Genomic DNA, 57,671 nt, shown 5'->3' on the forward strand with positions numbered 1-57,671 from the left:
CCCCTTTTCGGGGAGGGGAATTTTGTTGCGCCTGAAGTTACCAGAGCCCGAGCCCCATGCCAAAACGTACCGACATCAAGTCCATCGCCATCATCGGCGCCGGCCCCATCGTCATCGGCCAGGCTTGCGAGTTCGACTATTCCGGCGTCCAGGCCTGCAAGGCCCTGCGCGCCGAAGGGTACCGGGTCATCCTGGTGAACTCCAATCCCGCCACCATCATGACCGACCCCAACCTGGCCGACGCGACCTATATCGAGCCGATCACCCCGGCCACGGTCGCCAAGATCCTGGAGAAGGAGCGGCCGGACGCGCTGCTGCCGACCATGGGCGGCCAGACCGCGCTGAACACCGCGATAGCCCTGGACGACGACGGCACGCTGGCGCGCCTGGGCATCGAGATGATCGGCGCCAACAAGCAGGTGATCGCCAAGGCCGAGGACCGGCTGCTGTTCCGCGACGCCATGGACAAGATCGGGCTGGAGAGCCCGCGCAGCCGCATGGTCCGTTCCTTCGACGAGGCGCTCGAGGCCTTGGCCGAGACCGGCCTGCCCGCGATCATCCGACCCAGTTTCACGCTGGCCGGCACCGGCGGCGGCATCGCCTACAACAGGGCCGAGTTCGAGGAGATCGTGCGCGGCGGCCTGCGCGCGTCGCCGACCCGCGAGGTGCTGATCGAGGAGTCGGTGCTGGGCTGGAAGGAGTACGAGATGGAGGTCGTGCGCGACGGCGCCGACAACTGCATCATCGTCTGCGCCATCGAGAACATCGACCCGATGGGCGTCCATACCGGCGACAGCATCACCGTGGCGCCGGCGCTGACGCTGACCGACAAGGAATACCAGATCATGCGCAACGCCTCGATCGCGGTGCTGCGCGAGATCGGCGTCGATACCGGCGGGTCGAACGTGCAGTTCGCCGTCAACCCGGACAACGGGCGCATGGTCGTGATCGAGATGAACCCGCGCGTCAGCCGCTCCTCCGCGCTGGCGTCCAAGGCGACCGGCTTCCCGATCGCCAAGATCGCCGCCAAGCTGGCGGTGGGGTACCGGCTGGACGAGCTGGACAACGACATCACCGGCGTCACGCCGGCCTCGTTCGAGCCGACGATCGACTATGTCGTCACCAAGATGCCGCGCTTCACCTTCGAGAAGTTCCCCGGCACCGAGCCCCTGCTGACCACCTCCATGAAGTCGGTCGGCGAGGCCATGTCGATCGGCCGCACCTTCGCCGAGTCGGTGCAGAAGGCGCTCCGGTCGATGGAAACCGGCCTGACCGGCTTCAACGAGGTGCTGATCGGCGACGGCAACCCCGACCCGCTGACCGTCCGGGCGGCGCTGAGCCGCCCGACGCCGGACCGGCTGCTGGTGATCGCCCAGGCGTTCCGCCACGGCCTGAGCGTCGACGAGGTCCACGCCGCCTGCAAGTACGACCCCTGGTTCCTGGAGCAGATCCAGGCGATCGTCGCGGCCGAGGCCGCCGTCCGCACCGGCGGCCTGCCCGCCGACCGGCGGGGCTGGCTGCGCCTGAAGCAGGCCGGCTTCAGCGACGCCCGGCTGGCCGAGCTGGCCGGCACCGGCGAGGCCGAGGTCGCGGCGGCGCGGCGCGGTCTCGGCGTCACGCCGGTCTACAAGCGGATCGACACCTGCGCCGCGGAGTTCGCTTCCCAGACGCCCTACATGTACTCGACGTACGAGGCGGACGGGCTCGGCGGCGCCGAGTGCGAGGCGGAGCCGTCGGACCGCAGGAAGGTGATCATCCTGGGCGGCGGCCCCAACCGCATCGGCCAGGGCATCGAGTTCGACTATTGCTGCGTCCACGCCGCCTATGCGCTCGACGAGGCCGGGTACGAGACCATCATGGTCAACTGCAACCCGGAGACGGTCTCGACCGACTACGACACCTCCGACCGGCTCTATTTCGAGCCGCTGACCGCCGAGGACGTGATCGAGCTGGTCCGGGTCGAGCAGAGCCGGGGCGAGGTGCTGGGCGTGATCGTCCAGTTCGGCGGCCAGACGCCGCTGAAGCTGGCGCGCGACCTGGAAGCCGCCGGCATCCCGATCCTGGGCACCTCGCCCGACGCGATCGACCTGGCGGAGGACCGCGAGCGGTTCCAGCAGCTGCTTCACAAGCTGGGCCTGCACCAGCCGGCCAACGGCTTGGCCCGCTCCCTGGAGGAGGCCGAGGAGGTGGCCGCCCGGATCGGCTTCCCCGTGGTGATCCGGCCCAGCTACGTGCTGGGCGGCCGCGCCATGGAGATCGTCCACGACATGGCCGGCCTGAAGCGCTACATGGGCTCCGCCGTCAAGGTCTCGGGCAAGAACCCGGTGCTGATCGACAGCTATCTCCAGGACGCCATCGAGGTGGACGTGGACGCCGTCCGTGACGGCACCCGGGTCTATGTCGCCGGCATCATGGAGCATATCGAGGAAGCCGGCATCCATTCCGGCGACAGCGCCTGCGCGCTTCCGCCCTATTCGCTGCCCGCCGACGTGGTCGCCGACATCTCCCGGCAGGCCGGCATGCTGGCCGACGCGCTCGACGTGATCGGGCTGATGAACGTGCAGTTCGCGGTCAAGGGCACCCAGGTCTATATCCTGGAGGTCAACCCCCGGGCCAGCCGCACGGTGCCGTTCGTCGCCAAGGCGACCGGCACGCCGATCGCCAAGATCGCCGCGCGGGTGATGGCCGGCGAGAAGCTGGACGCGTTCGACCTCAAGGGTCCCAATCCGCCGCACACCGCGGTCAAGGAGGCGGTCTTCCCGTTCGCCCGGTTCCCCAACGTGGACATCATCCTGGGGCCGGAGATGAAGTCGACCGGCGAGGTGATGGGGCTGGACAAGGATTTCAGCCGGGCCTTCGCCAAGGCCCAGTCCGGGGCCGGAGTCGTCCTGCCGCTCCAGGGCGGGGTGTTCATCTCGGTCAAGGACCACGACAAGGCGGCGATGGTGCCGATCGCGGCCAAGCTTCGCGACATGGGCTTCTCCCTGCTCGCCACGGCGGGCACGGCGAAGGCGTTCGGCGAGGCCGGAATCCCGGTGACCCGGGTCAACAAGGTGCTTGAGGGGCAACCGCACATCGTCGACGTCATGATCAACGGCGACGTGCAGTTGGTTTTCAACACGACCGACGGCGCGCAGGCCATGTCCGATAGCTTCAGCTTGCGCCGGACCGCACTCGTCAATAACATTCCCTATTACACGACCGTCGCGGGGGCGCGGGCTGCCGTCGAGGCTATCTCGGCGCTTCGGAGTGGTAGCCTTGACGTGGCACCGCTCCAGTCCTACCTGAGCGGATCGTATTAAGGGGATCGAGGCTCCCGGCGCGGCTGATCTGGCCGCGCCGCAGTCTTCTTCAGCGTCGAGTGGACCGGGAAATGGAAAAAGTTCCAATGACGGCGGCGGGCTACAACCGCCTCCAAGAGGAGTTAAGGCACCTGAAAACGATCGAGCGGCCGGCGGTCATCAAGGCCATCGCGGAAGCGCGGGAGCACGGCGATCTTTCCGAGAACGCCGAGTATCATGCGGCGCGCGAGCGGCAGAGCTTCATCGAAGGGCGGGTGCTCGAGCTTGAGGACAAGATCAGCCGCGCGGAGGTGATCGACGTATCGAAGCTTTCGGGTGACGCCGTCAAGTTCGGCGCGACGATCACCGTCGCGGACGAGGACACCGACGAGGAAACCACGTACCAGATCGTGGGCCAGGACGAGAGCGACATCAAGCAGGGCCTGCTGTCGGTCAGCTCCCCGCTGGCCCGGGCGCTGATCAACAAGACCGTGGGCGACATGGTCGAGGTCCCGACTCCCGGCGGTTCGAAAAGCTACGAGGTCGTGAAGGTCGAGTTCCGCTGAGGCGCCTCGGCGCTTGACGCCCGGTTGCCGGAAGATCGACTGCCCTGAAAATTGACTGACATGAAAAATGCGGGCGAAAGCCCGCATTTTCTTTTTCCGGCATCCCGTGGGGAGGAACGTCTAGTCCTCCTCCTCCAGCTCCTCCTCGTCCTCCGGGAGGTCGCCGATCTCGGTGTCGATGGGAACGCCGGGCAGGGCCTTGGAGGTGCGGATCGCCAGCGCCGACTTGACGTGGCTGACGTTGGGCGCGCTGGTCAGCTTGGTGGTGAGGAAGCGCTGGTACGAGTCCCAGTCCTCCGCCACGATCTTCAGCAGGAAATCCGTCTCGCCCGCGAGCATGTTGCACTCGCGCACCAGCGGCCAGCTATTGACCAGCTCCTCGAATTTCTTTAGGTCCGCTTCGGCTTGGCTGGTCAGCCCCACATGGGCGAAGACGGTCACGCCATAACCGAGGGCTTCGGGGTTGATGTCGGCATGGTAGCCACGGATGAAACCGGCCTCTTCCAGGGCGCGGACGCGCCGGAGACAGGGCGGCGCCGAGATGCCCGCGCGCCGCGCGAGTTCGACGTTGGTCATGCGACCGTCGCCTTGAAGGTCGCGCAGGATGCGCCGGTCAATCCGGTCGAGTTTGACTCGCCGCATGGTCTTCTCTTGTAGCCTCTCGGGATGAATTGGAAAGGATATTACACAGAGCACTGGTTTACGCCAAGACAGAGCCGTCTTACAAGTGCGAAACTTTATAATAGGCGGATTGTGCTATCGACGTCCCCGGTCAGCAACCACGAAGGCCCGTGATCGTGCAAAATCTCACCTGCTGGGTCGTCACAGACGGCAAGGCCGGCATGGAAAACCAGTGCATCGGACTGGCCGAGGCGGTGGGACTCCGGCCTACCGTCAAACGCGTGACCTTGCGCAGCCCCTGGCGCCAGCTCAGCCCCTTCTTCCGGCTGGGGCCGAGGCATTCCACCGCACCCGGCAGCGATGCGCTGGAGCCGCCGTGGCCCGACCTGCTGATCACGTCCGGCCGCGCCAGCGTCACGCCGGCCCTGGGCGTGCGCCGGGCCAGCCGGGGCAAGACCTTCGCGGTTCATATCCAGGACCCCCAGATCCCGCCCCGCCTGCTCGACCTGGTGGTGGTGCCGCAGCATGACAAGCTGCGCGGCCCCAACGTGATCACGACCCGCGGCGCGCTCCACCTGATCACGCCGCGGAAGCTGGCCGACGCGGCGGCCCGCATGGGGCCGGCCTACGGGCATCTGCCCCACCCGCGCATCGCGGTGCTGATCGGCGGGACCAACAAGCTGTTCCGCATGACCCCGGTGATCATGGGCGACGTGGCGGAGAAGCTGGCCAACCTCGCCAAGCGCCACGGCGCCGGGCTGCTGGTGACTCCGTCGCGCCGGACCGGCGCCGACAACGAGGCGATCCTGCGCGCCCGCATGGCCGACGTGCCGTCGGTCGTCTGGGACGGGCAGGGCGAGAACCCCTATTTCGCGTTCCTGGCCCTGGCCGACGTGATCATCGTGACCAGCGACAGCGTGTCCATGGTGTCGGAGGCCTGCTCGACCGGCAAGCCGGTCTACATCATCGAGCTGGACGGCGGCTCGCCCAAGTTCCAGACCTTCCACCAAGCCCTGAAGGACGCCGGCATCATCCGGACCTTCACCGGCGAACTGGACCACTGGACCTACCCGCCGCTCGACGACACCGCCGTGGTCGGCGCGGAGATCCGCCGCCGGATCGAGGCCCGAACCGGCCAGCGGATCGAGCCGCCCCACCCCGCCGGTTGACGCTGGAGCGGCGCCGGCCCATGTTCACACCGATCATGTTCAGCCGGATACAGCGAACCCATTCCAGCCGAGGCCAGCAGCCTATGCCCGCTCACCATCACTCCAAGGTCCTGATCATCGGCGCCGGCCCGGCCGGCTACACCGCCGCGATCTATGCCGCCCGCGCCAACCTGAAGCCGATCCTGGTGCAGGGGCTTCAGCCGGGTGGCCAGCTCACGATCACGACCGACGTAGAGAAATACATGACCCCTGCTTGGTAGTAGCAGCATGTCATGCTGGTTTTCTGCTCGATGCTACCGCTCGGTAGTAGTTGCGTATCGTGAGCTTCAGTCGTAGCGTTGAAGCGCTGCATCCTTGCCGCCATTAGCGCAGCAAAACTTGTAACCGGTGAACCGAATGTCGAACATACATCAGTCAAAAATCCTTATCATCGGCTCCGGCCCTGCAGGTTACACTGCAGCCATTTATGCAAGTCGTGCCAATTTAGAACCCATCATAGTTCAGGGCTTGCAACCAGGTGGCCAGCTTACGATTACAACCGAAGTCGAGAATTTTAGTGGCCATTCACAACCTATAATGGGTCCTTGGTTGATGGAACAGATGCAGAAGCAGGCGGAGAACGTCGGCGCACGGCTCATCTACGACGTCATCACAGAGGTTGATCTCGCGACACAGCCATTTCGGGCCAAGGGGGATAGCGGCGACGAGTACGTTGCTGATACACTGATCATTTGCACGGGAGCCCAAGCCCGTTGGCTCGGCAACGAGCCCGAGTACCTACAGGGGCGAGGCATTTCTGGATGCGCCACCTGCGATGGCGCGTTCTTCCGCAACCAGCATGTAGCAGTCATCGGCGGCGGGAACACAGCGGTCGAGGAAGCGCTCTATCTATCCAATCTGGCGTCAAAAGTGACGTTGATTCATCGTCGCAATCTTCTACGCTCTGAGAAGATCCTCCAAGACCGCTTGTTCCGGAATCCCAAGATCGAAGTGATCTGGAATCATCGAGTCAACGCATTTCTAGGGTCGGCAGACACAGGTCTTACAGGGCTACGGCTGCTAGATGTTGAGTCGGGAGCGACTCGAGAGTTGGAGGTGGCCGGCGCATTCATAGCCATTGGCCATGATCCAGCAACTACACTCTTTCGCGGAAAATTGACGCTGGACGAGGATGGCTATATCGTCACCAAGCCGGACAGTACAGCGACCAGCGTACCAGGTGTGTTTGCAGCAGGCGACGTCAAAGACAAAGTGTTCCGACAAGCGATCACTGCGGCTGGGATGGGCTGCATGGCAGCGCTGGAAGCTGAGAAGTGGCTGACGGCACGAGAGGGTAAATCGGACCCAGCAGCGCTGGATGGCGCGCCTAGCCAGATGATCGGAGCTTGGGAGTGAGATCCAGCAACAACAAGGGGGCGAGCCCAGACCGGCTCTTCCGCATATTGTGTGGAGGGGCTAGGGTGCTTCCTAACCAAGGGTGAGTCATGCCTCCGCTCAGGCGCTGGCGCGAGGCCTGACGAAGTCGTCTGTCGCGACCTGAGCCGAATCAAGATGCTGAAGCTGGTAGTTGTGGTGATAATCACTATATCAGAGGGTGCTAGACCATCCTCGAGGGAATAGGTCATGATAACATACGCCTATGTCGTTGATGCTGAGGATCTGGCGGCTCGTAGCTCCACTGCAGTCCACGAAAAGTGGGGCAACATCGTCAACGGGATCTGGAGCAGGGGGGCGGCATCATCACAAGCCGTAGTTACGCCAATATGACTACCATATCAAAGGGGTCGCTCGATAGGGTAATGGGGACGTTGTCCCTTACCGGCAGGCCTGCGGCAGACCCCGTGGCCGATTTGACGCTCTGCTTCGATGAGCGCATCACACGGATGAACGATGGCACGATGGCAATCAAGACCGCCAAGCTACGGGCCATGACGAACCAAGTGCCAAACCCGCCCATCGCCGGTGCGAGCTTCTGAAATTTGTCCGAGACCCCGCATCTTGGCTGGGGTCAACGGCGTCGAAAAGGGATTACAGGTGGGCGCGTGGGGCCGGCTACGTAGGTTCCGGCAATCAGAGCCTCGGCCTGTTTGACCTTGCCCCGCCAGACCGGTTCTTCCGCACTCATATGAGGAGATGCCGGTCAAGGGTGGAAAACCAAGGTCTTGTCGCTTTGTTCGACCGGCGCGACCGTCCCTTCGTCCCGACCTGCCCGAATACCGAGCATCGCGCGCAGCGGAAGGCAAGGCTGGCCCGCCAGGACCACCGCCGTCAGGCGGCTTGGGCTTGCCGGAGCAAGCACAATGCTAGCGTGGAGATCGTCGCCCGCGACCGGGCCGGCAACTATGCCGACGGCGTGCGGGCCGGTGCTCCGGATGCGGTTCAGGTGGCGGATCGCTGGCATCTTCTACGCAATCTCGGCGACGCCCTGGCCGGCATTCTCGACCGGCACCATCGGGCCATTCGCACTGCGGCGAAGACAGCCATAGCGGTTACGACGACAATGATGACCGTTCCGGTAGCGCCATTCACGCCCCGGCCTCCCACCCGCAGTGAGCAGCGCAAGCTGGACAAGCAGGCGGCGCGGCAGGCCCGCTTCGAGGAAGTCGCAGCGCTGCACGCGCGCGGCTGGTCACAGAATGCGATCTCCCGCAGCACCGGCCTTGACCGCTCCACAATCCGAACATGGCTGCAGGCGGGCCGCCCGCCCTCCTGGAACAAGCCGGCTTACGGCAGTGCGGTCGACGTTCATGCCGATTACCTGCGTCGGCGCTGGAGCGAGGGCTGCACCAACACCGCCCGGCTGTGGCGGGAAATCCGCGATCGTGGTTATCCTGGCAGGCCAAAGAGCGTGCAGGAATGGATCCGGTACAAGCTCCGGCGTGGCGATCCAATGCCTGCCGACCCGGCGCAGGCCGCGACCGCCTGGAAGGCACCCTCCGGCCGGCGCGCGGCTTGGCTGGTGGTGGCCGATGCCAACGAGATCGACGATACCGCAGGGAAGTTCGTAGAGGCCCTGCTTGCCGGATCGCCGGACCTGGCCGCGGTGATCACGCTGGCACGGGAGTTCCGCGCGATGGTCCGGGAGAAGCGGGCCGACGGATTGGATCCGTGGCTCGCGGCAGCCCAGGGAACGGCTCTGGCCGGGTTTGCCGGCGGCCTGAAACGGGACTTGGCGGCGGTTCGGGCCGGGTTGTCGCTGTCGTGAAGCAGCGGCCCGGTGGAAGGTCAGGTCAGTCGGCTCAAGACGATCAAGCGGACCATGTGCGGCCGGGCCGGCTTCGACCTGTTGTGCCACCGGGTTCTGGAGGCCGCATGATATCGGAGAAAGGATGATGTGGAATTCACTCACAGCTTGTGCACCGGGAATGCGGATGGACCGCTCCAGATCATCGAGACACTCGATGCCAGAGAGGCAGGGGCGACTCACCCTGCAGATCCTGAGCGCCGTCGCAAAGACGGGTCTGAAGGCTGCTCGGTAACGTGGGTGCATCGGCGGTAATCCATGTCTGTTGGCCCGTTCCAAGGCGGTGATCCGTGTGATCAATGCCGCCCGTCAGGCCCGGCGGGATACCGACGTGTTTGCGTCGCTGACAACATCTTCGCCGAGGTGCGGGCGATGCGACCGGCTTATCCTTGGACGGTGGTTGCTCGCAGCCTCTCTCCCTAAAAGGCTTGCACCGATTCGATGACAGCCCGTGGATTGGACCGACGCTAGCGCGCGGTGCCCCGGTTGGTATGCGACGGCTTTGTCGAGCAGGCCGTGCTGGAGCGAACGCCGCTGCGGTCGTCCGCCAAAGTCGCGTCGGCCTGCCAGCTGAAAGATCTTCAGCTCGACCGAGAGGGATGAAAGCGCGCGGTTATGCCCAGATTGCCTCTGACAATCACGGTGCGGCTCACCCAGGAAAAGCCTGCAAAGTTTTGATGATCTCTCATACTTCAGCGCTTGCACTTAGTGTCAACCAGAGTGTAAAGTGACAACCTTGGTGTCAACAGGGTGCGATTTACGCATGCGCCTGCAACTTCAGGAGTGGAGCCGTGAGCGAGAAGATGTCCAATGCCCCTGTCTACTACGCCTTGGCCCAAGCGCATTTTAACCCTGTTGCGGCTATGGCCAAGTACGTTGGTGAGGTGCAGGATCATCTCCGGCGCGAGGGCTACACCCTGTTCGAACCGCAGCAGGTGACCCACTTGCAGCTCACTGCAGCACCCAATCAAGCTACAACCGAGCCCCAAGTTGCCCATACAACATCTTGGCTTCTTACGAAGGGGGATCGAACTTCAGGATTCATTTTGAACGCTTCTTCGATCAGTTTTCATACAACCCACTATGAAACAAGTGCCGAGTTCATCCCAGAGCTGCTTCGTGGGCTGAGGGCCGTACACGCTGTGGTGAATCTCGAACATGTTGGTCGACTAGGGCTTCGTTACCTTGATGCAGTCTTACCCAAGCAACATGAAACAGTTGAGCAGTATCTTGCTGACGGTCTGCACGGTGTTCGCTTCGGCGCTAATCAACGATATAACCTGAATGAGGCTGTGTTCGAGACTGAGTCTGGTCCCGTGTTGTCCAAAGGAACGTTAGTTGCTCGCGTTCACCAGATGACCTCCCCACTGGGGTACCCGCCAGACATGGTTCCTAATGGCTTAATGCAGATGCCTAAGTTTACAATCAATGACGTCTGCTCTCATGCCGTCATTGACACTGACCACTTTGTAGAGGGACGAATACCGCTGAATTTCGACAAACTTGCTGAACAGCTGTCAGCTCTGCACGCAACTATCAAGCTGGTGTTCGACGCGACAATCACCGATCACGCTCGTACGATTTGGGCCTGAGATAGGATAGGAAAGATGTATTCCATTCCGGTTTCCACCCAACCTGTGCAGCCGATGGTTCCGGCGACAAAGGTTGCCTTTGCAATAATTGGTACTGTTCTGTTTGGTACTGGCAGCATTTACTGGCTCGACCGCACTGAGGCGTGGCGACATCACATCCAACCGCGCGTGCCGTTTATCCTTGATGCAGCAGATGCCCCCATAGAGAACGCGGAACGCCCTGATGTTCGGACGGCCGCAGAGCATATCGAGAACATTCGAAACGTACTAAATCCGCCTGTTGCGGATCTCGCTATCCTGTTTGATGTCTCTCGCCAAGCGATCTACAAGTGGTTGGCCGGGGATTCAATGCCTGAAGAAGACAAACTCACTAGGATTGTTCAACTGAGCCGGATTGCTGACGCGTTCCATGCGGGGGGCATTTCACGTAAAGGGTCTTTGCTAAGAATGAAGGCTTTTGGCGGGCGGTCCTTGATGGATCTCATCAAATCCGGCGAAAATCGCCATGAACATGTCGCCGCCTTGATCTCTGAGGCCAAGGAGATGGAGTCTTCGTATAATCAGTCCGGCTTAGCGAACTCGAAATCCAAACCAACCAGTGATTGGCAGTCTTCCGTTTCGATTCCAGGCTCCTCTGAGCGCGTCTGAAAGAGGAGCGGTGAATGCTCGGACGGGACACCGAATGGCGACAAGGAAACCTGCTGACCGACGAAGCAGCTCATGCACTGGAGTTGGTGAAGGTCACTGGCTCAAGCAGCCGCGTTGTCGTAATCTCTCATGATTGTGACCTGCCAAACGATATCGAGGAGTTTGTCGAAGTCATCATTGGTTCGCTAGTTGAGGCACCCAATCCGATGCTCGCGAATGCAAGGAACCCCCGCCGGTTGCAAATCAAGTTCGCTTCTCAGAGCGGTGAAGAACTACACGTCGAGCTTCACCATGCAAACCGTCGGGAGGTGAGTAAAGCCGAGTTCGCCAAGTTCGCAGCTGGCAACCCAGACTTTACTCTTTTTACCGACGAGAAGCGGGCTTTAAAGCAGTGGCTTGCGGCTCGATATGGGCGTCCAGCATTTCCTAATGCCTTTGAAACTCGACTGCGAAAGGCTGTTCAGAAAAAGTCAGTCGAGCAGCGCATCGCGAAAATTCTGGAGCCAGCATCATCGCACCTAGTGGCTCTTTTGTTCGATCTCGGTGAGGGCAAAGATGTAGAGCTTCTGGATGGGGAGGTATACTATCTCTCGATCATGGTGGTATACGACGCAACTGAAGGCGGGCCGATTGCAAGAGAATTCGCCGAAAAAGTCGCAAAAGGCCTTTATGACCTCTTTGAAAAAGCGTACGGGCCGGCTATTGGGTCAACAGAAATAGCACTTGAAGCTTGCAATGCTGTCGCTGACACTTTCGTGACGTTGGCGGATTTGAGGAAAGTTGACCAATGGCGCCTAGAGTATATTAGTCTACGCGAAGACCCTATAGGCGACTTCCTCTCCGTTGGAGAGCTGCCAGTCTAGAAACCTGTTCGTAGACGTCAGGCACTGAAAATCTGTTCGCAGTCAGGACTTGCCTGGCGATGCTGGCTCGGATGCTCCTTTGAGATGAGTGGCGGAGTGGCCTTGGAATGTGTCGCTCAGGCGACCTTGCTCGAGATAAGCATGTCCAGATTGGTCATGATGTTGCGAACCTTGCAGCCGACGGTCGCCTCGATTTTCTCGGTAGTCAGCGTCTGAGCCCGGAGGCTTCGGCCGATGGTGACCTGGTTGCGCAGCATGGCGACCTCTTCAAGGGAGCGGCGGCCACATCTGACCGCCTTCTGTCAGCCGAGCCGGCCGCGCTCGCGGATCATCAGGATGGGCGATCGCGCTGGGTCGGGGCCGTCCCGCCCTGTCGCCCGGCACCAACTTCTCGGCGTTAGTTAGATTAAGTTAACCAGCTTCCGCTTGGCCTCGGTGTCGCCCTCGATGTGCTTCTGGGTCGTGGCGAGGCTGACGTGGCCGACCAGTTGCTGGACAGTCAGCAGATGACGCTTACGCCTAATCCACGCAAAGATACTATGAGGCGACAGGAAAGGTGGGATTTGGCGCATTTTGAGGCGTGATTGCCCTGCTTCACGGAGGAATGCCATGGAGATCTCAATCGCCCGCTCCCCGAACGTCTCTTCCTCGGACGCCACCCTTCTGGTCGCGCTGGAATTGTCGAAGGCCACCTGGGTGGTCGCCCTCAGCGCTCCGTTCTCGGATCGGATCAGCCATCACTCCATCGTAGGCGGCGATGCCGCCGTCCTGCTTAAGCTGATCGGGCAAGCCCGCAACCGGGCTGAGGCGGCACTCGGGCAGCCAGTCCGGGTGGTCTGCTGCTACGAGGCGGGCTACGGCGGCTTCTGGCTGCACCGCGTCCTGAGCGCTAACGGCATCGACAACCATGTGCTCGACGCCGCCAGCCTCATGGTCAACCGCCGGGCGCGCCGGGCCAAGACCGACCGCATTGACGTCGACGGCTTGATCCGGGCCTTGGCGGCCTGATGCGCGGCGAGCACCACGCTTGCCGCGCTGTGCACGTTCCCTCCATTAAGGACGAGGATCGCCGGCGCCAGACCCGCGAACGCGAGCGCCTGGTCGCCGAGCGCACGGCCCACGTCAACCGCATCAAGGGCCTGCTGATGGCCCAGGGCATCCGGGACTTCCTGCCGATGCGGCCGAATGCGGCGGAGCGCTTGGCCGAGTTGCGCACCGGCGACGGTCGCCCCCTGCCGCCCTGCCTGGTCGTCGAGATCCGGCGCGTGTAAGTGCCGGGTGAATACTGGCCCTTCCGCATTTCCGGTGCACAATCATCGAGTGAATATGCACTTCATGTTTTCTCCAATGCTATGAGGCTTCCAGAACCCGGTGGCGGAGCAGGTCAAAGCCGGCCCGACCGCCCATGGTGCGCTTGATCGTCTTGAGCCGGCGATCTGACCCTCCACTAGGCCGGTGCTCCAATGTAGCGACGAGGCGTCGCCGTCATCTGTCATGGTCAGTTCCGAAGCCAGGATCTCACCTCTGTCCGGATAGACTGCCAGATGGAGCTTCCGCCAGCTCCGGCGCGGCTTGCCGCCGTGCTTCTCGTGCAGCCAATTGGCAGCCCCGAACACATTCAGTCGCGTGCTGTCGATTACGACATTGACCGGACCGTCTGCCTTCTTGAGGGTGGACGCAACCTGCACGTTGGCACTGCGGCGGGAGAACGTAGTATGGTTGCTTATGTCAATGTACTACGGGTTCTCCCGCGTTTTCGATGCACACGGATGGCGGGTAGAGACTGAGTGACTATATTCAGGAGGTGGCTCCGCTCCCAACGTGATCTTTATCCTTGTACAGCACCGAATTCTGCCTGTTGCCGCCGAACCTGGCGGTCGATCGTCTGCGACCTGCCGATGATCATCTCGTCCTTGAGACGCATTCAACCAATCCGTCAGCGACATGCCCTTTGTGCGACTACCCCTCCTTCCGACGACACAGCAGCTATGGTCGCCGGCTGGCGGATCTGCCGTGGCAGGGCCGCAGGGTCGAACTTCACCTGCGCATCCGGCGCTTTCGCTGCGTCAATGACGGTTGCCCAAGGCGGGTTTTCGCCGAGCGCTTGCCGGAGGTCACCGAGCCGATGGCGCGCCGCACCCTTCGCCTGCGCGAGACGCAACAGGATCTCGGCCTGGCGCTGGGCGGTGAAGCCGGCTCCCGCCTGGCCAGCCGGTTGGCGATGCCGCTCAGCCCGGACACCGTGCTGCGCCTGATCCGGGCGATCGTCCTGAAGTCCGCCGAGACGCCGCGGGTGCTCGGCGTCGATGACTTCGCCTTCCGGCGTGGCCAGCATTACGGCACGATCCTCTGCGATCTCGAACGCAGATGCGCGATCGACCTGCTGCCCGACCGGCAGGCCGAGACGCTGGCAACATGGCTCAAAGAGCACCCCGGTGCCGAGATCGTCGCCCGTGACCGGGCCGGCGCCTTCGCTGACGGCATCCGCCAGGGCGCTCCCGAGGCAATCCAGGTCGCCGATCGGTTTCATCTGCTGTGCAACGCTTCCGACGCCCTCAAGCCGGTCTTCGACCGTCACCATCGAGAAATCCGCAAGGCGATCCAGGCGACGGCGCCGACGACGGCGCCGACACCTTCGCCAGTATCTCGGCCGGAACCGAAGTCGAGAGCCGAGGACCGTGCCCGCGACCGGTTTGATGACCGCCAGGCCCGCTACGACGAGGTCGCCCGTCTGCGGCAGGCTGGCATGCCGATCAAGCGCATCGCCCGCGAACTTGGCCTAGGACACAAGACCGTGAAGCGTTGGCTGCGGGCAGGACATGCCCCGACCTGGCGTAAACTGCCCCGCCCGAAGATGATCGATCGTTACCGGGAGTACCTGGAGCGACGCTGGCGGAAGGGGTGCCACAACGCCGCCCAGTTGTGGCGGGAGCTGCGCGATCAGGGTTTTACCGGCAGGTCGGGCACCGTTCGCCTGTGGGCGACCCGGCAACGCCGTGATCATGCTCCCGAACCCGCCGCCCTGCGTCTTCCGGGAACGCGACCTGGTGGCGACGCTGATCACCGCCGCGCCGGCGATCACCGAAGCGGTGGCCCTGGTCCGGGCCTTCGCCGCCATGATCCGCCAGCAGGAGGTTGACGCCCTTGATCCCTGGATCGCGGCGGCGCGTCAAAGCACGCTGCGCGGCTTTGCCGACAGTATCCAGCGCGACCGGGCCGCCATCAAAGCGGCGCTCACCCTGCCATGGAGTACCGGGCCGGTCGAGGGGCGGATCAACAAACTCAAACTCGTGAAACGCCAAATGTATGGCCGCGCCAACTTTGATCTCCTGCGCCAACGTGTGCTCGCAGCAGTCTGAAAATGAAGGGAGCTGGAAATATTTTTCCCTCATAACGTGTGCATCGAAAACGCGGGAGAACCCGTCACATCCGATAGCAAATTCAACCCAGACCGTCAGGCTGCCAAGCCGCCACAGCGCCGCGTCAAATTCGGCCCAGTTCTCATTTTTGTACCGCGCCTTCGGGATCTTGTGACGACGCGGTTCATCCGCCTTGTACGGCATCAGGGTCTCTCGGATCAGCGGACGGCCTCTATACCTGTCAGCCGGCTGACGCGACAGCCCTCACCTGCCATTTTTGCACCAGGGTCCAGTTCAGACGGTATATCATCTCCGGCCGCTATGCCCACCATCCTCCGACAGCATCTCATCATCCGAGAAGATTAGGAGGCTGAGCGCCTCGCCATCCCCTACCCGACAGGACTGCTCCAGCACTTCGAAGCGGTCTGCACCACGGCGATCGAACCAAGCCTCCGCCCCCATGCGGCCAAGGCGAGACTTTGGCTTGTCGCCGAAGACGGCGTCGAACGCGAAAGAGTTGGGATCGAGTTCCGGCTGGGGAAACCAGTGCGCAGAGACGCCAGGACCACGGATGAACCATCGTCTGCCCTGGCGGCCGTGGCACACCAGCATTGCCGCTTCAGGACCGTGCTCGACCAGTCGGATCGCCGTCGCCGTCAAGCTGGTTCCGAAAATTTCGGCTATCTGCTCAGCACCGTCCAGAGAGACCCTCTTCAGCCCTTCAGCCATTGGACGAAACAGATAAAGTGGGAGCAGGAGATCGGCGGCATAGCCGTCGGCGACACGCTCGGGATCGAGCGGGTTGCGAGTGCGATTGCCGATGTCGTCCGGGCGGCAGACAAAGGCACGGCCTCGGTGATGGTGCCAGTGACCGAGTTCATGCGCGAGCGAAAAGCGGGCGCGTGTCTTGGTCCGCGCCTTTCGATCATCCACCGTGATGACAGCACGGTCACCATATCCGACGATCCGAGCCTCACAACTTTCCAAAGGGCGATACTTCACAACTGCCTTGCGATGCCAGGCGATCACCTCGAGGTCGATGTCCTTGGGGTCGGAGATCCCGAGTTCCCGCAGCACCACCTCTGCCGGGCTGCACTGCCTTTTCACTTCGGGTCGCCCCGCTCATCAATGGCCCCGAGATCAAGAAGGTCCTCCAAGAAGGAGTCGAGTTCCGGCTCGCTCATCTGCTGCCCCTTGCGCGCGGCGAGTGTAAGCTCGCGGTCGAGGGTACCGTCGTTTGCGGCGTAGCGCTGGACGATACGCCTCTTATCTGCGATTGATAGGGGAACGACAGCGGCGGCGGCGGCACGCTTTGCCTTCTCCATCTCCGCTCGTGCCGCCTCGAACTTACGCCTTCCGCTCTGCATAATCGCGGCGGAGATCACGCCGTGCACCCGGGCGGCTGCGGCTTCGATGGAGCCGTACTCCTCGCACATTTCGGCATGAATTTCGTCGGATGTTGCCGCCATAACGTCATCCGCGAGAGTCTCGGCCAGACGGCCAAGCTTCTCGAGTGCTTCCCGCTCGCGATCCATCATGGCTTCCATCCTTCAGGAAACGCCTTCTCGATCTTGCGCCGTATCCGGCGCCGCACCGTTGCTAAAACCTTATCGTCCATGGCGCCCATATCCTTAAGCACGGTAGCCGACTCTCCGTCCAGGTCGCCCATCACTACCAGCAAGGCTTGCTCATCATCATCGAACAAAGCCTGTAGAGCCTTCAGGTGTTCAGAGTAGTCGGCGCGGGCGACCAAAAGCTCCTCAACGGACCTCTCACGCGACGCTACACGTGAAGCTGGCCCGGCGTTCTCATCCTCATCCAGGCTCTCATGCCGCGGACGCCGGCTGATCTGCTTGCGCGATGCCGAGGCGATGCTTTTCATCACGTTGTACAAGAACACTGAAATCTCAACCTCACAGGGACAGGTCCGTTCTCCTTCAAGAGCCCGTCGGATCGCTTCTTGAAGAAGGTCATCCGGTCCCATCCCCGTGCCGACGGAGAGCTGGCGAGCTGCCCGTTCCAAACGTCCCAGGTCGTCCGATCCGAATTCTTCAAGCGCAGCCTGGATTTCAGCAACGCTCCTCAATCCACCGTCACCCTCCCTCACATGTCCCTCACTGGTCTTGGCGCCTCTTCAATTGGCTCCGGACATTCGAGCAGAAATTTTTCTTCGTCTGTGTCCGAGGCCCAGATGCGGCGGAGCCGATGCTTGTAATGGCAGTTGCAGGGGCATCCGCCCCTCCACCGCGATCAGGATCATAACCCTTACAGCTATATTGGAGTAGAAATAAAGATGACAAAACATAACCACCATGTCGTGCCACACCCGGACGGGTGGGCGGTCAAGCGGGCTGGCGGTAACCGCGTTTCTTTAGTGCATGACACTCAGCAGCAAGCCATCGACAGGGCGCGCGAGGGGGCCCGCAAGCAAGGGTCCGAGCTGTTGGTCCACAATCGCAAAGGCCAGATCCGCGAGCGGGACTCCTACGGTCCTGATCCGTTCCCGCCCCGCGATAAGCGGTGAGCAGTCGGAGGTAAGGGCCTGGGCATAAACGCCTTGGCCCGTTCGGATTGGACGCGCCAAGTGAGTTCAGAGGTGTAGACGGATGCAGGAACATGAATATGCACTCCTGGGAGGAGTGAATCGGGCAGAAGTTGGTCGCTACCTCGGCGCCATCGCAGCCGGAGTCTCGGCAGTGATCGTGTTCGTTCTGCTGACGGTCGTCGATCTCGCGCAGCAATTTGGCATCCCCACCAACCTGCCTCCCGCTGTCTTGTCACTTGTCGGGGCCGGGGCTGTGTTTGGGGCACTTTACTGGATCTTTGACCGTCACGCCTGGCGGTGGCCGTACATAGGTCAGCTGTTGAAGGTCCCTGACTTGGCCGGGGATTGGCAGTGCGATGGACAGACGCTCAAGCCGGATGGCTCGGACAGCTACGGCTGGGAAGGAAAGGTCACGATCATCCAGAGCTGGGACAGACTGCGTGTCCGTCTCAAGACGAGCCAATCCGGCTCGAACAGCATCACGGCAGCGCTGATTCACGACGAAGCCGACGGCTACAGGCTCCTCTACAACTACCGGAACGATCCGCGGATCGGCGAGGCGGAGCTCAAGAGCCACCTCGGCTTTGCTCAGCTGGTCTTCTCGAAGGACCTTCGGTCGGCCGAGGGAGAGTACTTCAACGGCCACGGCCGCTTCACGTTCGGTACCATGCGCTTGGCAAGGATTTGACATGCCCAGGGATATCAACAACCGCATCGAGCAACTCCGCACGCGCCGTGCCGGTATGGACCGTTTGGAACGCCTCAACGAGCAGGCCCGGTATGACGTGTTGGCTAAGAGCCTGGTGCCAGAGCCTTGGCAGAAGCGTGTGGGCAAGCCTCACACCAAGTATGCCCTTGGGGCGATGCAGGAAGTTGATGCCGACTACACGCGTATCAGCATCGAAACGGCTGAGCGTGTCGGCCGCCAACTGGACGCGGGGTTGACTACCGCCGGCTTCTCGGTCGAATTCCGACTGCAGGGTTCCGTACCGCTGAACGTCCATATCCGCGGCGTTAGCGACGTTGATCTACTCAACTTGGAAACAGGATTCCTCACCTATGACACCGGTGGTGCGCGCAGCGCGGCTGGCCAATACCGAAATCCGACAATCCGGACGTCCGTCGATGTGCTTTCCAATCTTCGACGCGAGGCGGAGAGGATCCTGAAGAACAAGTATCCGGCCACCACCGTGGATACGTCCGGAGGAAAGGCGATCAGCATCTCCGGCGGATCGCTGGCACGGCCCGTCGACGTGGTGCCGTCCCATTGGCACGATACGATCGACTATCAGAGGTTCGGGCAAGAGCACGACCGAGGCGTTACCATTCTCGACAAGAAGGTGCCTGAGGCGCTCCAGAATCTACCGTTCCTTCATATCAAGCGCGTTGGAGAGCGCGACGAGGCAGTCATGGACAGTCTCAGAAAGGCTATCCGCCTTTGTAAGAACCTGAAGAGCGATGCCAACGAAGAGGGCCGAAACGTTAACCTCCCGAGTTTCGACATCGCCGCGACGATGTACCACGCGAACCTCGATGCGCTGCGCAGTGGCGCCGTCTATGAGCTCGGGATTCTGGCGGAGGCACAACGCCATCTCGACTTCCTCGCTCGCAACGTAACCTACGCTGCGACACTGACGGTGCCAGATGGGTCGAGACGGATCTTCAACACGGGAGCGAAGATCGAAGGGTTGATCGCGCTATCGATTGAGATCGACGAACTGGCTCGCGAGGTCGCGAAGGAGCAGAACAGCCACCTTGCTACCTACGACGCCCCTCCTCTCGACGTCAGCCGCGCTGTGCTGTCCTCGATCTATGTGCCGTAGGTGTCGCTGCTTGAGATCATCGGCCTGGACCTGGTCAAGCGGCGAGACTGCCGCGCGATTGGGGTCAAGCCGCCATAACTGGATCGGAGCCGGAATTAGCATCGAACAGTTGTCCGAAGCTGGGACCGAACTTGCCGTTGAGGATGGCATGTAGACGCCAAGTCATGCTGGCCCTTCCGCAAGCTCGGTGGAGCTTGATGCGGAGAGCTGCTGGGATGCTCACATAGAGGAAACCAGCCCCCTCTCAACTTGTATCGCTTTGGATCACCGAACCTCTCTTGTCCCTGTTGCCGGATGGGATCGTCGTTGGCCGTGTTGAGGTCAAATCTGGACTCGTCACCGTGCATGCTCGATCCGCTGACCTGATCACCTGCTGTCCGATATGCACCATGCCGTCGGGACGGTTTCATGGTCGCTACATCCGCCGTGTCGCCGACATTCCCCTGATGGGCCGCATCGTCTCGCTGTCCCTCCAGATCCGCCGCTTCCGCTGCTCGCAATCCGGATGCCCGCGCCGGATCTTTGCCGAGCGCTTGTCTGCAGCGGGTAAACCAGCGACGAAGGCATCTTTTCCGCCGGTCTGTTGAGGCCGAGTTTTCCTGGTGACAGGAACTCCATGGAGGCTGCAATGGCCGATGGCGGACACTTGGGGGATCGGGAGCACTTTTGGCGGGAGCACGTGGCGGGCTGGAGGAGCAGTGGTCTGTCGCTGCGGCTGTACAGCGAGCGTCATGGATTGAAGGCCGGCACACTGGGCTACTGGAACTCCCGGCTCAAAGCCCAGGCCGCTGACGCTCCGGCATGCTCGGCCGGACCGGAGACCGGGGCGATGTTTCTGGCGGTCCATGTTGCCGATCCGGCGGTGAGTGTCCCGGAGCCGCGGAACGAAGGGGTCGAATTAGTTCTGCCGGGAGGATACGTTGTTCGGATCGGCCGCGGCTTCGACGCCATGACCCTGGACCGGCTGCTCGATGTCGTCGAGAGGCGGTCGTGATCGGGTTGCCGGACGGCGTGCGTGTTTACCTGGCGGCGGGCCGGACCGACCTGCGCCGCGGCATCGACGGCTTGGCCGCGCAGATCCAGACGGTGCTGCGTCAAGATCCTTTCAGCGGCCATCTTTTCGTTTTTCGAGGCCGTTCGTCGCACACGATCAAGGTTCTGATGTACGACACGACAGGCTTTCTGCTGATGCAGAAGCGCCTGACCGAGGGAAAGTTCATCTGGCCGAGCCCGGCGGATGGCATCGTGACGATCAGCCGTGCCCAGATGTCGCTGCTCGTTGACGGTCTGGATTGGCGATCCGCCAAGACAAAGCCCATCACCAAGCCTCTGTTTATCGTCTGAACAGAGGCCTGCGTTACTTCTATGTTACTGCTTCTGCCGCTGCTTACCACGAGGGCCGGCGCGGATACTTTCATCACATGGATGATGCCCGGCACGACAGCAATCCTGAGAACCCGAAGGATGATCCGCTCCAGCGGATCGCCGCGCTGGAGCGCCGGGTCGCGGTGCTGACGCGCGAGAACGAACGACTGGAGACGTTCCTGGCGGTTCTGCGCCACAGGACCTTCGGCCGTTCCTCGGAGAAGATGAGCCCGGACCAGCTCAGCCTGCTCGATACGGCGACACCTGCCCCGGCCGATCCCGGCGAAGCGGATCCCTCAGGCGAGGACACGACCGGACAGCGTCGGCGCGGTGGCGGGGGCCGGCGTCCTTTGCCCGACAATCTGCCGCGGGTGACCCGCGAGATCCTGCCCGTCAGCACGCAGTGCCCGTGCTGCAGCCGGGAGATGACCCGGATCGGCCAGGATGAGAGCAAACAGCTCCACCTCGTCCCAGCCCATGCCGAGGTTCACGTCACCGTCCGGCCCAAGTTCGCGTGCCGGGCCTGCGGCGAGCTGGCCCAGGCGCCGGCGCCCGACGACCGGCCGATCGAGCGCGGCCTGCCCACTGCCGGCACCATCGCCCAGGTCATCATCGCCAAGTACCTGAACCACATGCCGCTGCACCGGCAGGCGGCGCACTACGCCCGGCTCGGCGTTCTGCTCGCCACCACCACACTGTACGGCTGGGTCGAGGCGGCCGCGCGCGAGCTGGCGCCGGTTGCCGATCGCCTGCTCGCGCTGCTGCTCCGGCGGACCAAGATCCATGCCGACGGGCCTTTACAGTGCCGTGCGCTAAATCCGAAGCACCCATACCGTTGCTCTGGCATTTCTGGGCCACACCACGCTCCAAAGCGATCCAGATTTAACGCAATCCGCTGTAGGCAACGCCGCAGGCGGTACACTCCGGTCACCGTTCTCAATCCCGGTCGCTCCGGCACCCATGACGGCCGCCTCTGGGTCTATGCCGACGACACCCGGCCGCGCGGCGGAGCCGAGCCCTCGATCGCGGTGTTCCGCTTCTCCGCCGGACGGGCCGGCAAGCATCCGGGCCAGCACCTGGCGGGCTTCACCGGCACCCTGCAGGCCGATGCCTTCTCCGGCTTCGATCACCTGTATCGCGGCGGCACCATGGTCGAGGCCGGCTGCCTCGGCCACGCCCGCCGCAAGCTGGTCGATCTGGTGCGCGCCAAAGGTTCGCCGGTTGCCTCTGAGGGCGTCCGCCAGATTGCCGCGCTGTACCGCATCGAACGGCGGATATACGGGTTGCCGCCCGCGGAACGCCTGGCGGTGCGCCGGAGCGAGGCGGTGCCGCTGCTCGAAGCCCTGCGGGCCTGGCTGACCGAGCGGCTCAGCCAGGTGGCGCCGCGCAGCGAGCTGGCCAAGGCGCTCGGCTACATGAACGCTCAGTGGGATGCCCTGGTCCGCTACGCCACCGATGGCATCCTCGAGATTGACAATCTGACGGCCGAACGGGCGCTGCGCGGGGCAGCTCTGGGCCGGAAAAACTGGAACGTGATCGGCTCGGATGCCGCCGGCAAGGTCGCCGCCGTGATCTACAGCCTGGTGGAAACCTGCCGGTTGAACGGGATCAACCCGGAAGCCTACCTGACCGACGTCATCGGCCGGATCGGCCGCACCAAAATCCAGGCGCTCGACACCCTGCTGCCGTTCAACTGGCGACCGCCCGACGCCGGCAATCCCGCCGATCCGGGCCGCATGAACATCGCCCCTCACGCCGCTGCCGCCGCCTGATCCAGCCGTGCCGAGGTCTCCTCCCATCGGCGGCTCCTCCCCCTGCCATCACCAGGAATTTACACGCGTGACGGCGCTCGCATAGGTGCCTTCGTCGCTGGTTTACCTGACAAATTGGATCCGTGGTTCACGGCGGCCCAGGTGACGGCGCTGGCCGAGTTTGCCGCTGGCCTGCAACGTGATCCGGCGGCAGTCCGGGCGGGATTTTCGCTACGGTGGAGCACCGGTCCAGTGGAGGGTCAGATCAGCTGGCTCAAGACGATCAAGCGCACCATTTGCGGTCGGGCCGGCTTTGCCCTGCTCCGCCACCGGGTTCTGAAAACCGCGGAGAAAACATGAAGTGCATATTCACTCGATGATTGTGCACCGGAAATGCGGAAGGGCCAAGCTGGCTGCTTCATCCGCCATTTACAGCGCCCCACCGGCTTCATCCAACCGGGTAACCGCCGCTGCCTTGAAAGAGCTGGTTCAGGAAATCTGGACAGCGGGATAAGTGGAGTTTCTGCCTGAAAGCGGCCAGTATGTATGCCGCACAGGAGAGATCATGACGAGAAGACCACGCCGGAACCACACACCTGCTTTCAAGGCGAAGGTGGCTTTGGCTGCCGTCAAGGGCGAGAAGACGCTGGCCGAGCTGGCTCAGCAGTTCGACATTCATCCCAACCAGATCACCCAGTGGAAGGCGCAGTTGCTCGATGGGGCGGCCGGAGTGTTTGGATCGGACAGCCGCGGCGACAGTCAGCGTCCAGCGGTCGATCTGACGGTGCTGCATGCCAAGATCGGAGAGCTGACGCTGGAGAACGATTTTTTGGCCGGCGCGCTCGGCAAAGCGGGTTTGCTGAGCGCAAAGCGATGATCGACCGCTCCCATGATCTGCCGATCACGCGGCAGGCCAAGGTGCTCAAGGTCAGCCGGGGCAGCGTTTACTACCTGCCAAGGCCAGCCTCGGCCGCCGATCTCGCCTTGATGCGCCGGATGGACGAACTGCATCTCGACTTCCCGTTCGCGGGCAGCCGCATGCTGCGCGACCTGCTGGTCGCCGAGGGCTTTCGGACCGGCCGCCGGCATGTCGCGACACTGTTGAAGCGGATGGGCATCCAGGCCCTCTATCGCAAGCCCAACACCTCGAAACCGGCGCCGGGACACAGGATCTATCCGTATCTCCTGCGCAATCTGCCGATCACCCGTCCCAACCAGGTCTGGGCCATGGACCTGACCTACGTTCCCATGGCGCGTGGCTTCGTCTACCTCGCCGCCGTGATCGACTGGTTCAGCAGGCGTCCTGTCCTGGCGGTTGTCGATCACGATGGAGGCCGAGTTCTGCGTCGAGGCGGTCGAGGAAGCCTTGGCCCGCCATGGCAAACCGGAAATCTTCAACACCGATCAGGGCACCCAGTTTACCAGCACGGCGTTCACCGGCTTGCTGACCGACAACGCCATCGCCATCAGCATGGACGGCAGGGGCGCATGGCGCGACAACGTGTTCGTGGAGCGGCTCTGGCGCTCCGTCAAGTACAAGGAAATATACCTCAAGGCCTACGATACAGTAGCTGAGGCGCGGAAATCACTCGCCAGTTACTTCGGCTTTTACAATGCTGTTTCATACTACCCCACCCGGCTATGCCATTGATCAGAATAGCATTTGCTGCTCGTCCGATGGTCCCGCGGGGTGCCTGTGGCGCTGGCGGGCCTGATCTGTAATCCGCTGTCCGGTTTTCCCCTCAAGTATGACTCTGCGGAACAGCCATGGTCCATCGGCGAGGGGATGCTCGGCCTCGATCTCGCCTCCCTCGGCGGCCAGGCGCAGTGTTTTGGTGCTGATGCCGAGGAACGCCGCGGCTTTGGTCAGGTTCATCCATCCGTCCGCGCTGGCAACCTCCGGGCGGTGAACCGGGATCCTGTTATGTGACCTGAGCGCGGTCACGCGCTCCCGCGTCCAGCGGTTGCCACGACCCGTGACGAGGCCGTTTCGATTGAGCAGACCGGCGATCAGGTCGTCGCCGGCAATCCGGACCAGCACGCGCACGGCCTCGACGATCTCGATGGAGGTCCCGGTACACTGGCCACGGCGACGTCGCGGCAGACGCAGTTCAGTGTGGACGCCTCCGGCCCAATGGACCACGAGGACGATTTCGGCAGCGTCATCGTCGACATCGACGACAACCTCCTCAACCAGGGTCCGCACGATCCGTTTCTTCAGCCTCGCGTCGGCAGACGGGTCCTGCCACACGGTCTTCAGGTCGTCAGCCAGCGTCGCGAACTCATCGGATGTCACCGACGGGCGTTGGGGCACGGTCTGAAGATGCGCCGCGATCCGGTTCTCGACGGCGACAACGCGCTCAAGGGTGCGGTTCCAGCGCACTTCCAACTCTGCCGTGACCTGCCGGTTCAACGGATCCGCGGCATCGTATTGCCGGAAAGCTCGGTCGGCGGCATATCGGGCGGCCGTCAGGTCGCGCTCGAGAGCCTCGCGGACATCGTCGCGTCGTTGAGCTTCCTGGCGCTCCATCCGCAGGGCCACTTCCACGGCCTCCAGGCCGATGGCTTGCAGCACCTGTTCCCCGATGGCGGCATCCACCGGCAATCCACCGAAGGCGATGCAGCGTGGTTCGCCACTGTCCATCCAGCCGCGGTTGCAGGCATAGCGCAGGATGTCATGATCGTTGCCGGTATAGCGGACGGTCAGTTTACGGCCACACCGTCGGCAGCGCAGAATACCGGCGAGCAGGGCATCGCCGCGCTTGGCTGCGCCACAGGCTTCACCGCCCTGAGTGTTGTCCTTGATCATCGCCCGGATCGCCTCGGATCGCTCCCAATCGACATAACCTTCGTGCGCGCCGGGATACAGCGCCAACCAGTCCTCCCGTGCTTTACGCCGGGTACCGCGCCGTGGGGTCGGTCCGTCGTGAAGCGCCACGGTCCCTGTCCTGCCATAGGCATAGGCGCCACCATAAACCGGGTTCGTCAGGATCCGGTAAAGCGTTCCATAACAGGGACGCTTCCAGATGACATCGGCACCCGAACGCCGGGGCGGGAGATCAAGGTTGTGCTCGAGGAACCACAGCAGGGCCTGACGGACGCTGCCGAGTTTGGCGAACTTTGAAAAGACCAGGGCGATGGCTTCCCGGATGCGGTGGTCGGGATCCTTTTCCAGGCGGTGGCCATCGGCCTTGATGTATCCGATCGGGACCATCACGACCAACTCGCCGCGGCGCGCCATCTCGTGGCGTGCGGCCAGGGAGCGCTGACGCAGGAGGTCGAGTTCGTACTCGTTCAGGCTGCCCTTCAAACCCAGCAGGAGCCGGTCATTGCCCTGGCGCGGCGCGTAGATGGTCTCCTGATCGACGAGCAGGGTGTCGACAACACGGCACATCTCGATCAGTCGTTGCCAGTCCCGACTGTTGCGGGCGAAGCGCGACACCTCGAGCGCCGCCACCGCTCCGACTTTGCCAAGGCAGACGTCGGCCACCATCCGTTCGAAGCCGGTCCGCGCCACCATTCCGGCCGCGGAGCGCCCAAGATCCTCATCGACAATCTCGACTTCCGACCATCCCAGGGCACGCAACCGATCCTTCATGGCGTACTGCAGCGCGCGGCTCTCGCGGTTGTGAGCAACCTGGTGAGGTGAAGATTGACGGACATAAAGCACCGCCTTGCGCTCAAGGTGATGCGGCTGGATCTTGTCACTCATCAGCTTGTCCTCCCATTCGCCCGCCGACCGCGTTGCCCGCCGTCGCCGTCAGGAGCATCCGCGCCATCAGACGCGCCGCCGTGTCGAGCGCCTCCCTGGGCAGGCTGGTCCGATCGGGTCCTGGGCAGGACCGAGGAAACAGGCTGAGTTGTCTGGTTGGGAGCGGCAGGTTCGTGCGTGGCATCGGCATCTCCTCGGCTCTGGTGGGAGGGATGCCTTGCTCCTATCACTGAACCGGCCGACGGTACTCGACCGATGATATCCGACAGCAGTGTTTTGAGATTATCCAGTGCCGCCAGATCGACCTGTGGTGCCTGGGCAGGGTGAAGATGAAGGCATGCAGCGCGATCGAACATCCACGATGGCACCGCCAAACATTGTCCCTTCCGGTCTGCCGTCGTACTGCACCAGAACACAGGCATGTTGCCGCGCTTGACGACTTCGTGAACATGCACCTCGCGGCCAAACCAGGGATGCCACGGATAAAGAACTTCCCATACCTCGGTCCCATGGGCGTTGTGTTTCTTCGTTGTACAACTCCCGCAGACCTCATTCGAGCCTTGACCGGCAAACACCTGATCAGGCCTACTTTACCCCGCTTCCGCAGATCGCGGCAGCCTGAACCCGGCAGGCGCTCCACTTATCCGCTGAAAAAGCTGTCCAGATAAACGGAGCCACCTCAGTCCGGACGAACGTCGAAGAGGCGAAAGTAGCACCTCCTTAACAGGAAAGGGCGCTTATTTGGGCAAAGGGAGCAGTACGCTTCTCACAATGTAAGATGGATTTTCGATAATCCTTTCAGCATATAGCTGGCTTTCCTACAGCTAAAGGCCAGCAGCATGTCAGTAGGGCTTTCCCAGAAAAGGCGGGGGTTGGCATCAGTACCAAAATCCTATAGACATTCAACCGTGACGTGTTGGTCGCCGCTCTCGGTGGGTCGGCTCGATGGTCAGGAAGCTCGGGCGACTGATGGAAGGTAGCTAGGATGGCCACCCTCTCCGATGTAGCGGTACTCACACGCCTCTGCCCAAAGCTATTCACCACAGTTCCGCAGATCCGGCGACATCCTCTCACGTAGCCTGACCAGGATCACATGCGGAGCATTGCTGTCAGCAGCTAGTGCGATGCATTGGCCGAGGCGTGACAGGAGGGCTGTGTTCTCGACAGATCGGAAGTCAGCGTCGGCTGGCCTGCACATTTCATCGACATGTTCTGCAAGCGTCAAGATTCCCCCACCTTGCCCAGCGCGCCAGCAGCTAACTGAACTCGTTCACGACCTACAGAGTCGATGTTACGGTGGGGGCCTTGACAAAATGTTTGTCTGAGGTTAGGTTGTTATTGGACAAGAACTAATGTGCATCGTCTTGGCAGGGAGGGCAAATGGACAATACAGAAAGTCGCAAAAAAATTGCCCTGCATTTCTTCTTTCTGGTCGAAGGGGTTGATGACACTCGGATTGCAAAGCTTTTGGGTCGCGATGTCCGACAGGTTCAGCGTTTGCGCAATGGAACGAACGTTCCACAAGGCGATACTGCACAACGGATGATTGAGTTAATTGATCTTGCTAAGAGGGATGCGCTGTTAACGCCTGCAGAGCGCTCGCATCAAGACGAACAGCGTAGAGCTGATGCCGAAATGCGCCAGCGGATAACCAAAGTCAGGACAATTAACGGCCTTGAAGAAAAAGAAATACCACTTTGGTTCTCAAAAGTGCGCACGTTTCTCGACGCGGAAAAATGGAACGAAGCCTTGGATCGTTTGCGCGACCGCGTTGAGGATCGCACAGATTGGCAGAATGTGCCTGAGCGAACACGGCCTTATGTGTTAGCTGACCTTGGAGTATGCTACCATAAAACAGGACGGTTCGTTGAGGCAATTAAGGTATCAGATGAAGCGATCAGAGAGCGTATAAGTCTTTCACAAAGACATCTTAGTAACTACGAGCAGTTAGCTTTAGATAATTTTCTGTGTACTATATATTCGAACCTTGGGTGCTCCTACATGCAGATGCACTCTTTTGATAACGCTCGGCACTATTTTCGCCTTGCGACTGAACACCGGCGCGATTGGGCTCCAGCTTACTATAATGCGATCTGTGCCGCTAGCATCGAGAAGCACTCAGAGGAATTGTTGGTGGCCATTGGAGCATTGCGCTTGGCAGCCCTGACACTCCTCACCGCCGCCGACATAGATGAGATCGTTGATGACGCGCAGAACGACAAAGATCTTGCCTTCGCGCAGAGTTTTGCTATGTTTTCAGAGGTCTTGAGTGAGTTGCGCGACTTCGCGCGCCGCAAGCGGGATGGCTCCCTGCGGTTGGACATACCGAGAGAAGGAGAGAAAGATGATATGCCTTGATAAGATCGGACGTGTGATTTAGAGCGCTGTGGCTAAGCTTAGTCGCTATCGGCTAGAAGATCCGCCTCCACCTCCGCCAAAAAAGCAGGGGTGGAGGCGAATTGCTGCGTGGCTGTGGAAGGTGCCATCAGATCTACGGCAGATGCCTGCCACAAATGGCCCTGTTCCATGGGATCGTGCCGCGCTCATTGCTTCGGTGATGCTTTTCGGGTTGAGTATGTTAGCTTTCGCGGGCATCTCGCTTCGTTGGCAAATTGCGGTGAGCGGTCTCGTTTCAGTTGTATCATACTTCTTTATTCGCCTTCAAGATCCTGCGGCCGCATTGACTCGCGCGTTTATCGTGACGGCTGGCATGACTGTCTGGGCTGTGCTCAGTTGGCAATTTGAGTTGAACCTTCTTTTCGGCCCAATTTTGCAGGGTCTCGGCTTTCCTGGAGCCGAGGGGTCGCTATCACTGGCAACGGGTCGCTTAGATGGCTACAGCGTTACCGTTCTTTGCGTAGTTCTCATTTGCCTGATTGTCGCGATGTTGATCACGAAACTGCGGCCTTGATCAACTTTGTATAAGATACTGTCGCCTGCAAGAGCGGTTGGATCTGCTAGATTAACAACTTTTGAAAGAAAATTAGCCATCCAACATCGAGTTGAAGTCGTGGCACTTCGCCAGCAGCGTAACAGCGGTGCTCCGTTTGGCTGTGGGGCGGGCTGACGCAGAAGTTCTCCGGGATTACAGCGTCGTGCGCTAAATTTGAACCGCCTATACCCGTGTCTCCCGCATCGTCAGCCGATACCACGCTTCGAAGCGATCCAGATTTAACGCAAACCGCTGTAGTGGCGGAGCCTGTAGCTGGCGCGCTCGATCTGGGCGGTGATAGCATGTGGAACAGGCGATCGAGCAGCGTCCTGGCGACGACGGGGGAGATCTTTCTAGGTCCAGCACCTGCAGTGCCTTGGTCAAAGCTCCCAGCAGATATATCATGAATAAATTGCAAGAGCATTGGAGTCGCAGCAGATGCCTTCACCTCGTTAAAGCGACGGATGTTCTTGGATCTCAGGTAGAAGTCGAGCGGTGGTTGGATCGTCCAACGATAGGCCTGGGACTGCATATGTTCACGAATCCGACCGGCATTTTCATCAATCCGGCCACCTGCGCTTCAACCATGGCAGGCACTTCGCGAGGGCGACGGCGGGCCCCGCCCTATGGGGCGGGGCCCGCCGTGGGCGTCTGACGTAAGTTCACTTTACGGTTGTTTTCTCGAGGTGGGAAGCGGGTTGATCGATGGCGCTGCCGGAAGGAGCGGTGCCACCGCGAGCGGGTTTGCGCAGGGAGTCGCCCTGAAGTTCAACCCGGTAGGCGGCGTGAACAATGCGGTCCAGTATCGCTTCGGAATAAGTGGAATCCCCGATCGCCCAATGCCAGCTGCTCAGGGGGATTTGGGAGGCCAGGATGATCGAGCCGCGGTCATGGCGGTCATCGACGATCTCCATCAGGTCCCGGCGCTGGGGCGCGGTCAGCTCACTCATCATCCAGTCGTCGAGGATCAGGAGATCGACCCTGGCAAGCCGCCGCATCAGAGCCCCGGCTCCCGAGCCCAGGCGCGCCGTCGCGATATCGTCCAGCAGGCGCGACAGCCGGGTGTAGAGCACGCTGAAGCCTTCCCGCGCCGCCTGATTACCCAGGGCACACGCGATCCAGGTCTTGCCCGTGCCGGTCGCCCCGGTCAGCATCAGGTGACGGTGCTGGCATATCCAGCGGCAGGTGAACAGATCGCGGATCAGCGCCTTGTCCAGGCCGCGGCTCGCCTTCAGGTCCAGGTTCTCGAAGCAGGCCGCCTGTCGCAGGCGGGCGCGCTTGAGCCGCATCTCCAGAGCGGTGTTGGCCCGGTCAGCCGTCTCGCGCTCGATCAGCAGGGCGAGCTGATCATCGAAGTCGAGCCGGCCGCGGTCGTCCAGCCCCATCAACTCCTGCAGCGCTCGGACCATGCCGAACAGGCGCAGGGACTTGAGCTTTTCCAGGTTGGCGTGATGCATGGTTTCTCTCCGGGACGTCAGTAGTAGTAGGCCGGGCCGCGCAGGTTGGCATGGGGACCGATCCCGCCGGCGGGATCCTCCAGAGCTTGGACCTGGCCCTTGGCCAGCAGCTGCTGGACGAAGCGGCAGGAGCGCACGTTGGCGCTCAGCGCCGCCGTCGCGGCGGCCTGCAGAGCCACGGTGCCGTGCAGCTGACCCAGGCGCAGCAGGCCGGCGACCTGACGCGCGGCCTGGTCGGGATGATCGGCATCGGCGAAGATCCTGTCGGCCAGCAGCCCGAGCGCGCCGCCGAGGCCGGCAGCCTCGGCCCGGACCGCCTCCGGAGTCAGGAGCGCCGCGGCGCGGTGATTGGGCGGCCGGTGCTCGTCGAGCGTCACCGTCGCCCGCCCTGGTTCGGCACCCTGCCGGGCATGGGCAGCGACCCGCTCGCCCTTGTGGAAGATGCTGACCAGGCTGACCGTGCAGAACACATCGACGTGCTTGCCGATCAGCCGGTAGGGCGCTGAGTAGGCCACGCCCTCGATGCTGACGTGATAGTCGGGTGCCAGCTTGTAACGGGACCAGCGGCCGATCACGAAGGGCTCGGCCGGAAGCGGTTTCAGCAGCGGCTTCTCGCGCTCCTCGAACAGCCTGCGCCGGGTCAGCGTCCTGTCGGTCGTCAACGGCCGCGCGTTGACGGCGGCGACCAGCTCCCGGATCGCCGCGTTGGCCTCGTCCAGCGTGAAGAACACGCGGTTGCGCAGCGCCGCCAGCACCCTGGTCTCGACAACCTGCACGCCCTTTTCGGCGCTGGCCTTGTCTCTTGGGCGACGGACCCGCGTCGGAACAACGCCGGTGCCGTAATGGCGCGCCAGCTCATGATAGGAGCGGTTGACCACCGGGTCGTAGAAGCTGGCACCTGTGTCATCGACGCTGATCCAGGGGGCAGTTTCCAGTCCGGCCCGCAGCACCGCGCGGGCTTCGTCCAGGAAGGCGCCGTTGTCCGTGTTCAGCAGGCGGACCACCTGACGCTTGGAAATGTCGATGCCAAATGCCCGAAGCTGGGTGACCAGCCGCGGCATCGTTACCTGGCCCTGATGATATTGCAGCAGCACGAAACGGCGCAGTTCCGGCCCAAAGTGGCCAGTGATCCCGGCCGGCATCGGCGCTGTCACCGTCCTACCGTCCGGCGTTTGCCAGCGTTCACGGCGGATGCGAACGACGTGCGGGCGCAGCTCGAGATCCTGGACGACGAAGTCCTCGTAACCTTTGAAGCGCGAGCCGGTCGGCACGTCAGCCCTGATGATCCGGTCCTCGTGGATGACCAGCCGCTCGGTCTTACGGCGCTTCCTCCCGCGCCGACTGTCGGTGCCCTCCGGCTTAGGCTCGGTCTTCCGCTCCATGCCGCTCGGCCGGATCACCGGCCGACCCTTCACGCCCTTGAGTGTGGCGATCTCCGCTCGCAAGTCCGCAATCGCCTGCTTCAGCGCGGCATTCTCTGCCAGCAGGCGTTCGGTCAGGGCTTCAAGGTCGCCGCGCGACAGGCCGGAAAGTGAAAGTTTCTCAGGGGCGGACACATCAGGAAAGATGGCGCCAGGGCCGATCACAACCAACCCCAGCACGCCTCATGCCTGCCCGGCCTTTTGCTCCAGGTACAAGAGCGTGATGGCCACCTCCGCGTTGTTGCGGCCCGAAGGGCGGAGGGTTGAGGCGGTCCCAGGTTCCGCTCTGCGAGCTCCACCTGGGACCGCCTCAACCCTTCAGGGGCCAATTTCCACCACTCCGCTGGACGTTACCGCAAAAAAAAAGATGGGTCCCGCTCTTCCGGGCCTCCCCCCAAGCCTCGAGCCGACGCACAGGGAAGCTGGGTCTGGCCGCCACGGCGGCCGACCGGATATGAGTTGTCGCGGCGCCTTTTCCGCCGCGCAGAATGGGAGGTCTGCTTTCGGCACGGTCGTCGTGGTCGCAGCTCTCGACCTCGGGCAGGATAGCATTGTGCTCGCTCCGGCAAGCCCAAGCCGCCTGACGGCGGTGGTCCTGGCGGGCCAGCCTTGCCTTCCGCTGCGCGCGATGCTCGGTATTCGGGCAGGTCGGGACGAAGGGACGGTCGTGCCGGTCGAACAAAGCGACAAGACCTTGGTTTTCCACCCTTGACCGGCATCTCCTCATATGAGTGCGGAAGAACCGGTCTGGTGGGGTAAGGTCAATAATTCTGGTCACAATGCACCCGGACCGCAGTGAACGTCTTGCCATGATTGGCCCAGACATAGGCGTCGGTCGTTTGACCCATCTTATCCCAACATAGTTCCGCCATTGGCCGGTTAATCAGCAGCCCATCAACGCCGGAGTATTTTTGCCGCCGTCATTGTCAAGGGCTTATATTCTTTATTCGAAATTTTTTCTGGCTTGAGTGTGTCGGTAAGATCGAAGATGGTGGGTTCAGCCATTCTAGTGAACAAAATAGGAGTAGATCATGGGCTTGCTGGAAAACGACAGAATCGTCAAGCGCAGGGCGCCGAAAGCCCGTCGTACAACTGTAAAGAGTGATGATAAGTTCGATGGTACCTATGAGGATTTCACCGCTCTAGTTGGGGGGCCGCGGGGGCAATGGGTTACGGCAAAGGCTTTGCATACAGCTATCCAACATATCAATGCTTTGCCGCCTCAGGAGCAGGCGACTTCGGACCGGCACGATATGCAGCTGATCTTGCATTACGGTTATCCGACTTTTGCAGAAATTTTCAGGATCCTTGATAGCCAGTCGGGGGAACTGACATTCAGTGATGCATCCGGTAAGTAGGTAACGATTGCCGAGTTCCGGCGCTATTGAGGTATGGCCCGACAATCTGGATAGGAAGAGCGTCAATCAGTGGATCGTGTAAAGACCAGGACTTGATATTACAGACGTTGGCGGAACTGGTCTGAACCAGTGGTCGGCCGGACGGCACCTTCCGGCCTTCACTACATGGATGCCCAACTGCTTAGCACGGCGGTGCGGTCAAGCCCCGGAGCCGCGCCAGCGGTGCGCCGAAGGCGCAGGGCTTGACGGCACTGCCCACCGCCAAGCCAACCTCCTGAAACCATGAGATCCGACAATGTCCGACAAATCGAGTACCGGCCTTCACACATATATAATTCGCCACTGCCACTAGGAAATCCTGGCAGTCTCGCCAAAACCAACTTCATCTTGAATGTCGCACTCTGCCTTTATCGAGACTGCCTCATGCCGTTTAACCATCATACCCTCCGCTGGCAAGATGTGTAACAGCCTTCAGGCCAATCTGGATAACGCGCTTAACTTCTCTTATTTGGTCTATGGAGGGTCAACACGTTTCCTAGGCGGTCTTCAAGCTCCCTATTCCTACTGGTGAGTTTTTCGTTCTGCTCCTCAAGTTCGATTATGCGCCTTGCGAGCTTGTCTCTCTCAAGCACACAGAGATCATAATGGTACGCCATTCTACTATAAGAAGCCTTCCAATCTGCGATGATCGTGTTCTTCTCGTCCACTCGTCGTTTAGGTAACCGTTTGCTCGAGCCGGTGGTGGAGTTCACCTCCTTGAGGAACTGGCGGACCATCCTCCTCGTCGTTTCGCGATGATTCCTATTGTTCAATGTCTTCACATGCACGCCCGCGCGCCTGCAAATCTCCGCCGCACTAATGCGTGCCGGACTGCCATCGGCTTTCGTCCGCGTTGCCACATCCGCACGTATAGAGTCCATCGCACGTGCAAGTCTCTCAAGTACCTCCTTATGCGCTCTCTCATTCGCCTTAAGCAACACGTTTGATCCAGCTCCTTCGACCATCAGCCCTCCTCCCCCTCCACTATCCGGGCTACAATCACTTCCTGTACGCCCGCAAACTCACGGCCGATGTCTTCGAAAATTCCCAGCTGATCCAGCAGTTGCCGCTGATACCACCTAGTGAGAAGCACATTCCCGCAAACGTCTTCGCTTCGAAGCTGATCAAGGATATATAGGATAAGTTCGCGAACCGACGGTCGGCGTTCGGGTAGCTGGATCTGGTGTTCGCAAGTGACTTGGCACCGTGAGGGGTTCGGATTTCCATGTCCGCGGATGCATGGGCCACTCATTGCGAGGGGTTTTGTACAAACCACACCGGGGAAGATGAGCTTGAGTTCCGCGCCTCCCAAGAGCATTTCCTCAATGAACTCGTTCATCGCTCGACGCATATCAACCTCAGTGCGAACACGCTCCCTCATGAAGTCCGCCCATGCCTGTTGCAGCGGAACGGCGGCCTTGCCACCAGCTTGACCAATTTCTGTAACGATTTTCTCCGCCCGCTCCCACTGCGTTTCCTGCAGCATGTTCTCGATCTCGGCACGAATAGCCGGACAAGACAGAATATAATGCAGTGTCATCGTTATCGACGAGTGTCCGAAAAGCTCCTGCAGAATTTTCGGTGCGCCTGTCAGTGTTAGTACCACCAGACGTGCTATGGTCTTACGGAAGCGGTGGGTGTGTGGGTACCGGTCACTTAAGAGGTCGTCGAGGCCGTGGCGAGACGCAAAGCTCCGCAGGTAGAGGTTCATGTCCTCCAGCTGACGCCCTCGAGATTTACGTATGCTAACAAACAGATATTTCGATTCTGGTGCCCGGAACAGGCGCCATAGTCGCTCCTGAATGCGAGTCGCCTGGTAGACTTCAGGTGGTACCGGCCAGTCGCGTTCAGCGCCGGCGAAGTCTGCCTCCAGCTTAAAGGTGCGCCCATTGAGCCGGTATTCCGTCTGACCATTTTCATTTGTGACAGGTTGGACACACCGTTCTTCCAGTGTCTTTATTTCGGACCATCGTCCGCCAGTAGGAAGGGCGATAAGACTGTAGCAGGACGTCTGGAGGAAAGTGAGGTACATCAACAGAGTTCCAAAATTTTGAGGCGGCCAAGATGCTATCAGCTCCTCTTCTGGTTCAGACTCGATTGGCTCCTCTGCTGGTTCAGACCCGAAGTCGCCGCTGAGACGCACCTCAAAGGGTAGTGTCTTGATGGGCTTCCCGTCCTTGCCTTTCCAATTGAAGTTAGCTACAGATATCGCAGCAGCCCTCTCACTAATTTTCCGTGCCTCAAGTGCCTGCTTCGCACAATTTATAAGAGCATCTCCAAGTTCTTCTATGTAGAATATCCATATTCGGCCTGCCGCCGCTATAAATTCATCTGAATATGGCAAGTAGACTTCTGAAGCTTCTTGGCTTTCCAGATTCTGATTGATTGAGGTGTCTTCAAGAGCAGTATTGGCTTTAGACATCCAAGTGTCGGCATCCGGAAGAGATGTAAAGTAGTCACACAGAAGTCCTCGGCGACCTTGTACATTGATTTTACGCAGCAAGGTTCCATATGACTTGAATGTTGCTTCTTTTTTGCCGTTCGTGATAGCTCCCATCATTTCAACTATGTCATCTAGATTCAGATCCGCGAAGCTGCGGACCCCTGCTTGATATCGATGAGCTATGATCCAGCGAGCCATCGCGCGTATATAATTGCAGTAAGCCCTGAGGGTCGAAGGATCGATCGAATGCTTATTGGGATGCCTCCAGAATGAGTAGAGCGCACGTTTGATCGAGGAAAGCAGCTTGCGGTGGTCGACGCTAGTCAGGGCCAACCCATCCGGCATGATAACATCAAAGTTTAAGCTCCGATGTCCTATCGCAACGGGATCACCGGCAAACCATTCGCTTGGAAAAATCCAGAGCGGATCACCGTACCTGGACAGTGGAGTTACCCATACCAGGGAAAGATCTTCCTCTGAGATCGAGGGGGAAAGTTCCAAGAGCTTTAGGCGATATTTTAGATGTGATTCGAACTGGGAAACCTGAGCTGTGCCCGTCATTAATTCCGTCTCCTGCTGGGCCGGAAATGCAACAGGGGAACCTTATGTAACGACGCTTTCTCGAAGGCTATGTCGACTTCTTTTTGCGGATATCGCCCCGTAACCATCTCGAGGAACTCGAGGTCGTCTGGGAAATCACTCTCAAACCAATCGATGAGCGGCATCGAATTGCGGAGTGTCTTAAGACCAATGATCTGTTGCGCTAGAGGTGCGAGGCTGTCTCGGAAGAAGTACGCCCTGAAGCAATCGGCACAGTCGAGCGTACCGCAGGGGGCGCCCGGACGATGATCAGGGTCCTTTTCCGGCGGCGGTTGGTGCGGGTCGGAGCAGAAAGCTCCCGTTGGGGTCAAAGTTTTTCCGGAAAGGAGGTTTTTTGCCTCCTCCTCCGAGATGCCGCCTTTTTCAACTAGAACCCGCAGAATACGGACATCAAGCCTCCCAACGCGTATTTCAGCGAAAAGATGTCGATCCAGTTCCCACATCGCTTCGCTAGTGCGCCGTTTGACTCTCCTCCTGTTGAGGTAGCGGAGAATGGTTCCCAACCGCTTGTGGCCGGCTGCGAGCTGAGCAACGATCAAATTATACCCAGACACATTGTAGGCAAAGAGCACCCAAGTGTCGCGGACGTTTCGGGTTGCGAATCGAACAAGCTTACCCTTTACGTTTCGCACGTTATGCTTCTCGATGATAGCTGACGCTACGTGGTAAAGTTCATGGTTATGATCATGCAGGCCGTGAACTGGAGCGAGGCCTCTGTTCCTCCGTCCCATCCCTAACCAAACACGCCTTTCCAGATCCTCCAGTTTAGCCAACCTGAGCAGCAGGTCCTTGTTTTCAGGGTTTTGCGAAATTTCGGCTCGGAGTCTCGCGGCCTCTTCACTGGCATGCCGCCGCAAGGGCTCCGTCATATCTATGACGTAGGAGATAATAGCGAAGGGAAAGGTGGACTTGTCCCGGAAACTGAATGCCTTTTGTATCTCGCCTCCAGCTCTCTCCTTACTGGAATGAATGACTACCGCATCCTTTCTGGTCGGGTGCGGCGACCACCAGTCGGTCGGATCGAGATCAAGAATGACTTGGAGGTTCCAACCAGTCCGTATGGCCACGATCATCAAGAAGGGAACTAAGTCCTCCAGAACAGGCAGGAACCAACGGTAGTGCGCTGCGATTCCATAAGAATAAAACCCCGTACCGGCCGACGCTGGTCGATGATCAGGCCCCTTGTACGCGCCCAGCATGGTAGCGCCGGGAAATCTCGATTTCAGCTCAGTACTCGAAAGCAAAGAGCAGCCTAGGACCTCCCAAACGAACCATGCGCGATTAGCACTTATCTGCCAGGCCTCCATGCCCCCTCCGGAGGAGGCCCTTGGATCACGCCCTTTAGCGAGTAGCGCCTTTCCCTCCTTCAACCTTCTCTGAACCGCGTAAGCTTCTAGTTTCGCCGCGCTCAGAAGCCGAGCTATCGTGCGGTCATCGTATCCATCGTCATTATCACGGCTTTTCTGCTTCCAAGGGTTCGGGGGCCAGTGGATCTCCTTTCCTTCAAGGAAGGCCGCAGTAGAGCACAAACGCTTCAAAACTCCATAAAGGTTGAACTTGGTTGATTCATCGATTTTTCGATCCTTGAGCATATGCTCAATCAACAGTGCACAAAAACCGTCACCAAGATCTTTTACCTCCTCGACCGGTCCTATACCAAGTTCTTCTAATCTATCAATAAGCTGAAACAAGTATGACAGCGTGGATTTGATCTCTTTGATACTACTAGCAGATTTCCCACGAGTTAAGTCTGCGATCGCAGGCTGAAGGTTCAATATTAGCGCCGGCCTCCCTTTGAAACTGCGGCCACATTGGACCTCTGATGCGCCATCCCGGTAACGTGTTAGATCAACTTTCAGCGGTCGCGCGGGTCGACCACGGCGCGGCGGCGGTTGAACCCACCACACGAGCTGCTTTTCGGATTCTTTGGTTAGTCGCCTCCGGGCTTTCGCTGCGGCGATCCGTCCTTCCCGCTCCTTATCAGCAGCACTCCTCCTTGGTAAAGCGACGACTACTACGTTTTCGGTATGATCTGAACGTCCTCCTCTGCCAAGGCGCCTCTTGGTTGGGTCAGCCATCGACTTCTTCCCTGTCAAGCATCTCGTTATAAAGGATTGCTGGCTCATCCAAATCGAGTAACTTTCGGAGCATCACCAAGTAGCGTTCAGTGCTCTCGAGACGAGCGTGGCCGAGACGTTCCTTGAGGACCAACAGGTGGGAACTCAGCGCATCGTTGATGAAGCCCGCCGGTAGGCGGTCGACCGCAAGCTTCATGCGTCGGGCTTCCTCCTCAAGCCGATCCAGCAGCCAATACACGGCAGCACAATGCCGTCCGACATGGGGAGAGAGACCTGGGATCGTCCTTTCTTGCCGCCACAACTTACGTATAGCATTGATTGACAAGGATGAGCCGTCGTCCATGTTCAGAAGCAGCGTCTGTGGAGCGTCCGGATCGTTCCGGCGGATGCCGTGGACCTTGCAGTAGCGGCCGAGGCGAAGGATCCGAAGTTCGCGCCGCCATTCGTCGACCTCAGCAACGAGTTCGGCCGGAATGGACGCAAGCCGCTTGCGGTTTCCCTTGCCAATCACGGGAAATTCCGCCCGGACATTGGTCCGACCATGATGGGCTCGAACCGTGTTCAGTGTTGGAATGGCGTCGGCAGGTAATTCGGCCACCTCGTGCACCCGAAGGCCGCACTGGAAAATAAGCTTCTTGGCCAGCTTCTGGGCTGGATCCTTCGTTTTTTCGATAAAGACGTAGATCTCTTGGCGGCTTGGTGGCGTCAGGTGTACAGGATCGACTCGACGCGTCAGATCTAGCGTATGCTTTGACTGCACTCCAGATCTGCCGGGGCGTTGCCCCTTGCGGTCCCATAATTCATTGTCACCACCATCATCATCATCGATCCGCTTACGGTATCCTCTGAATGCACCGAAGTTCAGGAAGTGAAGATTGTTCATCAGGCGGCGGTTGATGGTACTAGCCGCAATTATGCACGAGGGCTGGCAGGCATAGCGTAAAGCCCTGATCTAGCTTAGGATTCGGCTGCTGACACCCATCCCACCGGATCCGGATTGCTATGCCCGCCACAGTTGAACTTACCCCATCGCTGCCCGGCCTGTCACCTGTCGCCGGCAAGCCCGTGGTCGCCCGCTTCGATGGCGGGCGGCTGTCCTCCGATGCCGGCGTGCTGGGCCTGCGGGAGATCGAGAAGCGGCTCGGGATTGCCGACCGGCTTGCGGCGTGCCTGGAAGACCCCCGGACGCCCGGGCGGATCGTTCATGGACTGGCGGAGATCATCCGCTTCCGCCTGCTTATGATCGCGGCCGGCTACGAGGACGGCAACGACGCCGACAGCCTGCGCCGGGATCCGGCGTTCAAGCTGGCGCTCGACCGCCTGCCGGACGATGCTGGCCTGTGCTCGCAGTCCACCATCTCGCGCCTGGAGAACCTGCCCGATACCCGCGCCCTGCTGCGCATGGGCCGCGCTCTGGTCGATTTCTACTGCGCCGGGTTCCGGCAGGTCCCAAAGCGGATCGTGCTGGATATTGATGACACCTTCGATGCCGTTCACGGCGAGCAGCAACTGCGTCTGTTCAATGGCCATTACGACGAGTACGGCTTCCAGCCGATCGTCGTTTTCGACGAGCACGGGCGCTTCGTCACCGCCATCCTGCGTCCGGCCAGGCGACCCAAAGGCACTGATTGCCCGTTTTAAAAGTGCAGCCAGTCCGATTGAGCGCGGGGGAAGGGTCACGTCTATAGCTGTTTGGAAGGGCGGAGATGCCCATTCTGGAGGCCGCAATGTGGACACCCGAGGATCGAGCGCTGGTTGGGGATTATGGTTCCGGTCAGGCCTTGAGCGATGATCAGTACCGCCTGATCGAGCCGTTCATCCCGCCGCCGAAGCCGGGCGGTCGGCCCCGGACCACCGATATGCGGCAGATGCTGGATGGCCTGTTCTATGTCGTGCGCACCGGGTGTCAGTGGCGCCACCTGCCACCGCCTCCCGCTTTTCCACCGTGGCAAACAGTCTATGGCTATTTCCGAACTTTCCTGGAGGGTGGTGTGTGGGAAACCATCCGCCACTATCTGGTCATAACTCTGCGCGAGACCGAAGGTCGAGAGGCCAGCCCGACGGCTGTCATCATCGACACCCAGACCGTCAAAACCACGGAAAAAGGGGCTCTCGCGGCTACGATGCCGCCAAGAAGGTCAAGGGCCGCAAGCGCCATATCGGGGTCGATACCTCTGGCTTTCTGCTCGGTGTCCTCGTTCACGCTGCCGATATCCAGGACGCCGACAGCGCTTGGGATCTGCTGAAGAAGATTAAGCACCTCTACTGCTGGCTCCAGGTCGTCTTCGCCGACAGCATCTACAATCGGTTGCCGGTCCTGCTCGCCTGCTTCCTGCTCGGCCTGACGCTGATCATCGTCCGCCGGATCGCCGGGACAACTGGCTTCGTCGTCATCCCTCGCAGATGGATCGTTGAAAGAACATTCGGCTGGTTCGGGCGATGGCGTCGCCTGTCCAAAGACTATGAAGAATTGCCAGAAGTCTCCGAAGCCATGGTCACCCTCGCAGCCATTCGCATGATGCTACAGCGCCTCGCCCACCCAAATCGAAAGCGCCTGCCACCTCCATGACTTTCAAAACGGGCAGTGAGATCCGGGCGCACCTGCGTCGGATCGTGCGGCAGATCCGGGCCAACTGGCCGCAGGTCGAGATCCTGCTGCGCGCCGACAGTCATTACTGCTGCCCCGAGGTTCTGAACTGGTGCCGGGCCAACCGCCTGGACTATGTGCTCGGCCTGGCGCCAACCAGCACGCTGCGGCGGCATATCCTCGACCTGGAGGCCAGCACCGCCGCCCGGTTCGCCGCCGGTCCCGGGACCGCCAAGGTCCGGCGCTTCAAGGAATTCTACGACGCCGCCGGAAGCTGGAGCCGGACCGAGCGGATCATTGCGCGCGTTGAAGTCGGGCCGCAGGGCCCGGACACCCGCTTCATCGTCACCAGCCTGCGCCACGGCCGGGGGCGGTGGCTCTATGAGAAACTCTATTGCGCCCGCGGCCAGGCGGAAAATCACATAAAGAGCTGGAAGGCGCATCTGTGCGCCGACCGCACCTCCTGCCACAAGGCCACCGCCAACCAGTTCCGGCTGTTTCTGCATGCCGGCGCCTACTGGTTGCTGTGGTCGATGCGCGCCCTGATGCCGCGCCGGTCGCGCTGGCGAGTCGCCCAGTTCGACTCGTTGCGCCTGCGTTTGATCAAACTGGCGGCCCGGATCGTCGAGACCAGGCGGCAAATCCTCGTCCACCTGCCTACCGCCTGCCCGGAGCAAACTGTCCTGCGCCTGCTCCTGGAGCGGGTTCCCCGACTCGTCACCTGAACGCCGGGGCCGAGTGCCCCTGTTCCGCCCAACCCGCCAACCTCAAGACCTCTCACCATTGCAGCGCCGCCCAATCGGCGTTACGGCCAACCCTTGCCTGAACAGCTAAAAGTTGAAGAAAGGCAGAGAACTTCAGAGCGCTTTCCGGCCTGGTGCATTAATGCGGCTAGGCGCAAGCGGCTTTCCATCTTGGCTCCAGGCCCCCTGCTCCATGTCTTCGCGATAGTCCAATAGGTCATCGCAGGTAAGCTCACGCCAATCAAGTTTGTTTCCGCATGGCGCCGTCGCTTGTCGGTGCAGGTCCACCTCCTCGCACCAAGACTGCATGTTCGCCAAGTCATGCGCCATCGCTAGATTGGAGTTGGGGCGGGGATACCGTGGCTTGCGGCCGAGTATCATCTGGTAGGCAGCTACCATCTCCGGATTTGGGTGGTAGAGTAGTTTTGCTCGCTCCGCGAGATATCGGTTATGGACCTCCATGTACTCGCCGTCTCCCGACACAATGAAGCAACTATTCACTAGGCCTTTATAGCCTTGCTCTGCATATTCTTGTCCACGGCGGAACACCTCGGCCATACTCCCTCCCTGGGATATTCGGCTTCTTGCTTGACGCCGAATCCCCTATCATCGATTGGTTACAGGGAAAAGTGCCTACTTGAGCTGTCGGCTGCCTCAACCGGATGCGACCATACGTGCGAACGATGAGCTCTTGGCCAACTTTGGTGATCAGGCTCCGAGAATAAACCAACTGCAGCTTTCGCGATTGGACGGACGCTGGGGAGTTCGAGAAATAGCAACGCTAATGGCTTTTGGCTTACGATAGCTTGGTCGAAATAGGCTGGAAATGGATGGCGGTGGAGGGCCCGCACCGCGCGTCCCCGCTCGCTCGTCCAACCCACCTGGTACGTCACCGCCCGCCCATGCCGGACCAGCAGGACACCGGCGACCGGCTCGCCGCCATGCAGGGCCCGTAGCACGACCAGGGGCGACTTGTCGGCCGAGGCACTTGTGCATCGCTCGCAGGAACGCGAGCGATAGACCCGGGTAGCGTCTCGCGACCTTGTCCTCGAGGTAGTGCTCCATCAGCCAGTCGAACCTCTTTCCGGCCGATGTCTCCGTCTCCAGCACGAGGTTGTGCCGTTCAGCCTGACGCAGTTGGTTGCGCCACTTTCCATGCAGCCCGGCGTGAAGCGCGTCGGGGCCCGGGGCCAGGTCGGGCCAGACCGATGCATAACCCTCGCTCCACCGCCAAAACCCGGTCGCCGACATCCGCTGCCGCGTGGCGGGATCATCGGGGAGTTCGGGGTGGAACATCAGGAGCCGGCCACGGCGCAACTGATAACGCTGCCGGAGCATTCCCAGCACGAGCTTCAGCATCTCGCCGGGGATCTCATCGTAGATCCACAAGGGACCGCGGTGGATGCGGCAGGCGGTGAGGAAAGGCAGCCATTTCCTGGTCTGAACCAGAACCAGACCGACCGGCTTGCCTTCGAAGTGGATGATGCCGAAATCCGCCTTCCAACCCTCGACCGTCGCCATGGTGACGCCGTACTGCCAGGTCTGGAGCAGCGTCGGTCGCTTGCAGCGGGCCAGCAGGGCCTCCCACTGGCCGAAAGTGCAGTCATTCCAGTCGATCCGGAAAGGATTGAACGGGAGCGTCATGCTGCGCGCCCACAGCCCTGGGCGCGCCTGGGCTGGTCAGGAGGGCGAGGATCGTGCGGCGCCAGCCTCTGGCGGCGGTCCGAGGGACCGGTCAACCGCGAACGGCGCGTTTCTCTGATCGGGCGATTGGTCATGATCTGCTTCATGCCCATAAGGTCTTTCTCAGCGGTGAGCTTCCACCGGCGGTTAGGGCGGCAAGAACCGCCTGCCTGCTACGGTCTCGGTAGCTACTCCCATCTCAGGACGGCGGCGCGGACCTGATCCACGCCGCCCAAGTTCCTGTCACTTCTTCCTTTTCAGGTTTTCGTAGTCACCGCTCGTGTTGAGGGTGACCGTCACGGTCCCGTCACCCCGGTTACGCCAGAACCAGCCGTGATTGCCGTCGAAAGCAGCCTGGAGGGTGCCCTGGTCGCTCGCGACGCCGCGACCCTTGCTGTAGCTGTGCGTTTTGTTCGGCGCGTCGTAAGGCTCGCCATGAGTGTCGTGATTGACCACGCCGCCCTCGGTTTTCCAGGAGTACGTGGCCTGCGCTCCTTTGCGCATCTCCATCTTGACCTCGACGCCTTCGCCAGGGGCGAGCGTGACCGAGGTCTCGTCGGTGCGGCCAGCCTGGGCCACCTGCACGGGCAAGGTTGCAGCAGGCAGAGTTTCAGCCAAGGCCGGCGCGATGACGACTTGTGCCAGGAGCATGTCCATCAGGCTGGAGCGTTGGTCGGGCGCGACAGGGGCCGGGGATGCTGCCGGTGTCCCGCCCTGATCGAGAAGGCGGTCCTGCTCCGCCTCCTCGGCGAGCTGGGCCTTGATCTCGCCCATCTGCGTGAGACCCAGGACGCGCCCGATGCCGGTCGGGTCGACCCCGTACTCGGCGGGCAGGATCGTGGTGACCAGCAGGGCCGCCGCGGTGGTGGCCGCGATCAGGGTCGAGCGAACAAGCTGGGCGGAGCTTGGCAACTCGGCGCGGGAGGGAATATCGGTGTTGTACATGATTTCTTCCTTGAGTCAGACGACGAACCAGCCGGTGAGCTGATAGCCGGTCAGCATGAACCCGGCGGTCATCATGGCGACGTTGGCGGTGTAGGCATGGCGCCAGAAGCTGTCGGTCCGGCGCCAGTAGCCCATCAGGATCAGGATGGCGGCGAGCGCCAGCAGTTGGCCGACCTCGACGCCGACGTTGAAGGCCAGAAGGTTGGGGATCAGGCCGTCCGGCGCGATGTCGAACTCGCGAATCTTGGTCGCGAGGCCGAAGCCGTGGAAAAGCCCGAAGACGAGGGTCGCCAGCTTCGTGTTCGGCTGGAACCCGAACCAGCGCTGGTAGGCGCCGAGATTGTCGAGCGCCTTGTAGACGACCGAGAGCCCGATGATAGCGTCGATCAGGTACGAGCTGACGTTCGTGTCGAAGATCACGCCGAGCAGGAGCGTCGTCGAGTGCCCGATGGCGAACAGGCTGACATAGATGCCGATGTGGCTGAGCCTGTAGAGGAAGAAAATGACGCCGAACAGGAACAGGAGGTGGTCATAGCCGGTCACCATATGCTTGGCGCCCAGGTACATGAACGGCAGCAGATGGATTCCCGTGATTTCCTGAATGTAGCCCTTGTCCCCCTCCGCAACGCCGTGGGCGTGAGCGTCAGCACCGAATGCCATGAGGAGGGCAAGGCCAAGCAGCGCCAGAAAACCCGGTCTGTGCCGCGCATCAAGCGGCCACGGCCGGTCCTCTCGAGAAGATCCATGCATGGATGATGCCCGATGTTCGTTGATGAGATGGAGCCCGCAGGCTTTCAGTCAGGCAACGAGCAGCGAACGCGGCGGACGATCTATCCGGGAGGCTGGGGCTCGATAGGGCAAGAGCTGGTAGGACAGCTGCCACTCGGGCGCTTGGTCATGCACAACCATGGACAGGACGAGAGCCGGGCCAGGGGAGTCGTGCGAGTGATCGGCCGGGTTATGCCGGTGATCGTGTCCCGGCTCCCACTCATCCGACACCTCTTCCTCATCGAAGTGGGTGTGTTCGGCCGTGGCAAGCCCGGAAAGCGCGCTGTGCTGCCCAACTTCCGAGAGCTGGAGTATCAGCGGATCGTGCGACGAGGAAAGGGTGTTCGAGACGGGCAGCACGCCGAGCGCCATCGCCAGCACGATGACCAACCTGATGCCTGCCGTGAGTGCCTTCATCGCCGATCTCAGCATGGTGGATTTTCTGGTAGCAAAAAAGTCCGAAACCGGTAAGCAGAAATTCAGAGTGTATGTCGGTAGTGGTCTGATCAGAAACTTTCGAAATTCCACCACTCCGCAGGGCATCAGGATCGGGCAGCTGTCGGCTCAGCATCCTCACCCAATGCCTGGAAGCCGCTGTGGCTGGCCAAGCAATTGCCATATCCCCTCCAGGGGGATACCATGGACTTCATGACCCACACAAGCCATCCTGATGTGATCAACCGCCTGAAGCGGGCGCACGGTCATCTCGCCTCCACCATCGCCATGATCGAGGGCGGCCGGAGCTGCCTGGAGGTTGCCCAGCAGATGCATGCCGTGATCAGGGCGCTGAAAGGTGCCAAGGCGGTGTTCATCCACGACCACCTTGGCCACTGCCTTGAGGAGGCCGCCGGGCCGCTGGCCCGCGAGAACCGCGCCGCCCTCGATGAGTTCAGGCAGATCGCCAGGTACCTGTAGACCATTGTCAGGTTCAGGGGCCACTATGCTCTCCCCGTTGACCAATCGCACATATCGTCACCTGTTCGCCGCACAGGTCATCGCGCTGATCGGCACCGGGCTGCTGACGGTGGCGCTCGGATTACTGGCCTACGATCTGGCCGGTGCCGATGCGGGCGCCGTGCTAGGCACGGCGCTGGCGATCAAGATGGTGGCCTATGTCGGCGTGGCGCCGGTTGTCAGCGCCTTCGCTGACCGGTTGCCCCGGCGCGCCCTCCTCGTCGCCATGGACCTGGTCCGGGCCGCCATTGCCCTGTCGCTGCCGTTCGTCACCGAAGTCTGGCAGATCTATGTCCTGATCTTCGTCCTACAGTCGGCCTCCGCGGCCTTCACGCCGACCTTCCAGGCGACCATCCCGGAGGTTCTGCCGGACGAGGCGGAGTACACCAGGGCGCTTTCCCTGGCGCGTCTCGCCTATGACCTGGAAAGTCTTGCCAGCCCCACGCTCGCGGCACTCCTGCTGGCGGTGGTCAGCTACCACGACCTGTTCGTCGGAACGGTGGTCGGCTTCCTGGGTTCGGCCCTGCTGGTCCGCACCGTGGCACTACCCAGCCCCAAGCCTGTCGATCACCATGGCGGGATCTACGAGCGGACGACGCGGGGTATTCGGATTTACCTGAAGACGCCGCGTCTGCGGGGACTGCTGGCGTTCAACGGCGCGGTGGCGGCGGCCGGCGCCATGGTCATCGTGAACACCGTCGTCATCGTGCGGGCCATGCTGGGCGGCTCGGAAGCCGACGTGGCGATCGTTCTGGCCGCCTACGGTGCCGGGTCGATGACCGTCGCCTTCGTACTGCCGCACCTGCTCGAGCGGGTTACCGACCGGGCGGTCATGCTCTCAGGATCCTGGCTGCTTGCCGCCGGGACGCTCGTGATGGCCGTCCTGCTCGGTACCGGCGGCTTGCCGGCACGCCTGACGGCGGCGCTGCCGCTGCTGCTGCCGGTCTGGTTCGTGCTCGGTGCAGCCAACTCCGCCGTGCTGACGCCCTCGGGACGACTGCTGCGGCGATCCGCGCATGCCGAGGATCGCCCGGCGATGTTCGCGGCGCAATTCGCCCTGAGCCACGCCTGCTGGCTGGTGGTCTATCCCCTGGCGGGATGGGGCGGAGCCCATGCCGGCGTGAGTGCCGCCTTCATGGTTCTGGGTATTCTGGCCGCTGCGGCGACCGTGCTGGCGACAGGTCTGTGGCCCTCGGGAGATCCTGTCGAGGTCGAGCACGTCCATGCCGGCTTTTGCCACGAACACCTCCATGTCCACGACGAGCACCACCAGCATGTCCATGAGGGGTGGGAAGGACCCGAGCCCCACGCCCATCCCCACCGACACACCCCAATCCGTCACAAGCACGCGCTGATCATTGACCGGCACCACGTCGAATGGCCCCTGTAAGTGCCGGGTGGGCCCTTCCGCAAACTCGGTGCAACAGGTCAGCTGAACGGACGGATTTGATCGCGCCAGCATCACGCTGCCTCGAGAACGCGATGGCGCAGCAGGTCAAATCCAGCACGCCCGCACATGGTGCGCTTGATTGTCTTCAGGTGGCAGATCTGCCCTTCCACCGGGCCGGTACTCCACGACAGCGACAAGGCGGCCCGAACCGCGGCCAGGTCACGCCTCAGTCCGCCGACAAATCCGGCAAAGGCCGTCTTCTCAGCTGCGACAAGCCAGTCATCCAGTCGCTCCTCCTGCTGCTTGCGGATCATTGCGCGGAACTCCCGGGCCAGATCGATGAGGTGGGCGAGTTCAGCGGAACCGGCGATCAGGGCATCGACGAACCTCCGCTCCGTTTCATCGATCTCGTCAGCATCGGCGACAACCAGCCAGGCTGCTCGCCGGCCGCTCGGAGTCTTCCACGCCGGTGCCGATCCGGCAGACTGAGGTGTGGCAGCTCGCAGCCGGCGGAGCCAGTCCCGCACGGTGCTCGCTCCGCCGGTAAAGCCACGCTCGCGGAGTTCCCGCCAGAGCCGAACCCCATTGTGGCAGCCTTCGTCCCAGCGCCGGCGCAGATAGTCGCCATGAACATCGACCGTGCTGTCTCCGGACGGCTGCTGCCAGCTCGGCAGCCGTCCGGCTTTCAACCAGTCGTGTACCGTGCCTCGGTCCAGACCGAGAGTGCGGGCGATCCGGCTCCTGGACCAGCCTTTCGCGTCGAGGGCGACCACCTCGTCGAAACGAGCCTGCCGTGCTGCCTGCTTGTCCAGGCTGTGCTGCTGACGCGTTGTCAGGAGTTTTGGGTAAGACGATGGAAACCGACGGATTTGCTGGTTCCACGGGTACTGGATCCGGTAACGCCAGAGCTGTGGCAGCCTTTGCGGCAGCGCGGATATCCCGATGGTGACGGTTGAGAGCGTTGCCCACGGCATCGCCCAGATTGCGCAGCAGGTGGAGCCGGTCGGCAACCTGGATCGCCTGCGGAGCGCCGGTGCGAACGCCGTCGGCAAAGGCACCGGCCCGGTCGCGGGCGACGATCTCGACGCCCGGATGATCCTTCAGCCAGGCGGCGACGGTCTCGGCATTGCGGTCGGGCAGCAGCTCGATCGGCCGGTTGGCACGCTCGAGATCGACGATAATGGCGCCGTAGCGCCTGCCACGGCGCCAGGCCCAGTCATCGATGCCGATGACGCGCGCCGGCAGCGCCGGTTCGACCGGAACGGCCCGGATCAGACGCAGCAGGGTGTCGCCGCTAACCGGCATGGCGAGCCGGCTCGCCAGGCGGGAGCCCAGTTCACCGCCCGCACCCAGCGCCAGGGAACGCTGGACGTCGGCGAGCCGGACGGTGCGCCGTTTGCGATCCGGCACCGCCGCGGACAGGCGCTCGGCGAAGTTCCGGCGCGGGCAGTCCGATTGGAGGCAGCAGAAGCGGCGGATCTGGAGGGACAGTGAGACAATGCGCCCCATCAGGGGAAGGTCGGCGACACGGCGGATGTAGCGGCCGTGAACCCGTCCCGACGGCATGGCGCACATCGAACAGCAGGCGGTCAGGTCAGCCGATCGAGCATGCACGGTGACGAGCCCGGAATTGACCTCGACACGGTCAACGACGATCCCGTCCGGCAACAGGGACAACAGGGGTTCGGTGATCAAGAGCGATACAGGGTGAGAGGGAGCTGATGCCCTTTATGTGAGCATTCCAGCAGCTCTCCGCATCAAGCTCCACCGAGTTTGCGGAAGGGCCAGTATTCACCCGGCACTTACACGGCACAAGGGACAGGACGCTGTGGCGGCGCGAGCGCGAACTGCGACGACGACGCGATTAGGGTGGACAACGACCCGCTCAACCGCGAGACCGGCGGGGAGCAGGGACAGCAGCGAATTGGACATGGAGAAGACGGCACTCTCGGAGAAAAAGCGTTTCTCCTCATATAATTATCCTCACCCTTCGGCGCACTCACCCTGCACCGAGAATGCGGATGAACCAAATGGGAGGCATCTGCAGTGCGATTCATTCCGTCGCGATCGTAGGTCGAACGCATGAAGCCCCGCACTCCGATCCGCTGATGATGCCACCGGTCCCAGAGGCGGTAGGCATCCAGTGATCCACCTCCGATAACGGTGAATCACAGCTCAGCCCAGAGCGTAAGATCGATTCCGGTTTCACGCTCGCCGCTCTAAGCATCCGGAGCGCCGCCGTGGTGCTCGCCACGGCGGCTGCATGGTTCGGCAGTCCTGCCGGCGCTGCGACTAGTGAAGGGTCGAGCCACGATAGCCTGCGGGCCCGGCTGGTCTCGCCCGTGGATGCTGTCGGGGACCGCGAGGCCGCAAGGCTTGCCGGCGCGACTTCAGCCCGACCAGCGGTACGCTGTTCGCCTACCACAAGCTCCATATCCGGGACTACATGTCGGCCATCGTGATCTTCGTGAACGCGGTGAAGGGCATCAACGCCTTGTAGCTCGGCCGCGATCTCGACGTGTCCTACAAGGCGGCCTTCGTCTTGGGCCACAAGCTCGGCGAGGCGATGGCGACGGAGGGCGCCACAGTCGGCGGCACTGGCGCCGTCGTGGAGGTGGACGGCTGCCATGTCGGTGGTCACGTCCGCCCGGAGAACCGCAAGGAGGATCGCAAGGACCGTCGCCTAGCCGAGAACCAGACCGGCAAGCGCGAGGTGGTGGTCGCCGTTCGCGAGCGCGACGGGCGCACCCTGACCATCGTGTTCAAGTCGGAAGCCGCCTCGGCGGACTTCATCAAGGCCCGCGTCGAAAAGGGCAGCACCACCCACGCCGACGAGGGGATCCGTTGGGACAAGCTCCGCGCCAAGTTCCCGGTCAAGGTCATCAACCAGTCGCTGGCCTACAGCATGGATAAAGCCTGCACCAATCAGGCGGAAAGCTTCTTCTCCCGCTTGCGCCGCGCCGAACTCGGCCAGCATCAGCGGCATCTACCTGGGCCGTTACGCGGGCGTGATGGCGTGGCGTGAGGATCATCGCCGCAGCCTAACGGCACCCTGTTCAGCATCGTCGCTAAGCGTGCAAGGATCATGGGCCAGTCGGTGGACTTTTGTGGCAACTGGCAGCGGAAAGGATTTCACCGATGGCGCAGAGCAATGTTTTCCTTAGCGCGATGTTGATTCAAGTTCATCAAGGAACATAGATGCGCGTCGCAGATCATTGCTGCGGCGTTGTTCTTCTTCACGAGCTATTCTCTGAAGTTTTTGATCGACATACTCAGGAGTCACTTGATCCCGAGATAATGCCATAATGCCAACTTCCAGGAGCAAGCGGAGCATATCAGCTCTCTCGCGTCTATATCTAAACGCGAGAGAGCTGATCCGTTCATCTAGATCCGCGGACAGATAAAAAGAGCGAAGCACTAAACTGTCTCTATCGTTGATGATCCCGCCCATTGTCCGCTCCTCGTGGATTCCATGTTGCAGACCTTGCACCTGGAGGCCATCCCCCATATATATAATGCCATTCAGGAATTAAACAGCGGTAAAGTTTGAGTTGTCCCATTCTCTCTCGGGAGAGGGAGGGCGCATGAGATGTATGTCTGTGAGCCAAGCCTATCCACGACCGCCTGATCGAAAGATGTAAAAGTTAAGGCAGGTAGCGTCCCAGCACACGATCAGCCATCCACCCCAGAGCCATTAGATTAGAAGCAGCAGGCCCTTGTATGTTCGCCAGAGATGGAACATGAAAGTTCTCATGTCCGACAACAACGGGGGGAATCGCCAGCGCCTCGTCCATCCCAGATAGTATGCTGCGCTTAATTTGTGGCGAAGGTGCAGACATAGGCATCAAGCTAAAGAACCACCATGCATCAAAACCACGAGCATCCACATATACATCTGCATTCAAAAGGGTCGTGCTAGTCGTTACGGCACTCCCAGATTGTGCATTAGGCGCGGGAACATCGGATAACTTAACTGCAAGATCATTGTATCCACCCTGAGGATAGTGCACAAATTCAACTATTTCCGCCGATTTGTACAGTATGTTTTTGTTGGAAGATAATTGGTCGACAACATATTCCCACACAGCACCTGTGGTGAGTCGCTCGGTGAATGTTTGGCGCGCATGTTCAGGTAACGCCGTCCAGGCGACGTCATCGCTGAACATTCTATCCTCAAAATAACCTCGCGCTCTTGTATACAGAGTTGTCTCTCTCCCGACGATAGTTATAGGCACATGTCGAAAACCAACGCGGTTAAACCAAGCCGCAATGGCAGCCGCTGTGCCTCCAGCGCCTAATATGGCAACACTAGAATTTTTTAACTTCAATAAGTTGATTACATCCTGAGGTCTCTGCCAGAAAGTTTTTCCGTCAAAAACTCGATGTTTTTGGCCGGATGTGATTCCATTTAGAGCCGGCAGCGACGGACCACTTCCTGTAATTACAATCCCAGAGAATAGTTGAGGATGTGGTTGCAATCCATTGCTATCAGTTACTATTACCCGCCACCCTCCTTGAGCTGGGTAGGGCTGTATGTGTTCAACTCGACCGTTCACGACCGAAGCTGAACTTTTTCTCACTACCCAAGACAAATAATCTGCGTAACATTTATGGATTGGTGGTCTTCTTCCCTTGTCCACCCAGGTGTCATATCTATAATCTCCTGACCCCAAACTTACGCAATATGACTGCCAAGAAAAATCCGAGGCCATTCGCCTCGCTGTACTGGCTCCGAAGGTATGGCGGGAATAAGGAAATCCGACATCTCTTTCAGCGAGAGTACAGAGCAGTTGCTCTCCATCGGTGTAGCCATTAAGTCCAGACCACGCAGATCCAATCGCCGCAGGCTCAAATATGGTGATATTCGGAGAATTTGGATAGTCCCTCTTCAATACCGCAGCTTTGGCTGCGATTGCTGCCGCTTTGGGACCTCCGCCGACTACTGCTATTTCATGAGGCATTGAGGAGCGTCACTCCCAGACTCGTTGATTATTGTGATTGATACTGCGGAGTTCACCGCAACGGTTATGATTTTGCAACTACCTAAATGTACTATAAATCTGATATCAACCGGAATTGCGCATGTCCTTTGATGAAATCACCGCTACATAGGGAGTGCATGTAACACTTTTTTGCAGTTCTCCGACTGAATACTGAATTTTTTGGGCAATCGGCCTGCTTGCATGCAGCGCCGACTACCCTTCAACAGTCCATCCCGTAGCCCTGTCAAGGTGCAGGCACCCTTCCAAGATCATTCATCCGCCTCAGCGCCTCCTCACGCTGCGCTTGATCTGCTCCACCACCGGCACATCGGACTGGTCGATGCCCTTAGCGCCCATGATGTGCTCGGCGATGGCCCGCGTCAGCACTGGCACCTCGGCATCGCGCAAGATGTTGTAAACGAGATTCCGGCACTCTCCCAGCCTGAACCAGTCGCTGCGTCGGCTGATGTCCTTGGCCCGGATAGCCTAGAGATCAGCCTAGCCGTACATCCGCAGCGCCGCGTCGATATGTACCAGGTCGGCCTGATGTCGCGTGATCTGCCGCTCCAGTTCCGAATTATTGCTGGTCGCTGCCATTGAGAAAATGATAACTGAGGCGCGCAAAGTCGCCGCTGCTTCCCGCTGGCCGGCCCTGTCAATGGTCGGCGGCTTCGCCCTATTCACACTCGTCGTCTCTTACTTTGATGCAGGCTGACCAGGTCAAGAACGGAGTTGGCAGACTTCAAGGGAGCATTTCCTAAGAGTATGTTACCTGAAGGTACATCTCTCGAGGTTCATGGAATGCCGTGTCTTGTCGGAAGCACTCTGGACGCGCGGCGCGACATAGCTTATATACGCGCATCAGGTGCATGCGTGAAAGTGGATTTCCATGCGGCGTTTCGGTCCAGGCACTGCGGGAAGAAAAGTACGATCAGCCAATCGGTCGGTCATGTCCCTGCTTGTTGTCTGGTTCACTATGGCTGCCTTGGTAGTCTATCAAATGCCTGCCCTGGGTGGAGTCGCACAGGCCATGCCGATGCCGATGCCGGCATCAGCCGCGGTGTTGGACATTGAGATCCCCTGCAACGATATGGGGCAGGCGGTCGACACAACTACGGCGAGCGCTAGCGCCATGCCTCATTCTGCGACGTCATGCTGGGACCCGTCATCTTTAGATTCCGGAGAGATTATCGACCACTCATGCCCATTGATGGGTGGCTGTTTCTCAATGTGTGCATCCATCACCCCCAGATTCGCCAGCTTCCGGGTGGCTGAGCGGTTGATGGAACACCTCGGCTTTATTGATGACATAGGGGCTCCCCACTCGGTACCCCCTCTCCAGAGACCACCCAAGTACCTCTGACGACATTTTTGTAACCGGGCATCCGGTACGCCCGCGCTCCAGCCGCGTGACCAACCGTCCGCGTCTTGCGTGGAGGATGCCCTGCGCATACGTCGTCATAGGTAGCTATCATGAAACCAAGCATGGTCTTGGCTGTCCTGCTCGCCGTTGCGGTGGGTGGTGGCGGCGGTGTCCTGCTCGAGCGCCAAGTGCTATCCGCCGAGAACGCTGCTCAGCAGCAGACCAGTACGGGCCCTCGTATCCTGTACTGGTGGGATCCGATGATCCCGGACTTCAAGAGCGACAAACCCGGCAAATCGCCGATGGGCATGGACATGGTGCCCGTCTACGAGGGTCAGGAGCCTGGCAGGGCCGAGGAGAAGGGCGTCGTCACGGTCTCCCCTGTCTCCATTAACAACCTCGGCGTCCGCACGACTGCAGTTGAGCGGGCAACGCTGATCCCGATTGTCGAGACGTTCGGTTCGATCACCTTCGACGAGAGCCGAACCTCCCATCTGCACGTTCGCGCCAAAGGATGGATAGAACGGCTCCACACCCGAGTTCTGGGGGAATACGTCGAGCGCGGCCAACTTTTGATGGAGGTCTTCTCGCCGGACCTCATCACAGCGGCCTACGAGTTCGTACGCGAGGCCGAACGGGGGCCTTCCGGCAACACCGAGGGTGCCCGGCGCAAGCTGGTCGCATTGGGCGTTTCCGACCGCCAAATCGAGGAGATCCGCAAAACCCGGGCCGTCCCTGAGCGGATCATGATCTACGCGCCTCAGACCGGTGTTGTCGAGGCCCTCGGGGTGGCTGAAGGCATGTACGTCGAGTCGGACGTGACGCTCATGTCCATCGTCGATTACGCCTCGGTTTGGGTAATGGCGGAGGTCCTGGAGAGCCAGGTTGGCCTAGTGTCCCGTGGCATGCAGGCGGAAGTGCGGGTGGCGAGTCAGCCCGGCCGGGTCTGGACAGGCACCGTCGACTACGTCTACCCGGAACTAAGGCCGGACACTCGGACGGCCCGGCTACGCATCCGCCTCGCCAATCCCGACCACGCCCTCCAGCCCAACATGTTCGCGTCGGTCCGCGTGGCTACCCGTGCCAGAGAGGATGTCATCGCAATTCCGAATGGCGCCCTCATCCGGACTGGGCAAGCCGAGCGTGCTGTGCTGGCGCTGGGCGACGGCCGCTTCAAGCCAGTGCCGGTCAAGGCGGGCCTAACAGTCGGTGACATGGTCGAGATTACCGACGGTCTCAAGGAAGGCGACCGCGTCGTCACCTCCGCCCAGTTCCTGATCGACAGTGAGAGCAGCCTGTCGGCTGGATTCGCGAGCATGCAGGAAGTCGAGCAGCCGCAGGTGGTGGAGGCGGCAGCGGCAGTACCTGCCATGGGAGAGGGCGAAGTCACAGCTATCGCTGCCGATGGCAGTAAGGTGACCATCAGCCATGGACCGATCCCAGAGCTCTCCTGGCCCGCCATGACCATGGAGTTCGCTGTTGACCCCGGTGCTTCAGTCCAGGGGTTCGCCCTCGGCGATCGGGTTCGCTTCGGCGTTATCAAGGCGCCGGATAATACCTACACGGCCGCCACTATTGAGCGCCTCGGCGGCGCGGGGCGGACGCCGTGATCGAGCGCCTGATCCATTGGTCTGTGGGCAACCGTGGCATCGTTCTGCTGCTCGCCGCCATGCTGGCGGGGTGGGGCATCTGGGCAGTGCGCAACACGCCCGTAGACGCCATTCCGGACCTCTCCGACGTGCAGGTTATCGTCAAAACCACCTATCCAGGCCAGGCCCCCCAAGTAGTCGAGGACCAGGTCACATATCCGCTCTCGACCGCCTTTCTCGCAGTTCCCGGCGCGATGACGGTCCGTGGCATCTCAATGTTCGGGGACAGCTACGTCTACGTGCTGTTCGAGGAGGGCACAGACCTCTACTGGGCGCGCTCACGCGTCCTGGAATACCTGAGCCAAGTCGCCCCGCGGCTGCCGCCGGGCGCCCGCCCGGCGCTCGGACCGGATGCCACAGGGGTGGGCTGGATCTTCCAGTACACCCTCGTGGATCGGACCGGGCGGCACGACATCAGCCAGCTTCGGACCCTCCAGGACTGGTTCCTGAAGTTTGAGCTCCAAGCTACCCCCGGCGTCGCCGAGGTGGCACCCATTGGCGGCATGGTCCGTCAGTATCAGGTCGTTGTTGATCCCGTCGCGCTCCGGGCCTACGGGCTGCCGTTGGCGCAAGTGCGCGAGGCCATCGAGCGTGCCAACCAGGAGTCCGGCGGCTCAGTGCTGGAGATGGCCGAGGCCGAGTACATGGTCCGGGCCAGCGGCTACATCAAAGGCGTCGACGATCTCCGCAGTGTGCCGGTCAAGGCCAACCCCGGCGGCGTTCCGGTACTTCTCCAGGATATCGCCCAAATCCAACTAGGACCCGAGCTTCGCCGTGGTGTCAGTGAACTCGATGGCCAGGGCGAGGTGGTCGGCGGCGTGGTCATCATGCGTTGGGGTGAGAATGCACTGGCTACCATCGACGCTATCAGAGCCAAGCTCGAGCGCCTGCGCCAAAGTCTGCCTGACGGTGTCGAAATCGTCACGACCTATGACCGCTCTGGCCTGATCGAGCGCGCCATCGACAACCTTAAGGATAAACTGACAGAGGAGTCCATCGTTGTCGTCCTGGTGTGCGCGGCGTTCCTCCTGCACCTGCGCTCTTCGCTGGTCATCATCCTGACGCTCCCCCTTGGCATTCTAGCGGCCTTCATCGTGATGCATGCCCAGGGTATCAACGCCAACATCATGTCGCTGGGTGGCATCGCCATCGCCATTGGCGCCATGGTCGATGCCGCCATCGTGATGATCGAGAACCTGCATCGGCGCATCGAGCACGAACCACTTACTCCAGAGAACCGCTGGCGCGTAGTAGGCGAGACGGCGGCAGAGGTCGGCCCGCCGCTGTTCTTCTCGCTCGTCATCATCACGCTCAGCTTTCTGCCGGTTTTCGCACTGGAGGCCCAGGAAGGGCGGATGTTCAAGCCGCTGGCCTTCACCAAGACCTACGCCATGGCAGCCGCCGCAGTGCTGTCGGTGACACTCGTTCCGGTGCTGATGGGCTATTTCGTACGCGGTCGGATCGTCCCCGAACATAGGAACCCGATCAACAACCTATTCATTTGGCTCTACCAGCCGATGCTGCGCGGAGCCCTTGCAGCACCGTGGATCACCATCCTTGCCGCAGTGGTGCTGATGGCAAGTATGGCGTGGCCCCTCCAGCGCATTGGTTCGGAGTTCATGCCGGACTTGGACGAGGGCGACCTGCTCTACATGCCGAGCCTGATGCCGGACGTCTCCATCGGTAAGGCGCGTGAAGTGCTCCAGCAGACCGACCGGCTCATCAAGACTGTGCCAGAGG

Annotated in this window: 45 protein-coding genes and 11 pseudogenes (1 of these 56 only partly in view); 33 read left to right on the forward strand and 23 right to left on the reverse strand. The window is 61.0% G+C overall.

The window, feature by feature from the left end; genetic code table 11:
* The first annotated feature begins 56 nt into the window (after nucleotides 1-56).
* Together carB and greA are read left to right on the forward strand one after the other, a co-directional pair.
* Entirely contained in the window at nucleotides 57-3,302 is a 3,246-nt protein-coding gene (carB, locus tag JL100_RS00250; RefSeq protein WP_202681051.1) for a carbamoyl-phosphate synthase large subunit, read from the forward strand.
* Nucleotides 3,303-3,373: 71 nt separating this feature from the next.
* Nucleotides 3,374-3,847, forward strand: a complete 474-nt coding sequence (greA, locus tag JL100_RS00255; RefSeq protein ID WP_158043374.1) for a transcription elongation factor GreA — start codon at nucleotides 3,374-3,376, stop codon at nucleotides 3,845-3,847.
* A gap of 120 nt (nucleotides 3,848-3,967) precedes the next feature.
* Here greA and JL100_RS00260 read toward each other — a convergent pair whose 3' ends face one another.
* Nucleotides 3,968-4,489 carry an Lrp/AsnC family transcriptional regulator gene (locus tag JL100_RS00260; RefSeq protein WP_202681053.1) on the reverse strand — a complete coding sequence of 174 codons (522 nt, stop codon included), beginning with the start codon at nucleotides 4,487-4,489 and terminating at the stop codon, nucleotides 3,968-3,970.
* A 155-nt stretch (nucleotides 4,490-4,644) separates the two neighbouring features.
* Here JL100_RS00260 and JL100_RS00265 point away from each other — a divergent pair, with 155 nt between their 5' ends.
* The 8 genes and pseudogenes from JL100_RS00265 (at nucleotide 4,645) to JL100_RS00295 (ending at nucleotide 11,984) form a co-directional block, all read left to right on the forward strand.
* Nucleotides 4,645-5,637: a mitochondrial fission ELM1 family protein gene (locus JL100_RS00265; RefSeq protein ID WP_228420983.1), complete on the forward strand. Its 993-nt coding sequence runs from the start codon at nucleotides 4,645-4,647 to the stop codon at nucleotides 5,635-5,637.
* Nucleotides 5,638-5,657: 20 nt separating this feature from the next.
* Nucleotides 5,658-5,897 (forward strand): FAD-dependent oxidoreductase, encoded by a 240-nt coding sequence (locus JL100_RS36740; protein ID WP_407696934.1) that lies wholly within the window; start codon nucleotides 5,658-5,660, stop codon nucleotides 5,895-5,897.
* Nucleotides 5,898-6,033: 136 nt separating this feature from the next.
* On the forward strand, nucleotides 6,034-7,032 hold the full coding sequence (gene trxB, locus JL100_RS00275) for a thioredoxin-disulfide reductase (RefSeq protein WP_202681055.1): 999 nt from the start codon (nucleotides 6,034-6,036) through the stop codon (nucleotides 7,030-7,032).
* Between the two features lie 446 nt (nucleotides 7,033-7,478).
* Complete coding sequence (locus JL100_RS36435; RefSeq protein WP_267133595.1) at nucleotides 7,479-7,613, forward strand: hypothetical protein; 135 nt, start codon at nucleotides 7,479-7,481, stop codon at nucleotides 7,611-7,613.
* Between the two features lie 317 nt (nucleotides 7,614-7,930).
* Nucleotides 7,931-8,953, forward strand: a pseudogene (locus JL100_RS00280) (transposase); the annotation flags it as partial.
* Nucleotides 8,954-9,672: 719 nt separating this feature from the next.
* The gene (locus JL100_RS00285; protein ID WP_202681058.1) at nucleotides 9,673-10,473 is read left to right on the forward strand and encodes a TIGR04255 family protein; all 801 of its coding nucleotides are present in this window, start codon (nucleotides 9,673-9,675) and stop codon (nucleotides 10,471-10,473) included.
* Between the two features lie 15 nt (nucleotides 10,474-10,488).
* A complete protein-coding gene (locus JL100_RS00290; RefSeq protein WP_202681060.1) occupies nucleotides 10,489-11,121 on the forward strand; it encodes a hypothetical protein in 633 nt (210 codons plus the stop codon).
* A 14-nt stretch (nucleotides 11,122-11,135) separates the two neighbouring features.
* On the forward strand, nucleotides 11,136-11,984 hold the full coding sequence (locus JL100_RS00295; RefSeq protein WP_202681062.1) for a hypothetical protein: 849 nt from the start codon (nucleotides 11,136-11,138) through the stop codon (nucleotides 11,982-11,984).
* Nucleotides 11,985-12,100: 116 nt separating this feature from the next.
* On the opposite strand, the pseudogene JL100_RS00300 reads toward JL100_RS00295, so the two are convergent.
* Nucleotides 12,101-12,348, reverse strand: a pseudogene (locus JL100_RS00300) (IS5/IS1182 family transposase); the annotation flags it as partial.
* A 245-nt stretch (nucleotides 12,349-12,593) separates the two neighbouring features.
* Here JL100_RS00300 and JL100_RS00305 point away from each other — a divergent pair.
* Both JL100_RS00305 and JL100_RS00310 read left to right on the forward strand, forming a co-directional pair.
* Complete coding sequence (locus JL100_RS00305) at nucleotides 12,594-12,992, forward strand: transposase (protein ID WP_202681066.1); 399 nt, start codon at nucleotides 12,594-12,596, stop codon at nucleotides 12,990-12,992.
* 29 nt (nucleotides 12,993-13,021) lie between these two features.
* Complete coding sequence (locus JL100_RS00310) at nucleotides 13,022-13,255, forward strand: hypothetical protein (RefSeq protein WP_202681067.1); 234 nt, start codon at nucleotides 13,022-13,024, stop codon at nucleotides 13,253-13,255.
* A gap of 201 nt (nucleotides 13,256-13,456) precedes the next feature.
* On the opposite strand, the pseudogene JL100_RS00315 reads toward JL100_RS00310, so the two are convergent.
* Nucleotides 13,457-13,717, reverse strand: a pseudogene (locus JL100_RS00315) (transposase); the annotation flags it as partial.
* A gap of 101 nt (nucleotides 13,718-13,818) precedes the next feature.
* On the opposite strand from JL100_RS00315, the pseudogene JL100_RS00320 reads away from it, so the two are divergent.
* Nucleotides 13,819-15,343 (forward strand): annotated as a pseudogene (locus JL100_RS00320) (ISL3 family transposase).
* 84 nt (nucleotides 15,344-15,427) lie between these two features.
* On the opposite strand, the pseudogene JL100_RS00330 reads toward JL100_RS00320, so the two are convergent.
* The 4 genes and pseudogenes from JL100_RS00330 to JL100_RS00345 form a co-directional block, all read right to left on the reverse strand.
* Nucleotides 15,428-15,547, reverse strand: a pseudogene (locus JL100_RS00330) (IS5/IS1182 family transposase); the annotation flags it as partial.
* Nucleotides 15,548-15,649: 102 nt separating this feature from the next.
* Entirely contained in the window at nucleotides 15,650-16,420 is a 771-nt protein-coding gene (locus tag JL100_RS00335) for an ImmA/IrrE family metallo-endopeptidase (RefSeq protein ID WP_202681080.1), read from the reverse strand.
* A gap of 26 nt (nucleotides 16,421-16,446) precedes the next feature.
* The gene (locus JL100_RS00340) at nucleotides 16,447-16,881 is read right to left on the reverse strand and encodes a hypothetical protein (protein WP_202681081.1); all 435 of its coding nucleotides are present in this window, start codon (nucleotides 16,879-16,881) and stop codon (nucleotides 16,447-16,449) included.
* Entirely contained in the window at nucleotides 16,878-17,429 is a 552-nt protein-coding gene (locus JL100_RS00345) for a hypothetical protein (RefSeq protein ID WP_202681084.1), read from the reverse strand. Before JL100_RS00345 ends, JL100_RS00340 begins: the two co-directional genes overlap by 4 nt.
* A gap of 207 nt (nucleotides 17,430-17,636) precedes the next feature.
* Between JL100_RS00345 and JL100_RS00350 the strand changes: the two genes are divergently transcribed.
* The 9 genes and pseudogenes from JL100_RS00350 to JL100_RS00390 all read left to right on the forward strand — a co-directional run.
* Complete coding sequence (locus JL100_RS00350) at nucleotides 17,637-17,867, forward strand: DUF2188 domain-containing protein (protein ID WP_202681086.1); 231 nt, start codon at nucleotides 17,637-17,639, stop codon at nucleotides 17,865-17,867.
* An 82-nt stretch (nucleotides 17,868-17,949) separates the two neighbouring features.
* Entirely contained in the window at nucleotides 17,950-18,576 is a 627-nt protein-coding gene (locus tag JL100_RS00355) for a Cap15 family cyclic dinucleotide receptor domain-containing protein (RefSeq protein ID WP_202681087.1), read from the forward strand.
* A gap of 1 nt (nucleotide 18,577) precedes the next feature.
* Complete coding sequence (locus JL100_RS00360; protein ID WP_202681088.1) at nucleotides 18,578-19,711, forward strand: nucleotidyltransferase family protein; 1,134 nt, start codon at nucleotides 18,578-18,580, stop codon at nucleotides 19,709-19,711.
* A 278-nt stretch (nucleotides 19,712-19,989) separates the two neighbouring features.
* On the forward strand, nucleotides 19,990-20,298 hold the full coding sequence (locus JL100_RS00365; protein WP_202681089.1) for a transposase family protein: 309 nt from the start codon (nucleotides 19,990-19,992) through the stop codon (nucleotides 20,296-20,298).
* Nucleotides 20,299-20,339: 41 nt separating this feature from the next.
* Nucleotides 20,340-20,705, forward strand: a complete 366-nt coding sequence (tnpA, locus tag JL100_RS00370) for an IS66 family insertion sequence element accessory protein TnpA (protein WP_202681090.1) — start codon at nucleotides 20,340-20,342, stop codon at nucleotides 20,703-20,705.
* The gene (gene tnpB / locus JL100_RS00375; RefSeq protein ID WP_202681093.1) at nucleotides 20,702-21,055 is read left to right on the forward strand and encodes an IS66 family insertion sequence element accessory protein TnpB; all 354 of its coding nucleotides are present in this window, start codon (nucleotides 20,702-20,704) and stop codon (nucleotides 21,053-21,055) included. The genes tnpA and tnpB overlap by 4 nt, the downstream gene beginning before the upstream one ends.
* On the forward strand, nucleotides 21,004-22,848 hold the full coding sequence (gene tnpC / locus JL100_RS00380; RefSeq protein ID WP_228420984.1) for an IS66 family transposase: 1,845 nt from the start codon (nucleotides 21,004-21,006) through the stop codon (nucleotides 22,846-22,848). Before tnpB ends, tnpC begins: the two co-directional genes overlap by 52 nt.
* A gap of 141 nt (nucleotides 22,849-22,989) precedes the next feature.
* A pseudogene (locus tag JL100_RS00385) lies at nucleotides 22,990-23,187 on the forward strand (ISL3-like element ISAzs13 family transposase); the annotation flags it as partial.
* A 205-nt stretch (nucleotides 23,188-23,392) separates the two neighbouring features.
* Nucleotides 23,393-24,442 (forward strand): annotated as a pseudogene (locus JL100_RS00390) (IS3 family transposase); the annotation flags it as partial.
* A gap of 36 nt (nucleotides 24,443-24,478) precedes the next feature.
* On the opposite strand, the gene JL100_RS00395 reads toward JL100_RS00390, so the two are convergent.
* Nucleotides 24,479-26,539 (reverse strand): recombinase family protein, encoded by a 2,061-nt coding sequence (locus tag JL100_RS00395; protein WP_228420985.1) that lies wholly within the window; start codon nucleotides 26,537-26,539, stop codon nucleotides 24,479-24,481.
* A 1,380-nt stretch (nucleotides 26,540-27,919) separates the two neighbouring features.
* On the opposite strand from JL100_RS00395, the gene JL100_RS00400 reads away from it, so the two are divergent.
* Together JL100_RS00400 and JL100_RS00405 are read left to right on the forward strand one after the other, a co-directional pair.
* On the forward strand, nucleotides 27,920-28,897 hold the full coding sequence (locus JL100_RS00400; protein WP_202681100.1) for a tetratricopeptide repeat protein: 978 nt from the start codon (nucleotides 27,920-27,922) through the stop codon (nucleotides 28,895-28,897).
* Nucleotides 28,898-29,039: 142 nt separating this feature from the next.
* Nucleotides 29,040-29,450, forward strand: a complete 411-nt coding sequence (locus tag JL100_RS00405) for a hypothetical protein (RefSeq protein ID WP_202681102.1) — start codon at nucleotides 29,040-29,042, stop codon at nucleotides 29,448-29,450.
* A gap of 683 nt (nucleotides 29,451-30,133) precedes the next feature.
* Here the strand turns inward: JL100_RS00405 and istB are convergent.
* Both istB and JL100_RS00415 read right to left on the reverse strand, forming a co-directional pair.
* Complete coding sequence (gene istB, locus JL100_RS00410; RefSeq protein ID WP_202681105.1) at nucleotides 30,134-30,928, reverse strand: IS21-like element helper ATPase IstB; 795 nt, start codon at nucleotides 30,926-30,928, stop codon at nucleotides 30,134-30,136.
* A gap of 17 nt (nucleotides 30,929-30,945) precedes the next feature.
* Nucleotides 30,946-32,484, reverse strand: coding sequence for a Mu transposase domain-containing protein (locus JL100_RS00415; RefSeq protein ID WP_228420986.1), 1,539 nt, complete (start codon nucleotides 32,482-32,484; stop codon nucleotides 30,946-30,948).
* A gap of 896 nt (nucleotides 32,485-33,380) precedes the next feature.
* On the opposite strand from JL100_RS00415, the gene JL100_RS00420 reads away from it, so the two are divergent.
* Complete coding sequence (locus JL100_RS00420) at nucleotides 33,381-33,707, forward strand: hypothetical protein (RefSeq protein WP_202681113.1); 327 nt, start codon at nucleotides 33,381-33,383, stop codon at nucleotides 33,705-33,707.
* A 494-nt stretch (nucleotides 33,708-34,201) separates the two neighbouring features.
* Here JL100_RS00420 and JL100_RS00425 read toward each other — a convergent pair whose 3' ends face one another.
* From JL100_RS00425 to JL100_RS00440, 4 genes are read right to left on the reverse strand one after another with little or no spacing between them, the layout of a single operon-like run.
* A complete protein-coding gene (locus tag JL100_RS00425) occupies nucleotides 34,202-34,711 on the reverse strand; it encodes a hypothetical protein (protein WP_202681114.1) in 510 nt (169 codons plus the stop codon).
* The gene (locus tag JL100_RS00430; RefSeq protein WP_202681120.1) at nucleotides 34,711-36,750 is read right to left on the reverse strand and encodes a tyrosine-type recombinase/integrase; all 2,040 of its coding nucleotides are present in this window, start codon (nucleotides 36,748-36,750) and stop codon (nucleotides 34,711-34,713) included. Before JL100_RS00430 ends, JL100_RS00425 begins: the two co-directional genes overlap by 1 nt.
* Nucleotides 36,750-38,867, reverse strand: coding sequence for a hypothetical protein (locus tag JL100_RS00435; protein WP_202681123.1), 2,118 nt, complete (start codon nucleotides 38,865-38,867; stop codon nucleotides 36,750-36,752). Before JL100_RS00435 ends, JL100_RS00430 begins: the two co-directional genes overlap by 1 nt.
* The gene (locus tag JL100_RS00440) at nucleotides 38,860-39,750 is read right to left on the reverse strand and encodes a site-specific integrase (RefSeq protein ID WP_228420987.1); all 891 of its coding nucleotides are present in this window, start codon (nucleotides 39,748-39,750) and stop codon (nucleotides 38,860-38,862) included. The genes JL100_RS00435 and JL100_RS00440 overlap by 8 nt, the downstream gene beginning before the upstream one ends.
* A gap of 119 nt (nucleotides 39,751-39,869) precedes the next feature.
* Between JL100_RS00440 and JL100_RS00445 the strand changes: the two are divergent.
* The 3 genes and pseudogenes from JL100_RS00445 to JL100_RS00455 all read left to right on the forward strand — a co-directional run.
* Nucleotides 39,870-40,496: pseudogene (locus tag JL100_RS00445) on the forward strand (IS1380 family transposase); the annotation flags it as partial.
* Between the two features lie 98 nt (nucleotides 40,497-40,594).
* Nucleotides 40,595-41,436 (forward strand): IS5 family transposase gene (locus tag JL100_RS00450; RefSeq protein ID WP_456115318.1). Its coding sequence is split into 2 segments (ribosomal slippage): nucleotides 40,595-40,967 and nucleotides 40,967-41,436, totalling 843 coding nucleotides; the frame shifts between segments, so codons are not numbered across the junction.
* An 11-nt stretch (nucleotides 41,437-41,447) separates the two neighbouring features.
* Nucleotides 41,448-42,179: pseudogene (locus tag JL100_RS00455) on the forward strand (IS1380 family transposase); the annotation flags it as partial.
* 132 nt (nucleotides 42,180-42,311) lie between these two features.
* Here JL100_RS00455 and JL100_RS00460 read toward each other — a convergent pair.
* The 5 genes from JL100_RS00460 to JL100_RS00480 form a co-directional block, all read right to left on the reverse strand.
* The gene (locus JL100_RS00460) at nucleotides 42,312-42,755 is read right to left on the reverse strand and encodes a hypothetical protein (RefSeq protein WP_228420988.1); all 444 of its coding nucleotides are present in this window, start codon (nucleotides 42,753-42,755) and stop codon (nucleotides 42,312-42,314) included.
* 150 nt (nucleotides 42,756-42,905) lie between these two features.
* Complete coding sequence (locus JL100_RS00465) at nucleotides 42,906-43,841, reverse strand: hypothetical protein (protein WP_202684858.1); 936 nt, start codon at nucleotides 43,839-43,841, stop codon at nucleotides 42,906-42,908.
* 282 nt (nucleotides 43,842-44,123) lie between these two features.
* Nucleotides 44,124-44,825, reverse strand: a complete 702-nt coding sequence (locus tag JL100_RS00470) for a transmembrane anchor protein (RefSeq protein ID WP_202684859.1) — start codon at nucleotides 44,823-44,825, stop codon at nucleotides 44,124-44,126.
* 15 nt (nucleotides 44,826-44,840) lie between these two features.
* A complete protein-coding gene (locus JL100_RS00475) occupies nucleotides 44,841-45,485 on the reverse strand; it encodes a HupE/UreJ family protein (protein WP_228420989.1) in 645 nt (214 codons plus the stop codon).
* Between the two features lie 138 nt (nucleotides 45,486-45,623).
* Entirely contained in the window at nucleotides 45,624-46,010 is a 387-nt protein-coding gene (locus JL100_RS00480; protein WP_228420990.1) for a hypothetical protein, read from the reverse strand.
* Between the two features lie 231 nt (nucleotides 46,011-46,241).
* Between JL100_RS00480 and JL100_RS00485 the strand changes: the two genes are divergently transcribed.
* Together JL100_RS00485 and JL100_RS00490 are read left to right on the forward strand one after the other, a co-directional pair.
* Complete coding sequence (locus JL100_RS00485; protein ID WP_228420991.1) at nucleotides 46,242-46,508, forward strand: metal-sensing transcriptional repressor; 267 nt, start codon at nucleotides 46,242-46,244, stop codon at nucleotides 46,506-46,508.
* A 37-nt stretch (nucleotides 46,509-46,545) separates the two neighbouring features.
* On the forward strand, nucleotides 46,546-47,937 hold the full coding sequence (locus JL100_RS00490; RefSeq protein ID WP_456115306.1) for an MFS transporter: 1,392 nt from the start codon (nucleotides 46,546-46,548) through the stop codon (nucleotides 47,935-47,937).
* A 71-nt stretch (nucleotides 47,938-48,008) separates the two neighbouring features.
* Here the strand turns inward: JL100_RS00490 and JL100_RS00495 are convergent.
* Nucleotides 48,009-49,632, reverse strand: a pseudogene (locus tag JL100_RS00495) (ISL3 family transposase).
* A 676-nt stretch (nucleotides 49,633-50,308) separates the two neighbouring features.
* On the opposite strand from JL100_RS00495, the pseudogene JL100_RS00500 reads away from it, so the two are divergent.
* Nucleotides 50,309-50,975, forward strand: a pseudogene (locus JL100_RS00500) (IS1595 family transposase); the annotation flags it as partial.
* Between the two features lie 122 nt (nucleotides 50,976-51,097).
* Here the strand turns inward: JL100_RS00500 and JL100_RS00505 are convergent.
* The 3 genes from JL100_RS00505 to JL100_RS36440 all read right to left on the reverse strand — a co-directional run bounded on the left by JL100_RS00505 (nucleotide 51,098) and on the right by JL100_RS36440 (nucleotide 53,327).
* Nucleotides 51,098-51,388 (reverse strand): hypothetical protein, encoded by a 291-nt coding sequence (locus tag JL100_RS00505; protein ID WP_202684865.1) that lies wholly within the window; start codon nucleotides 51,386-51,388, stop codon nucleotides 51,098-51,100.
* A gap of 193 nt (nucleotides 51,389-51,581) precedes the next feature.
* A complete protein-coding gene (locus JL100_RS00510) occupies nucleotides 51,582-52,898 on the reverse strand; it encodes a SidA/IucD/PvdA family monooxygenase (protein WP_202684866.1) in 1,317 nt (438 codons plus the stop codon).
* A gap of 303 nt (nucleotides 52,899-53,201) precedes the next feature.
* Nucleotides 53,202-53,327: a hypothetical protein gene (locus JL100_RS36440; RefSeq protein ID WP_267133596.1), complete on the reverse strand. Its 126-nt coding sequence runs from the start codon at nucleotides 53,325-53,327 to the stop codon at nucleotides 53,202-53,204.
* Between the two features lie 1,065 nt (nucleotides 53,328-54,392).
* On the opposite strand from JL100_RS36440, the gene JL100_RS00515 reads away from it, so the two are divergent.
* Together JL100_RS00515 and JL100_RS00520 are read left to right on the forward strand one after the other, a co-directional pair.
* Nucleotides 54,393-55,892 carry an efflux RND transporter periplasmic adaptor subunit gene (locus JL100_RS00515; RefSeq protein WP_202684867.1) on the forward strand — a complete coding sequence of 500 codons (1,500 nt, stop codon included), beginning with the start codon at nucleotides 54,393-54,395 and terminating at the stop codon, nucleotides 55,890-55,892.
* On the forward strand, nucleotides 55,889-57,671 hold the 5' portion of the coding sequence (locus tag JL100_RS00520) for an efflux RND transporter permease subunit (protein ID WP_202684868.1). Its footprint extends 1,397 nt past the window's final position; 1,783 of the gene's 3,180 nt are visible here — the first part of the coding sequence; its start codon is at nucleotides 55,889-55,891; its stop codon lies off the right edge, out of view. Before JL100_RS00515 ends, JL100_RS00520 begins: the two co-directional genes overlap by 4 nt.

Source organism: Skermanella mucosa (genome assembly GCF_016765655.2).
In the GTDB taxonomy this organism is placed as follows: domain Bacteria; phylum Pseudomonadota; class Alphaproteobacteria; order Azospirillales; family Azospirillaceae; genus Skermanella; species Skermanella mucosa.

Coding starts and splice junctions, on each gene's coding strand:
- JL100_RS00510 (WP_202684866.1), bottom strand. CDS start 52,898: ATGCCTCATGAAATAGCAGTAGTCGGCGGAGGTCCCAAAGCGGCAGCA.
- JL100_RS00290 (WP_202681060.1), top strand. CDS start 10,489: ATGTATTCCATTCCGGTTTCCACCCAACCTGTGCAGCCGATGGTTCCG.
- JL100_RS00440 (WP_228420987.1), bottom strand. CDS start 39,750: ATGAACAATCTTCACTTCCTGAACTTCGGTGCATTCAGAGGATACCGT.
- JL100_RS00480 (WP_228420990.1), bottom strand. CDS start 46,010: ATGAAGGCACTCACGGCAGGCATCAGGTTGGTCATCGTGCTGGCGATG.
- JL100_RS00350 (WP_202681086.1), top strand. CDS start 17,637: ATGACAAAACATAACCACCATGTCGTGCCACACCCGGACGGGTGGGCG.
- JL100_RS00425 (WP_202681114.1), bottom strand. CDS start 34,711: ATGGTCGAAGGAGCTGGATCAAACGTGTTGCTTAAGGCGAATGAGAGA.
- istB (WP_202681105.1), bottom strand. CDS start 30,928: ATGCATCACGCCAACCTGGAAAAGCTCAAGTCCCTGCGCCTGTTCGGC.
- JL100_RS00400 (WP_202681100.1), top strand. CDS start 27,920: ATGGACAATACAGAAAGTCGCAAAAAAATTGCCCTGCATTTCTTCTTT.
- JL100_RS00465 (WP_202684858.1), bottom strand. CDS start 43,841: ATGACGCTCCCGTTCAATCCTTTCCGGATCGACTGGAATGACTGCACT.
- JL100_RS00260 (WP_202681053.1), bottom strand. CDS start 4,489: ATGCGGCGAGTCAAACTCGACCGGATTGACCGGCGCATCCTGCGCGAC.
- JL100_RS00305 (WP_202681066.1), top strand. CDS start 12,594: ATGGAGATCTCAATCGCCCGCTCCCCGAACGTCTCTTCCTCGGACGCC.
- JL100_RS00420 (WP_202681113.1), top strand. CDS start 33,381: ATGGGCTTGCTGGAAAACGACAGAATCGTCAAGCGCAGGGCGCCGAAA.
- JL100_RS00435 (WP_202681123.1), bottom strand. CDS start 38,867: ATGGCTGACCCAACCAAGAGGCGCCTTGGCAGAGGAGGACGTTCAGAT.
- JL100_RS00485 (WP_228420991.1), top strand. CDS start 46,242: ATGACCCACACAAGCCATCCTGATGTGATCAACCGCCTGAAGCGGGCG.
- JL100_RS00295 (WP_202681062.1), top strand. CDS start 11,136: ATGCTCGGACGGGACACCGAATGGCGACAAGGAAACCTGCTGACCGAC.
- JL100_RS00355 (WP_202681087.1), top strand. CDS start 17,950: ATGCAGGAACATGAATATGCACTCCTGGGAGGAGTGAATCGGGCAGAA.
- JL100_RS00430 (WP_202681120.1), bottom strand. CDS start 36,750: ATGACGGGCACAGCTCAGGTTTCCCAGTTCGAATCACATCTAAAATAT.
- JL100_RS00460 (WP_228420988.1), bottom strand. CDS start 42,755: ATGGCCGAGGTGTTCCGCCGTGGACAAGAATATGCAGAGCAAGGCTAT.
- JL100_RS00395 (WP_228420985.1), bottom strand. CDS start 26,539: ATGAGTGACAAGATCCAGCCGCATCACCTTGAGCGCAAGGCGGTGCTT.
- JL100_RS00475 (WP_228420989.1), bottom strand. CDS start 45,485: ATGGCATTCGGTGCTGACGCTCACGCCCACGGCGTTGCGGAGGGGGAC.
- tnpA (WP_202681090.1), top strand. CDS start 20,340: ATGGCCGATGGCGGACACTTGGGGGATCGGGAGCACTTTTGGCGGGAG.
- JL100_RS00340 (WP_202681081.1), bottom strand. CDS start 16,881: ATGATGGATCGCGAGCGGGAAGCACTCGAGAAGCTTGGCCGTCTGGCC.
- JL100_RS00360 (WP_202681088.1), top strand. CDS start 18,578: ATGCCCAGGGATATCAACAACCGCATCGAGCAACTCCGCACGCGCCGT.
- JL100_RS36740 (WP_407696934.1), top strand. CDS start 5,658: ATGTTCACACCGATCATGTTCAGCCGGATACAGCGAACCCATTCCAGC.
- JL100_RS00505 (WP_202684865.1), bottom strand. CDS start 51,388: ATGGGCGGGATCATCAACGATAGAGACAGTTTAGTGCTTCGCTCTTTT.
- trxB (WP_202681055.1), top strand. CDS start 6,034: ATGTCGAACATACATCAGTCAAAAATCCTTATCATCGGCTCCGGCCCT.
- carB (WP_202681051.1), top strand. CDS start 57: ATGCCAAAACGTACCGACATCAAGTCCATCGCCATCATCGGCGCCGGC.
- JL100_RS00515 (WP_202684867.1), top strand. CDS start 54,393: ATGAAACCAAGCATGGTCTTGGCTGTCCTGCTCGCCGTTGCGGTGGGT.
- JL100_RS00470 (WP_202684859.1), bottom strand. CDS start 44,825: ATGTACAACACCGATATTCCCTCCCGCGCCGAGTTGCCAAGCTCCGCC.
- greA (WP_158043374.1), top strand. CDS start 3,374: ATGGAAAAAGTTCCAATGACGGCGGCGGGCTACAACCGCCTCCAAGAG.
- JL100_RS00405 (WP_202681102.1), top strand. CDS start 29,040: ATGCCTGCCACAAATGGCCCTGTTCCATGGGATCGTGCCGCGCTCATT.